The 57,671-nt window shown below is 50.4% G+C and carries 46 protein-coding genes, 2 tRNA genes and 1 other RNA gene (1 of these 49 cut by a window edge); 28 read left to right on the forward strand and 21 right to left on the reverse strand.

All coding sequences use genetic code 11. The features are described 5' to 3' along the window. The 6 genes from E5354_RS03060 to E5354_RS03085 form a co-directional block, all read right to left on the reverse strand. On the reverse strand, positions 1-1,400 hold the 5' end (the start) of the coding sequence (locus tag E5354_RS03060; protein ID WP_135946380.1) for an efflux RND transporter permease subunit. The gene continues 1,777 nt to the left of window position 1, outside the view; the window shows 1,400 of its 3,177 coding nt (coding positions 1-1,400); its start codon is at positions 1,398-1,400; its stop codon lies off the left edge, out of view. A gap of 19 nt (positions 1,401-1,419) precedes the next feature. Next, complete coding sequence (locus E5354_RS03065) at positions 1,420-2,541, reverse strand: efflux RND transporter periplasmic adaptor subunit (RefSeq protein ID WP_135946381.1); 1,122 nt, start codon at positions 2,539-2,541, stop codon at positions 1,420-1,422. Positions 2,542-2,569: 28 nt separating this feature from the next. Beyond that, the gene (locus E5354_RS03070; RefSeq protein ID WP_135946382.1) at positions 2,570-3,991 is read right to left on the reverse strand and encodes an efflux transporter outer membrane subunit; all 1,422 of its coding nucleotides are present in this window, start codon (positions 3,989-3,991) and stop codon (positions 2,570-2,572) included. 132 nt (positions 3,992-4,123) lie between these two features. Further along, positions 4,124-4,414, reverse strand: coding sequence for a DUF721 domain-containing protein (locus tag E5354_RS03075; protein ID WP_135946383.1), 291 nt, complete (start codon positions 4,412-4,414; stop codon positions 4,124-4,126). Next, on the reverse strand, positions 4,401-5,516 hold the full coding sequence (gene recF / locus E5354_RS03080; protein ID WP_135946384.1) for a DNA replication/repair protein RecF: 1,116 nt from the start codon (positions 5,514-5,516) through the stop codon (positions 4,401-4,403). The genes E5354_RS03075 and recF overlap by 14 nt, the downstream gene beginning before the upstream one ends. A gap of 95 nt (positions 5,517-5,611) precedes the next feature. Continuing rightward, positions 5,612-6,826, reverse strand: a complete 1,215-nt coding sequence (locus E5354_RS03085) for an alpha/beta hydrolase family protein (RefSeq protein WP_246863728.1) — start codon at positions 6,824-6,826, stop codon at positions 5,612-5,614. Positions 6,827-7,135: 309 nt separating this feature from the next. On the opposite strand from E5354_RS03085, the gene E5354_RS03090 reads away from it, so the two are divergent. The 7 genes from E5354_RS03090 (at position 7,136) to ccsA (ending at position 16,133) form a co-directional block, all read left to right on the forward strand. Then, a complete protein-coding gene (locus E5354_RS03090) occupies positions 7,136-8,449 on the forward strand; it encodes a hypothetical protein (RefSeq protein WP_135946385.1) in 1,314 nt (437 codons plus the stop codon). Positions 8,450-8,487: 38 nt separating this feature from the next. Further along, entirely contained in the window at positions 8,488-9,645 is a 1,158-nt protein-coding gene (locus E5354_RS03095) for an imelysin family protein (RefSeq protein ID WP_135946386.1), read from the forward strand. Positions 9,646-9,710: 65 nt separating this feature from the next. Then, positions 9,711-11,090, forward strand: a complete 1,380-nt coding sequence (locus E5354_RS03100) for a di-heme oxidoredictase family protein (protein WP_301702517.1) — start codon at positions 9,711-9,713, stop codon at positions 11,088-11,090. 32 nt (positions 11,091-11,122) lie between these two features. Next, on the forward strand, positions 11,123-12,337 hold the full coding sequence (locus E5354_RS03105) for a porin (protein ID WP_135946388.1): 1,215 nt from the start codon (positions 11,123-11,125) through the stop codon (positions 12,335-12,337). A gap of 56 nt (positions 12,338-12,393) precedes the next feature. Next, entirely contained in the window at positions 12,394-13,053 is a 660-nt protein-coding gene (locus E5354_RS03110) for a hypothetical protein (RefSeq protein WP_135946389.1), read from the forward strand. A 43-nt stretch (positions 13,054-13,096) separates the two neighbouring features. Then, entirely contained in the window at positions 13,097-14,236 is a 1,140-nt protein-coding gene (locus E5354_RS03115) for a Rid family hydrolase (protein ID WP_135946597.1), read from the forward strand. Then, positions 14,223-16,133, forward strand: a complete 1,911-nt coding sequence (gene ccsA / locus E5354_RS03120; RefSeq protein WP_135946390.1) for a cytochrome c biogenesis protein CcsA — start codon at positions 14,223-14,225, stop codon at positions 16,131-16,133. Before E5354_RS03115 ends, ccsA begins: the two co-directional genes overlap by 14 nt. 227 nt (positions 16,134-16,360) lie before the next feature. On the opposite strand, the gene E5354_RS03125 is transcribed toward ccsA, so the two are convergent. After that, entirely contained in the window at positions 16,361-17,104 is a 744-nt protein-coding gene (locus tag E5354_RS03125) for a porin family protein (protein WP_123395069.1), read from the reverse strand. A 224-nt stretch (positions 17,105-17,328) separates the two neighbouring features. Here E5354_RS03125 and E5354_RS03130 point away from each other — a divergent pair, with 224 nt between their 5' ends. The 6 genes from E5354_RS03130 to E5354_RS03155 all read left to right on the forward strand — a co-directional run bounded on the left by E5354_RS03130 (position 17,329) and on the right by E5354_RS03155 (position 24,603). Beyond that, positions 17,329-20,247: a M16 family metallopeptidase gene (locus E5354_RS03130; protein ID WP_123395071.1), complete on the forward strand. Its 2,919-nt coding sequence runs from the start codon at positions 17,329-17,331 to the stop codon at positions 20,245-20,247. Between the two features lie 222 nt (positions 20,248-20,469). Next, complete coding sequence (locus E5354_RS03135; protein WP_123395072.1) at positions 20,470-21,417, forward strand: YitT family protein; 948 nt, start codon at positions 20,470-20,472, stop codon at positions 21,415-21,417. Between the two features lie 124 nt (positions 21,418-21,541). Further along, positions 21,542-22,729, forward strand: a complete 1,188-nt coding sequence (gene spt / locus E5354_RS03140) for a serine palmitoyltransferase (protein ID WP_123395073.1) — start codon at positions 21,542-21,544, stop codon at positions 22,727-22,729. Between the two features lie 175 nt (positions 22,730-22,904). Beyond that, entirely contained in the window at positions 22,905-23,333 is a 429-nt protein-coding gene (locus tag E5354_RS03145; RefSeq protein ID WP_123395074.1) for a Fur family transcriptional regulator, read from the forward strand. 43 nt (positions 23,334-23,376) lie between these two features. Further along, positions 23,377-23,928: an NADH peroxidase gene (locus tag E5354_RS03150; protein ID WP_123395075.1), complete on the forward strand. Its 552-nt coding sequence runs from the start codon at positions 23,377-23,379 to the stop codon at positions 23,926-23,928. 168 nt (positions 23,929-24,096) lie between these two features. Next, positions 24,097-24,603 (forward strand): PepSY-like domain-containing protein, encoded by a 507-nt coding sequence (locus E5354_RS03155; RefSeq protein ID WP_168353810.1) that lies wholly within the window; start codon positions 24,097-24,099, stop codon positions 24,601-24,603. Here E5354_RS03155 and menA read toward each other — a convergent pair. The 4 genes from menA to ffs form a co-directional block, all read right to left on the reverse strand. Beyond that, complete coding sequence (gene menA, locus E5354_RS03160; protein WP_246863729.1) at positions 24,590-25,450, reverse strand: 1,4-dihydroxy-2-naphthoate octaprenyltransferase; 861 nt, start codon at positions 25,448-25,450, stop codon at positions 24,590-24,592. The genes E5354_RS03155 and menA overlap by 14 nt on opposite strands. Next, positions 25,440-27,056: a DUF4435 domain-containing protein gene (locus E5354_RS03165; RefSeq protein WP_135946392.1), complete on the reverse strand. Its 1,617-nt coding sequence runs from the start codon at positions 27,054-27,056 to the stop codon at positions 25,440-25,442. Before E5354_RS03165 ends, menA begins: the two co-directional genes overlap by 11 nt. 56 nt (positions 27,057-27,112) lie before the next feature. After that, positions 27,113-28,036 (reverse strand): DUF2156 domain-containing protein, encoded by a 924-nt coding sequence (locus tag E5354_RS03170; RefSeq protein ID WP_135946393.1) that lies wholly within the window; start codon positions 28,034-28,036, stop codon positions 27,113-27,115. 377 nt (positions 28,037-28,413) lie between these two features. After that, an RNA gene (gene ffs, locus E5354_RS03175) (signal recognition particle sRNA small type) lies at positions 28,414-28,513 on the reverse strand. A gap of 142 nt (positions 28,514-28,655) precedes the next feature. Here ffs and porU point away from each other — a divergent pair. The 3 genes from porU to E5354_RS03190 all read left to right on the forward strand — a co-directional run bounded on the left by porU (position 28,656) and on the right by E5354_RS03190 (position 34,155). Next, positions 28,656-32,045, forward strand: a complete 3,390-nt coding sequence (porU, locus tag E5354_RS03180) for a type IX secretion system sortase PorU (protein WP_168353811.1) — start codon at positions 28,656-28,658, stop codon at positions 32,043-32,045. A gap of 70 nt (positions 32,046-32,115) precedes the next feature. After that, complete coding sequence (locus tag E5354_RS03185) at positions 32,116-33,324, forward strand: L-serine ammonia-lyase (protein ID WP_135946395.1); 1,209 nt, start codon at positions 32,116-32,118, stop codon at positions 33,322-33,324. Positions 33,325-33,420: 96 nt separating this feature from the next. Continuing rightward, positions 33,421-34,155, forward strand: coding sequence for a potassium channel family protein (locus tag E5354_RS03190; protein WP_246863730.1), 735 nt, complete (start codon positions 33,421-33,423; stop codon positions 34,153-34,155). Between the two features lie 3 nt (positions 34,156-34,158). Here E5354_RS03190 and mfd read toward each other — a convergent pair whose 3' ends face one another. The 4 genes from mfd to E5354_RS03210 form a co-directional block, all read right to left on the reverse strand. Then, complete coding sequence (gene mfd, locus E5354_RS03195; RefSeq protein ID WP_135946396.1) at positions 34,159-37,503, reverse strand: transcription-repair coupling factor; 3,345 nt, start codon at positions 37,501-37,503, stop codon at positions 34,159-34,161. Positions 37,504-37,506: 3 nt separating this feature from the next. After that, entirely contained in the window at positions 37,507-39,198 is a 1,692-nt protein-coding gene (locus E5354_RS03200) for a S41 family peptidase (RefSeq protein WP_123395083.1), read from the reverse strand. Between the two features lie 166 nt (positions 39,199-39,364). After that, positions 39,365-39,979, reverse strand: coding sequence for a CatA-like O-acetyltransferase, family 2 (locus E5354_RS03205; protein WP_123395084.1), 615 nt, complete (start codon positions 39,977-39,979; stop codon positions 39,365-39,367). Between the two features lie 173 nt (positions 39,980-40,152). Beyond that, positions 40,153-40,240, reverse strand: a tRNA-Ser gene (locus tag E5354_RS03210). A 172-nt stretch (positions 40,241-40,412) separates the two neighbouring features. Here E5354_RS03210 and E5354_RS03215 point away from each other — a divergent pair. From E5354_RS03215 to E5354_RS03270, 11 genes are all read left to right on the forward strand, one after another. After that, entirely contained in the window at positions 40,413-41,066 is a 654-nt protein-coding gene (locus E5354_RS03215) for a redox-sensing transcriptional repressor Rex (protein WP_123395085.1), read from the forward strand. A gap of 9 nt (positions 41,067-41,075) precedes the next feature. Next, a complete protein-coding gene (locus E5354_RS03220) occupies positions 41,076-41,621 on the forward strand; it encodes a fumarylacetoacetate hydrolase family protein (RefSeq protein ID WP_135946397.1) in 546 nt (181 codons plus the stop codon). A 253-nt stretch (positions 41,622-41,874) separates the two neighbouring features. Further along, positions 41,875-42,801, forward strand: a complete 927-nt coding sequence (locus E5354_RS03225) for a hypothetical protein (RefSeq protein ID WP_135946398.1) — start codon at positions 41,875-41,877, stop codon at positions 42,799-42,801. Between the two features lie 125 nt (positions 42,802-42,926). Further along, on the forward strand, positions 42,927-43,292 hold the full coding sequence (locus E5354_RS03230) for a hypothetical protein (protein WP_135946399.1): 366 nt from the start codon (positions 42,927-42,929) through the stop codon (positions 43,290-43,292). Positions 43,293-43,339: 47 nt separating this feature from the next. Next, positions 43,340-43,774 (forward strand): hypothetical protein, encoded by a 435-nt coding sequence (locus E5354_RS03235; protein ID WP_135946400.1) that lies wholly within the window; start codon positions 43,340-43,342, stop codon positions 43,772-43,774. 71 nt (positions 43,775-43,845) lie between these two features. Then, positions 43,846-44,418, forward strand: coding sequence for a hypothetical protein (locus E5354_RS03240; RefSeq protein WP_135946401.1), 573 nt, complete (start codon positions 43,846-43,848; stop codon positions 44,416-44,418). A 280-nt stretch (positions 44,419-44,698) separates the two neighbouring features. Continuing rightward, entirely contained in the window at positions 44,699-46,420 is a 1,722-nt protein-coding gene (locus tag E5354_RS03250) for an ATP-dependent RecD-like DNA helicase (RefSeq protein ID WP_135946402.1), read from the forward strand. Positions 46,421-46,475: 55 nt separating this feature from the next. Beyond that, positions 46,476-47,345 carry a hypothetical protein gene (locus E5354_RS03255; protein ID WP_135946403.1) on the forward strand — a complete coding sequence of 290 codons (870 nt, stop codon included), beginning with the start codon at positions 46,476-46,478 and terminating at the stop codon, positions 47,343-47,345. A 17-nt stretch (positions 47,346-47,362) separates the two neighbouring features. Next, positions 47,363-48,139, forward strand: coding sequence for a hypothetical protein (locus E5354_RS03260; protein ID WP_135946404.1), 777 nt, complete (start codon positions 47,363-47,365; stop codon positions 48,137-48,139). A gap of 5 nt (positions 48,140-48,144) precedes the next feature. Further along, positions 48,145-48,954, forward strand: a complete 810-nt coding sequence (locus E5354_RS03265) for a hypothetical protein (RefSeq protein WP_135946405.1) — start codon at positions 48,145-48,147, stop codon at positions 48,952-48,954. 423 nt (positions 48,955-49,377) lie between these two features. Continuing rightward, positions 49,378-49,450, forward strand: a tRNA-Phe gene (locus tag E5354_RS03270). Positions 49,451-49,904: 454 nt separating this feature from the next. Here E5354_RS03270 and E5354_RS03275 read toward each other — a convergent pair. The 6 genes from E5354_RS03275 to E5354_RS03300 all read right to left on the reverse strand — a co-directional run bounded on the left by E5354_RS03275 (position 49,905) and on the right by E5354_RS03300 (position 56,491). Next, the gene (locus E5354_RS03275; RefSeq protein WP_135946406.1) at positions 49,905-51,503 is read right to left on the reverse strand and encodes an ABC-F family ATP-binding cassette domain-containing protein; all 1,599 of its coding nucleotides are present in this window, start codon (positions 51,501-51,503) and stop codon (positions 49,905-49,907) included. A gap of 220 nt (positions 51,504-51,723) precedes the next feature. Further along, the gene (locus tag E5354_RS03280) at positions 51,724-53,169 is read right to left on the reverse strand and encodes a relaxase/mobilization nuclease domain-containing protein (RefSeq protein ID WP_135946407.1); all 1,446 of its coding nucleotides are present in this window, start codon (positions 53,167-53,169) and stop codon (positions 51,724-51,726) included. Between the two features lie 13 nt (positions 53,170-53,182). After that, positions 53,183-53,566 (reverse strand): plasmid mobilization protein, encoded by a 384-nt coding sequence (locus E5354_RS03285; protein ID WP_135946408.1) that lies wholly within the window; start codon positions 53,564-53,566, stop codon positions 53,183-53,185. 204 nt (positions 53,567-53,770) lie between these two features. Then, a complete protein-coding gene (locus tag E5354_RS03290) occupies positions 53,771-54,625 on the reverse strand; it encodes a hypothetical protein (RefSeq protein WP_135946409.1) in 855 nt (284 codons plus the stop codon). 314 nt (positions 54,626-54,939) lie between these two features. Further along, positions 54,940-56,166 carry a primase-helicase family protein gene (locus E5354_RS03295; protein ID WP_135946410.1) on the reverse strand — a complete coding sequence of 409 codons (1,227 nt, stop codon included), beginning with the start codon at positions 56,164-56,166 and terminating at the stop codon, positions 54,940-54,942. 4 nt (positions 56,167-56,170) lie between these two features. After that, positions 56,171-56,491, reverse strand: a complete 321-nt coding sequence (locus E5354_RS03300; protein WP_135946411.1) for a helix-turn-helix transcriptional regulator — start codon at positions 56,489-56,491, stop codon at positions 56,171-56,173. Positions 56,492-57,343: 852 nt separating this feature from the next. Here E5354_RS03300 and E5354_RS03305 point away from each other — a divergent pair. Next, positions 57,344-57,529 (forward strand): hypothetical protein, encoded by a 186-nt coding sequence (locus tag E5354_RS03305; RefSeq protein ID WP_135946412.1) that lies wholly within the window; start codon positions 57,344-57,346, stop codon positions 57,527-57,529. The last annotated feature ends 142 nt before the right edge of the window (positions 57,530-57,671 follow it).

Raw genomic sequence — 57,671 nt, forward strand, 5'->3', positions numbered from 1 at the left:
TGTCCCGTGATTCCGCTGACGAAAGCCGTAGGGATGAATACCGAGAGCAGCACGAGCACCTCGCCGATTACCGGCCCGGTCAGCTCGTTCATCGCCTTCTCGGCCGACTGTCGCCTTGAAAGCTTGCCTTCATCGACAAGTCGCGAGCAGTCCTCGACCACGACTATCGCATCGTCGACCACAATCGCAATTGCGAGCACGAGGCCGAAGAGCGTAAGAGTGTTTATGGTGAATCCCATGAGCTTCATGACCGCGAATGTGGCGATGAGCGACACCGGAATGGTGAGCATGGGTATTATCACCGCGCGCCAGTTTTGCAGGAATATGAGAATTACAATCATCACGATGAGTGTCGTTTCGACGAATGTCACCGCAACCTCCTCGATTGAAGCAGTTACAAACTGTGATGTGTCCTCGACTACCGAGTATTTCACACCCGGCGGAAAGTATTGGCTGAGCCTGTCGAGCTCCTTCTTGGCGGCCTTCGACACATCGAGCGCGTTGGCTCCGGGGAGCTGCTTGATTCCGAGCAGTGCGGCTTCCTTGCCCGAAACAAGCGTCGTGGCCGCGTAGCTGATGCTTCCGAGGTCGACACGTGCCACATCGCGCAGACGCAGCAGTCCGTCACCGTCGGAGCGGATTATTATGTTGCCGAACTCCTCGGGACTCTGGAGTCGGCCCTGGGAAACGAGCGTGAATTGGAATGCATCGGCTCCGGTCGTGGGAGCTGCGCCCACATCGCCGGCCGACACCTCCATGTTCTGTGACTGGATTGCCGAAAGCACATCGCCCGGGGTGAGTCCGCGGGCACGCATCAGTTCGGGGTCGAGCCACACACGCATGCTGTAGTTGCCTCCGCCGAAAGCCTGAACGCCACCCACGCCCTTGACGCGCGAGAGCTCGTTGACAAGGTTGATGTTGGCGTAGTTGGTGAGGTAGAGAGCGTCATACTTACCGGTGCTGTCGCCTTCGAGGGCGCAGAAAAGCACGATGTTGGTCGACTCCTTGTTGACCGTTATGCCCTGCTGCTTCACCGCTGCCGGCAGTGTAGGCTCGGCCTGGTTCAGTCGGTTCTGCACGTCGATAGCGGCCTGGTCGATGTCGGTACCCTGCTCAAATGTCACGGTTAGCGAGTAGCTGCCGTCGGAACCGGAGTTGGAGCTCATGTAGAGCATGTTTTCCACTCCGTTAATCTGTTCCTCGATAGGAACGCCGATTGTGCGAGCCACGGTTTCGGCATTGGCTCCCGGATAGGAGGCCATCACGCTTACCGTGGGAGGCGTGATGTCGGGGTACTGCGCCACCGGGAGCGATGACACAGTGAGCAATCCCGCCAGCACCATTAGTACGGCAAGCACCGTGGCGAAAATCGGCCGGTCTATGAAAAATTTTGAAAACATGGCGGTTGAGGCATTATGTTTACTTTATCACCGGGTTGACCGGCATACCGTTGCGCACCTTCAGCAAGGCCGATGTCACGTAGCGCGACTGTGGCGTGATGCCTTCGGTTACCACTCGCAGGGTGTCGTTGTAGAGGTCGCCGACCTTTATAGGCGTATATACCACCTTGTCGGAGTCGTTGACCACATAGAGATATTTGCCGAGCTGATCGGTGCCTATCGAAGCGTCCCTCACGAGTATGGCCTTGGGGTCGGTGTCGTAGGGCAGGTGTACCGTCACATACATTCCGTCGCGGAGTTCGCCGTAGGGATTGTCGACCTGAGCCTTCAGCTCGAGCGTACCGGTGCTCTTGTCGATTGTGGGAGCTGTGTAGAAAAGGTCGGCGGTATAGGAGTGGGGAAGCGTGTCGGTGAATGTAAGCGGCACGTGCCTATACACCTCTTCGTCGGCTGTGTCGCGTGAGTTGAGCATGCGCTGATACTGAGTGTCCTCAATCTGGAATATTATCACGACCTTTGAGTCATCGTATATCTGTGCAAGTGTGAAAGGAGATCCTTCCCCGCTTATGAAGGATCCGGGGTCGACTGTCGATGTGGTTATGTGTCCTGTTATCGGGGCTCTTACGGTGCAGTAGCCGAGATTGGTCTGAGCCGTGCTCAATGATGCCTGTGCCTGCTTGATAGCCGCTTCGGCCTGCTCCATCGAACTTTGGGCGTGTATCACATCCATCTGCGACACGGCATCGCTTTCGAGCGCCTTCTTCATGGCCGCGTACTGATTGGAAGCGTATTCATATTCGCTCTTTGCCGTTTGCAGTGCGGCTGATGCCTGCTGCACGGCATCGCGGTATTTCGTAGGTTCGATTGTGAATAGCACTTGTCCTTTTTTTACGAGCGAACCGCTGTCGTAGGTTCTCGTAAGCAGTGTCCCGTTGACGCGGCCCACTACCGCGGCCGAAGTGTTGGCCGATATGTAACCGGGATAGGTCTTGTAGATTGTTATTGAGTCGGTTACGGGCATTGCCACTTCGACGGACATTTCACCGCCTTCCTGATGAGCCGGGCTTTTGTGGTTGCATGCGGCGAGAGTAATCATTGCCAGTCCCGGCAATGTTAAGCGCAGGAGAGTCGATTGTTTCATTGCTATAGGGTGTTTGTTTTTTTATAATTCAAAGTTGTGTTATGTCCCATCCTCCGCCAAGCGCCTGATAGAGGGCCACGAGCGATGTGAGTGCCTTGCCTTGTGCCGCCACGAGCGAGTTCTGGTTTTCGAGCAGGCTCATCTGTGCGTCGACCACGTTGCTGAAGGCCGAGAGGTCGCTCTTGTAGAGGTCGACCGACAGCTCGAGCGACTTGCGGCTCTGCTCGATCACCTTTTTCAGCATCTCGATGTTGTCGAGAGTGGCAAGATAGGTCGACATGGCGTTGTCGACCTCCTCGACGGCGGTCATCACGGTGAGATTGTAGTTGTCCATCTCGATTTCCATCGAGGCACGTGCCGAGGCCATGTTGTAGTTGCGCGCGAGTCCGTCGAATATCGTCCACGACAGTGTGGGGGCTATAGCGTAGGTGAAGCTGTCGTCCTTGAACATGTCGCCTATCCGGTGGGCCGAAGTGCCTATCGAGCCGTTGAGCGTGAGTGTGGGCAGAAACTCCTTCTTGGCGATTCCGAGCTGGGCCGCCGATGCGGCGAGCTGATACTCGGCCTCGACTATGTCGGGGCGTCGACGCAGCAGCTCCATGGGTATTCCGGCGGTGACGATGTGGTGGTAGGAGGGCATGGGGGCGGTTGCCGACAGCCGTTCATACAAGGCTTCGGGGTATTCGCCGAGCAGCAGTGCGAGAGCGTTGATGGCGGTGTGAATCGACGACTTGAGCTGCGGAAGCGTAGCCTGGGTCGAGTAGAACACAATGCGGGCCTGTGTCACATCGAGCATGGAGCAGAGTCCCGCTTCATGCCGCGCCTCGGTCATCTTCAATATCTTTTCCTGCGAGGCTATGTGCTCCTGAGCCACGAGCAGTTCGGCCTGCCACATTCGCAGCGTTATGTAGGTCTTGGCTATGTTGCTGCACAGTGAGGTCATCACGGCGGCATGTTCGGCTCGGGTGGCGTTGTAGGATGCTTTGGCCCCCTTGGCTTTCGTGGCTATTCGTCCGAATATGTCTATCTCCCAGCTCATGTCGATGCCGAGCGAGAAGTAGTCGACCGTGCTTGCGCGTGTCATCACGCTTCCGAGCGCACCCGAGTTGCGTGACTTGGTCCAGCCTCCGCTCAGATTGAATGTCGGGAAGTAGCCGGCACGTATCGAGTTGAGCGCCTGACGTGCCACCTCGATGCGCCTGGCAGCCATGAGTATGTTGTAGTTATTGTTTTCGCCTGCCGTGATGAGCGAGTCGAGCACGGGATCCTCAAAGTAGCTCCACCATCGGTCGTCGGACGGTAACTCCTGACTGAAGTTCTCGTTATAAGTCCACTGCTTGGGAAGTGAATCATTAAGTACCCTGAGCGGCTTGAAGTCATCGGCATTCATCGCCGACGGTGCAAGCAACAGGCCTGTAATCAGGTAAAATGAAATCGATTTGATACGCATATTCGGAAAGACTCAGATGTTATACCGAGTGTCTTCGATTAGTTGGGAGGCACTCTTAGTAATAACTTTCGGTGTGTGCAATCCGTTTACGTATCTACATTAGATTTAAGTTATTTTAAGTCAATGGCTGTGTCAATGTAGTTCGATGGAGGTTATTACATCGGCTCCAACAGCCTCGTTGAGCAGCTGCACAAGCCGGCTGCGGTGATACGACAGCTCGTTTTTCAGCGAGGCCGAGCTGATGTAAACGTGCATCACGCCACGGTCGACATAGCGGCGTGTGGTGTATCGGTTGATGCCGGGACCCACGACCTCCTGCCACAGATAGGCGGCGCGTTGTTCGCGGAATCGGGTTTCAAGCCCGTCGTTGCGCAACGCCTCGTTTATGATGTCGTTGAGTAGCTTGGGGTCAGTGCGTTTCATGGTTGTTCAGCGGTTCAACGGTTCCGTGACTTACGAGCCACAACTTGTAGTCGCCCGTGGTGCGTGACATTATGTCGTCGAGATGGGTGCGGTTGGTGTCGGTTATGAATATCTGTCCGAAGTCGCTTTGCGTCACAAGTTCCATTATTCGCTCCACCCTTGTTGCATCGAGCTTGTCGAAAATGTCGTCGAGCAGCAGCAGCGGCATCATTCCGCACGAGCTTCTCAGAAATTCATATTGCGCGAGGCGCAGTGCAAGCGAGTAGGTTTTGCATTGTCCTTGCGAGCCGGCGCGTCGCATGGGCATGTCGTCGATGAGCATCTCGATGTCGTCGCGGTGAGGCCCCACCGAGGTGTGTCCCACGATTTCGTCATGACGGCGTGCGCTGTCGAGGAGCGATGTCATTGAGGCCCCCGGCGATGAGAGCGTGCTTATGTATCGGAGCGTCACGTTCTCGCCCTCGCCGGCAATGGCGTGGTAGAAGGTGTTGAATATCTCGGTCAGGGTTTCGACCCATCGTGAACGTGCGTTGTGCAGGTAGGTTGCGGCCATGTCCATCTGCAGCTCGACGGCCATGTAAAGATTGTGGTCGACCGAGTGGTCGCGCAACAGGCGGTTGCGCTGCTCGAGTGCGCGGTTGTAGCGGAGCAGGTTGTCGAGATATACAGGGTCGCTCTGTGAAATCACCATGTCCATGAGTCGACGGCGTTCGTCGCCGGCACCTCTTATGAGGTCGATGTCGATAGGAGCCGCTATCACGAGCGGAAAAGCTCCTATGTGACTTGAGAGCCGGTCATACTCTTTGCCTCCGCGTTTCAGCGACTTGCGCTTGCCTCGCGACATACCCAGAACAAGCTCCTCTTCGGCTCCCCGGCGCAGATAGTTGCCTTTGAGTATGGCAAAATCCTCGCCTCGCCGCATGACCATGGAGTCGGTCATTCCGGTGAAGCTCTTGCAGAAGCTGAGGTAGTATACGGCGTCGAGCAGGTTGCTCTTGCCCATGCCGTTGTTGCCGAGGAAGCAGTTGACTTTGGGTGAAAACTCCAGCCGTGCTTCTTCGAAATTCTTGAAATTGGTGATTGAAAGATGTCTTAATATCATAGTCAGTACAAACTTACACAAAAATCCCCGAAATCTTGCGATTCGGGGATTGTAAAATTTTGCTGACTTGGAGTTTTGCGGTGGTTGTGAGGCTGTTATTTCTCGGCCCAGGGCATCCATTTCATGTAGTCGACCTCGCTGAACATGTCGGCGCGGGTGATGTTGGTGTCGATTTCGGGCTTGTCGAGCAGGAATCGGTCGACAAATGCCTCAACCTCGGGATATTGGCTCTCGGGAAGCTGGCAGTGACCGTGGTTGCCCTCGATCGAGAATCCCATGCGCTCCTCGATGCCGAATGTGCGCCACACTTCGCGGGCGGCACGGCTTGACACATAGTTTGACTCGTCGGCGAGCCACTCGAAATCGGTGTTGCCAAGCACGAGCAGGGCTCGGGGTGCTATGAGCGCAGCCACCTGGTGGTGGTCGATGGGAAGTCGCGACACATTCTCTTCGGCAAACTGTGCCATGCTTTCAAGGAACCATGAGTAGTTGGTGCGTCCGAGTGTTTCCACGTTGCCGAGAGTTTCCGACACTCTCCAGGCGTCGACTCCGCCGCCTCCGGGCTCCTGTGCTATTGTGAGGGCTATGCGTTCGTCAAGCGCTCCTGAGAATAGCGCCATCTTTCCGGCAAACGAGCATCCGGTTATGCCGAGGTGCTTCAAGTCGATGCGCGATTGCTCGCCCACGATTTCAAGTCCGTCGATAATTCGGCTCACACCCCAGGGCCATGCGCTGTAGGCTCCTATTTGTATCATGTCGGGGTATATGCGGTTGATGGGCTCGGTGCCGCGTTTCTGGGTGTGCGACATCACCTGCGTGAAGTTGAATGCTATGCCGGCAATGTTGCGGCTCTCGAATATCTGCGGAGGCAGCGATCCGTAGGGGAATCCTACGCCTATCATGGCGGGGAACGGCCCGTCGCCTTCGGGATATTTTATAGTGGCCGAGAGGTTGAGGGTTTCGCCTCCGTTGTGCACTGTCACGCGCAGGGTGTCATTGTCCATGAAAGCCTCGATGCTGTCGCGGCTCACTACCGGCTTTTCGCCTATTTCGTAGTGGTAGAGCTGCTGAATTATTTCGGAGCGGTGGCGCGCCCAGTCATCGAATCGGGTTGAGCGTCCGCTTCCGTCGGCCCATGCAAACGGGTCGGGCAGGGTGGCTATTTCGGGAAGCTGCTGCAGTCCCGGCATCTCGATTACGGGATAGTTGTCGGCTGTGTTCTCGCGGTCGTAGACTGTCGGTATTTCCTTGGGTTGGCATGACGCGAGCATAATCGCAATCAGCGGCAGGGAGAGGGTTGATAATTTCATCGGCTTAAAATTAGGGTAATTTAAAATTAGGTTAATTAAATTATGACTTCGATTAGTAAAAAAGGTTTAACGGGCACTTGTGTAAAAGTTGCGAGGCAGGGTTGTGTCGCGAAGTTCTTTCACCGGTGATAAAATAGTGGTGATGAAGGGTATTATTGATGAATCGCGGTGAAATCAGATGCGTGAAATCTAGGCGGTTAATCATATTTAGTTAGAATGATTCTAAATAATGGGTGAATTTCATCATTTTTGGGTATTTAGCGGATTAGAGGGTGAAACTAATTTTGCATAAACAAAAATTAACCAAAAATGAGTATTTACATAGTGCGAAATTCACTCTTGGCCCTGATTGTTGCAGCAGGTTGCGCATCGGGTTATGCGCAGGATTCAACCGCAGTCGACAGTTACGACAAGTTCCGCTTCGGCGGTTACGGTGAGATTGTGGCATCGTTCAAGGATTATGGTATAAACCGCTTTCAGAAGGATGGCGCGACACGCGAAAACCGCAATACGATATCGATTCCGCGATTTGTCCTTGCGCTTGACTATAAATTCAATTCCAAGTGGGTGCTCGGTGCTGAAATCGAGTTTGAATCGGGCGGCACCGGCTCGGCTTATGAAATTGAGAACACCGAAAACGGCGAGTATGAAACCGAGATAGAGAAGGGCGGCGAGGTGGCTCTTGAGCAGTTTCACATAACGCGCGTCATATCCCGCGGGCTGAATGTGCGTGTAGGGCATCAGATAGTGCCTGTGGGGCTCACCAATGCCCACCATGAGCCTATCAACTTCTTCGGCACCGTGCGCCCCGAGGGTGAAACCACACTCCTGCCCTCGACATGGCATGAAACAGGGTTGTCGCTGTTTGGCTCGTTGGGGCGTGGCTACGGCCTGCTGGACTATGAGGTTATGGCTGTGGCCGGACTTAATGCCAACGGCTTTGACCGCAATGAGTGGATCGCCGGCGGTAAGCAGGGGTTCTTTGAAAACGACAATTTTACATCGCCGGGCTATGTCGTGCGCATTGATTACCGAGGTGTGCCCGGATTGCGCACCGGAGTGTCGGCCTATTACTGCCGAAACACTGGAGCCAACTCCGACAAGTCGCAGACCTATAAGAGCTACGGGCGTATTCCGCTCACGCTGGTGTCGTGGGATGCACAGTACCGCAACCTCTATGTCACGGCACGGGCCAACGTGCTTTACGGCCATCTAGGAAACAGTGCGGCCGTCAACGATGTCAACGGTAAGCTATCCAACGCATCGCCTTATAGCCGACTCACGCCTGTAGCCAAGAATGTACTTGCCTACAGTGCCGAAGTCGGAGTCAATTTAGCCATTGTTTCGGGCATCAGGCAGTGTCCTGTCATCTATCCTTTCGTGCAGTATGAGTATTACAATCCCCAGCAGAGGGTGGAGCAGCCCCGCACCCCCGACAAGCGTCTTGAAGTGAGCAAGTGGAGTGCCGGATTAAACTGGTTTGCATTGCCGGGCCTCGTCGTGAAGGCCGACTATACGACACGCCAGATAGGGACTTCGCGTGTGTTTGGTCGCGGAGAGTATAACAGCGAGAATGAATTTTCAATCGGAATCGCCTACATTGGGTGGTTCATAAGCCGATAGTAACGACAATAATCAATAACAAAAATCAATAACCCAAGATGAAGAGAACATCAATCACAACGGCCTTTGCCGTAGCCCTGACACTGGGCCTTGCATCATGCGGAAGCGACAATCAGCCCGACAATCCCGGCGATGACACAGTCAATGCCAAGGATATAGACTACACTTCGGCCAACTCAAAGAGCTGGCACAACTACATGATCAATGTAGCCCTCCTGCTTAGCGATGACGCTCAAAGCCTTTGCGACGCATGGACGGTGAGCTATAATGGGGGCGAACCTTTTGCGACGACATTCAAGAATCACTCCAAAGGAGCCTATCAGAGCGCGTTGAATTGCCTGGAGCAGATTGTCGACGGTTGTGCCGACATAGCCAATGAGGTGGGTACCGCTAAAATCGGCGACCCTTACAATCTCTACATGGCCGGACGCACCGAGGAGGCGTTATATGCCGTGGAGTCGTGGTACAGCTGGCACTCGCGTGACGACTACACCAACAATATCCGCTCAATACGCAACTCCTACTACGGCTCGCTTGACGGAACGGTGAACACGCACTCGATGTCGGCGCTCATAGCCGAGGCCGATCCCGACCTCGATGCACGCTTGAAGGCCGCGATACAAAAGGCGGCCGACGACATACAGGCCATACCTCAGCCCTTCCGCAATCACATAAACAGCTCTGAGGCCAATGTCGCGATGGAGTCATGTGCCTCACTCGAAGCGTTACTTAGCAACGACCTGAAGCGTGCGCTTAACTCCATGTCGGGCAATGACGAGATGCTCGACGCAATCGTGGAGAGTTATGTCGACGAGGTGGTTGTGCCTACCTACCGTAACCTTGTGTCATGTAACAATGCATTGCGCGACGCAGTGAATCGACTTGCCCGCAATCCTTCGGATGCCGCATTTGAATCGGCTTGCGATGCATGGCTTGAAGCGCGTGAGCCGTGGGAGAAGAGCGAGGCCTTCCTATTCGGCCCCGTGGACCAACTCGGCCTTGACCCCAACATGGACAGCTGGCCTCTCGACCAGAATGCAATAGTGCAGAACCTGAACACCGGCAGCTTCGACGACCTTGACTGGAGCGACGGCGACAGTGACGATGTGATAGAGGCAGCTCAGAACCTGCGCGGATTTCACACTCTTGAGTTTCTGCTCTTCAAGGACGGACAACCGCGCCGAATCAAGGAGTGACACCTGATATGAACCGACTGTTTATAATAAAGAGTATATCGGCACTCGTCGTTGCGCTGGCCGTCATGTCGTGTGACGACGAGGGGCTCGATGTGCTCGACATCGAGGTTCCCGAAGGCTATGCTCTCTCGGCTGGCACCTCTACCATATTCATGAACTCGTCAAAAGCCTACGACAGCGAGGCCGAGTGGGTGACCGGAGCATTGGCGAGCCGCTTCACGCGAGGCGACAGGCTCTACGACGACATGCGCACGAGCAGCAACGACTACGGAGGCGGCCTTGGCCCTGTCTATGCCGGATATTCGTGCGGAAGCTGCCATGGCAATGCCGGACGCACCAAGCCGGCACTGTGGAGCGACGGCGGTTCGGGCCCTTACGGATTCTCGGCGATGCTCGTCTATGTCACGCGCAAAAACGGAGCGTTTTTCAAGGATTACGGGCGCGTGATTCACGATCAGGCAATATACGGAGTCAGTGCCGAGGGCAAGCTGAAGGTTGAGTGGCGTTACGAATCGGGAAGTTTTCCCGACGGTGAAACCTATGAACTCGCCTGTCCCTCCTACACGATTACCGACTGGTATGCCGACGAGATAGACCCTGACGACCTGTTTTGCACGGTGCGCATTCCACTGCGTCACGTGGGGATGGGACAGATTATGTCGCTCGATCCCGTCGAGATAGAGGCGCTTGCCTCGCGCAGCAACTATCCCGAATACGGCATAAGCGGCCGATGCAACTACGTGACCGAGCGAGGGGTGTTGTCGTTGGGCGTGTCGGGCAATAAGGCCCAGCACGCCGATCTCACGGTGGAGCTGGGATTTTCAAGCGACATGGGTGTCACCAACAGCCGATACCCCGAAGAGATATGTGAAGGGCAGATTCAGATTAACCAAGGGTCGATGATGGGACTACTATATGACAAACTTGACGTGTCGACCGAGGATATGGAGAATGTCGACCTCTACATGCAGTCGCTCGGAGTGCCGGCCAGGCGCAATGTCAATGATCCCGAGGTGAAGATGGGGGAGCGCATGTTCTATGAGGCCAAGTGTCATTTGTGTCACGTGACTACGCTGCACACGAGGCCGCGCGGGTCGGTGCTGCTCAACGGAACACAGCTGCCGTGGCTCGGCAACCAGACGATACATCCCTATTCCGACTTCCTGCTTCACGACATGGGTTCGGAGATAATGGGAGTGGGACTTAATGACAACTATGTGTCGGGCCTTGCCCGTGGCAATGAGTGGCGCACAACCCCGTTGTGGGGAATCGGGCTTCAGGAGAAGGTGAACGGTCACACCTGCTTCCTGCACGACGGCCGTGCGCGCAACTTCGTCGAGGCAATAATGTGGCACGGCGGTGAAGGCGAAGCGTCACGTAATCTTTTCAAGGCGATGACTAAAGAGCGGCGCGACGCGCTTGTGAAGTTTCTGGAATCGCTTTAGATGTCACTGACAATCAATTAAAATGCAAGTATATGAAAAAGATTTTTGCGATAATGTCGATTATGCTGATGCTGCACGCGACGGCATCGGCGCAATATGACGCCGATACTGAAAACGGGGTCGTGTCACTTGCTGGTCGCGACGGCTTTACATGGAGCAGCAACAGCGGCGACTTTGTGTTCAAGCCCTATCTGCTTGTGCAGACCTCGGCCAATTACAACTACTATGACGACGAGGGGCTTGATGCCGCCTACAATCAGGACAATGTGGCCAACAGCGGATTTGCAATACCCTATGCCGTACTCGGATTTACCGGCAAGGCTTTCGGGATAGTCACCTACAACCTGTCGATAAATGCAGCGGCAAGCGGGGGCAACCTGCTTCAACAGGCATGGGCCGATGTGAAGCTTCGCGATGAGGTGGCGGTGCGTGTGGGTAAATTCAAGACCCCCTTTTCACATGCGATTCTCACGACTCTGGGCGAAACGCTGATGCCTTCGCTGCCGTCATCGCTCACTACACCGGTCATAATGCCACATTCGCTGAACGCGGTAGCTCCTAAGATCGGTACGGGATTTGATCTCGGAGTCGAGGTTCACGGCATGATACGCGACCGATGGGGCTATCAAGCCGGAATATTCAACGGCACGGGGGCGGCCGTCAACGGCGCCACCAAGACATTCAGCGACGACTGGCACATACCGTCGCTGCTCTATGCCTGCCGCTTCACATTTCAGCCCAAAGGCGTGATGCCTGCGACACAGGGCAATCCGCGTCAGCTCAATCTCGACAGGATGCTCATAGGCGTGTCGGCGTCGCTCAATGTCGAGAGTGAAAACGAAAGCACCAACGATTTTCGTGCAGGAGCCGAGTTTGCCTGGCTTAAAGGGCGAATGTATATCGGTGCCGAACTTTACTACATGCGTGTGGGATTCACCAAGCGACAGAAGATTCATGACTCCTACAGCTACACGGGAGGTTACATCCAAGGAGGTTACTTCATCACCGACAGGCTGCAGGGTGCGTTGCGTTACGACCTCATGGACCGTAACGGACTCGACCGCGGGGGCTTGCTGAACATGCCTGCGGCGGGGATAAATTACTTTTTCAAGGGGTGCAATCTGAAGCTGCAGGCCATGTATCAGTACATGGGTCGTGTGGGTCATGACAGCCAGCTCGACCGTGACAATGACAACCTGGGACTGGCCATGCACTCAGGTACAGTGATGATTCAATATACATTCTGATGATGAATCGAGCTATTTTTACTATTTTTGTAACTGTAGTCGGATTTTTGATGTTTTTGGCATCATGTGATGACGGACCGGTTTACGGCAGCGCCGAGCTGAAGCCCGAAAACGGACTCGTGCTTAAGCTTACCGGAGAGCTTTCGGGAACCGGCCGGTGGAACGCGGGAGGCTACAGCCTTGTCGTGGCCGGGTTTGACGACAGCGATTACGCCGTTATCACAAAATCGGTGCCTCAGTCGGTCGACGGAGCCGCTGTAACGGTGGTTATGTCGGGCATAGGTGAGAGCGTTACATCGCTTGAACTGTGTGTCATCAATCGTCTTCGCCGCCGGGTGGTGACATTTGCCTCGGTGTCGACAATCTCGGGCGATGACACGGTGAGATTGCCGGTAGGACGCATGGATGTCAGTGTCTACAGCGCATTGCAGGCCGGGGTGTTTGACGCCTCGTGTGTACAGTGTCACGGTGGCAGCAACCATGCAGCGGCCGGGCTCTACCTCACCGGCGACCGCAGCCGCGAGTCGCTTGTCGACATCCCTTCGACTGTTGTCGGGGATGCCGTGCGTGTATTACCAGGCAATGCCGATGAAAGCATCCTCTACGGGGTTGTGTCAACCGACATGACTCGCGGATGGAGCTTCGATCACTCGGCTTTGCTCGATGTAACATCGGTCGAATTCATTAAAAACTGGATTAACAATGGAGCAGAATAACATAACAAAATACAGTCACGTTACAATAGACAATAACAACGCAATGGAGTATAGTCATGTCACACTCGGCAGCGGAAGCATTGATGTGACGCTTGCCGCATTCAAGCCTGCGGAGGGCGTTGCCGAGTATCACGCCATGTTACGATGCCTGATTCCGGGCACAACTTTCAGCGAGCAGCTTGACGGCGTGCTTCAGGCCTGCGCCGAGCTGTCGGCTACGCTCGGCCGTGATGTTCGTCCGGTGTTCAAGCGTTACTTCCTGAGCGATGCCGCCAATCAGGCGGCTGAGATACCTGTCGAGAGCGAATGTGCCGTTTCGGTAATCGAGCAGTCGCCCCTCGACGGGACAAAGATTGCACTTTGGGTGTACTTCCAGGATGATGTGACGGTGAGAAACCTGTATAACGGACTTTTTGAGGTGACGCACGGTGATTACCGTCACTTCTGGCAGGGAAACGCCTATGCGCCCGACCTTCAGTCGGAGGTGGCCACACGCGCATTGCTGTGTGATTACGCACTGAGGCTTGAGGACGAGGGCTGCACACTGGCCCGCAACTGCATGCGCACGTGGTTTTTTGTCCAGAATGTCGATGTGAACTATTCGGGTGTCGTGAAGGGGCGCAATGAGGTGTTTGCGACCAACGGCCTCACCCGCGACACACACTTCATAGCAAGCACCGGAATATGCGGACGACATGCCGACCCACGTGTGGCGGTGACGATGGACACTTATGCCGTCGACGGGTTGCGTGACGGTCAGCACGGCTATCTCTACGCTCCCGACTACCTCAATCCCACCTATGAATACGGTGTGTCGTTTGAACGTGGCGCCTACATCGACTACGGCGACCGCCGCCATGTGCTCATTTCGGGTACGGCCAGCATCAACAATGAGGGCAAAATCATGTATCCGGGCGACATAAGGCGTCAGACAATGAGAATGTGGGACAATGTTCACGCTCTTCTTGACGAGGCCGGGTGCTCGTGGGACAATGTGGGCCACATCATCGTCTATCTTCGCGACCTGTCGGACTATGCCGTGGTCAATTCAATGTTCCGTGAACGTTTCCCCGACATTCCGCATGTGATAGTCCTTGCTCCGGTGTGCCGTCCCGGCTGGCTTGTCGAGATGGAGTGTATGGCAGTCAAGCCATGTCACAATGAGAGTTATGCGCGTTTTTAAGCGTGTCGCAATAACGGTCTACATCGTTACGACGGCTGTGTTGGCCGTAACCACATTCATGTCGCCGTCGGTCTACTCGTCGGTGTGGTTTGTCACGTTGCTTGCATTATGGGGCGTTACGCTCGTCGCGGGCATGGTGATGACCGGCATGTGGCACCGGTTGCCGTCGTTTCTGTTGCACTCGTCGTTTGTGTTGATGCTTGCGGGCGGACTGGTGACCTACGTTTCAGGCGAGAAGGGTTACGTGACAATGTCGCCGGGCGATGAGGTATCGTCGTTTAATCTTGAATCGGGAGGAGTGTCGCAGTTGCCTGTGACATTGCGGCTCGACAGCTTCCATGTGGAATATTATCCCGGCGGCGTGGCTCCGAAGGATTATGTCAGCTTCATCCGTGTCGACGGCGAGCCTTGCCGCATATCGATGAACAATATACTTGAACGTGACGGTTATCGTTTCTACCAGTCGTCCTACGATGGACGGGGCGGCACACTGCTTGCTGTGAACCACGATCCGTGGGGCACGGGCATAAGCTATGCCGGATACCTGTTGCTGGCCGTGGGGGGCTTGATGCTGATGTTGTGGCATAAGGGGCGGTTCATGACATTGTTGCGCGGATTGAGCGTTGTCGCGATGCTGTTGTTGTGCGGCAATGCGGCCGATGCCTCCTCGATAAAGGGAATTACCCGCGAGCAGGGCGATTCGCTTGCGTCACGGCAAGTCATCTACAACGGCAGGGTGGCCCCGTTTAACACTCTTGCGCGTGACTTCGTGACGAAGTTGTCGGGCAGCGCATCCTACAGGGGGCTGTCGGCCGAGCAGGTCGTAGCTTCATGGATGTTGTATCCCGAAGAGTGGCAACACCAGCCCATAATATCGATAGAGAGCGACGAGTTGTGTCGCAGGCTCGGCATCGAGGGCGGCATGGCGCGAATGACCGACCTCTTTGACAACGATGGTCGCTACAGGCTGGAGGCGATGTATAAAGGTACCGACCGCGGACTTGACCGTGACATACTTGAAGTGGACGAAAAGGTGGGACTGGTGCTGATGCTAACCTCCGATGAGCTGATAGTGCCGCGTGGCGATGATGTGGCCCCGTTGTCACGAGCCAAGGTTGCGGTGGAGATTGCGTATAACCGCTTGCCGCTTGAACGGATTTTCTTCATGTTCACGCTGTCGATGGCCGTGATTGCTTTTTTAGCATTTGCCATGAAGTGGCGTTGTCGCAGGCTGCTTGTCGCGGCACTCTATGTTTCGTTGTCGCTTCAGGCGTTGAATTATGCCATGCGATGGTATGTGTCGGGCTCGATTCCGCTTGCCGACGGTTACGAAACCATGCAGTTCCTGTCGTTGGCAGTTCTTGTGCTGACCTGTGTTATTTACCGGCGAAATGAGTTTGCATTGCCGTCGGGCATGCTGCTTGCCGGTTTTGCCGGACTTGTGGCGTGGCTCGGCGAGTCGAATCCGACGATAACGCCGCTGTTGCCTGTGCTGTCGTCGCCTTGGCTGAGCCTGCACGTGACATTGGTGATGATAGCCTATGCGCTGCTTTCGTTCACGATGCTCAACGGCATTGTGGCTCTCACGATGAAGCGTGAGCGTGAGCGGCTTATGGCGATGAGTACGGTGCTGCTCTATCCGGGAGTGGTGTTGCTCGGCATCGGAATATTCGCCGGTGCGGTGTGGGCCAATGTGTCATGGGGGCGATATTGGGGATGGGATCCGAAGGAAACATGGGCATTGATTACATTCATGGTCTATGCGGTGCCGCTTCACACATCTATTGCGAGATTACGCACTCCGCTCAACTTCCACATCTACCTGATTCTGGCATTCCTGACCGTGATAATGACCTACTTCGGCGTCAACCTCCTGCCCTCGCTGCACGCGTATTGAGCTGACTGCGACTACCCCAACGAAGTTACGCGTTGGCTCAGCGGTGAACACAACTTTACCATCTCAACCATTGCCATGCTCTCTACATTCTTTGGCGAATCGATAATTACAGTGTAATCTCACTATAGACCGGGCGAGGGTTCGGGACTTGTGGATTAAAGGAAAAAGCCCTTCGGAGAGAAGGGCTTTTTCGTGGATAAACAAATAACATGCAACTAAACAGTTGTTTAGAAGTTGTAGCCGAGGGTGAATGTCCATGCTTTGTTGTGACCGTCGGGGTGTTTCTCGGTTTGGGGCAGCTCGCGCAAAACGTTGCGGCAGCTGAAGTGGTAGTGCGCACCGATGTAGTAGTGCTGCATGACGAGAACACCGAGTCCCATCTTCAGTCCCCAGTCGTAGGTCTGCACCATTCCTTTGTCGCCGAAGCAGTCGCTCTTGAAGTCGCGACCTATTACCTGCGGAGCTGTAGGCTCGGTGTCGGATGTGCCGTAGACGGTGTATTTGTTGGCTCCGCCGAATCCCCACGCGAAGTAGGGACCGAAGTCGATCTGTACCTGAGCGAGCTCGGCCACACCCAGTCGCAGTGATGCGAGGATGGGTATTCTGATGTAATTGCCGGTAAGCTGGCCGTCGATAGCTTTCAGCACATTGTCGGAATTGACAAGATAGTGATAGGTGCTTTTGCGGGTGTCCAAGAATATTCCCGGTTGTATTGTGAAAAAGTTTCGCAGATTTATGTCGACAACCATTCCGGCCGAGAAACCGCCTTTCCATTGGTTGTGGTTCCACTTGATGTCCTGAAATGCGTCATCATAGTTGGTGGTGAGGTTGGAGGTGTTGAAGCCCGCTCTCACACCTACCTGAAACAACTTGGCGGGTACACCGTAGTCGATGAGGGTCTGAGCCTGCGATGATACTGATATTCCTATAAGCAGAAGCGCTGCAAATAGACGGGAAATGGTTTTAGTCATAATATTGGAAGTATAATTTAATAATTGATAGTGTAAAATTACTTAATAAGATTGAATAATACAATATCACAAGACAATAAATATACAAATAGACAAACAATACGGATAACATGGATAATGTGTAGAAATTTGACATATAAATTGATTTTCCTCAGCTGAAAGATTGACAATTGAGCAATTAGAGTTATTTTTGCAAAAAGTTATCACAAATCATAATCATTATTATGAAATCAATCATCAATTACATTCTCGCGATTGTAATGCTGTCGATGACGGCGTTTTCAATCCATGCAGCGAAGTATGAGTACAGAACCGTACCCAACGACCCGCTGAAAGCCAAACTCTACACACTTCCCAACGGTCTTAAGGTCTACATGACCGTAAACAAGGATCAGCCGCGTATACAGACGTATATAGCAGTGCGCGTGGGTGGAAAGAACGACCCCGCCGAAACCACCGGACTTGCCCACTATTTCGAGCATCTGATGTTTAAGGGTACTCAGAATTTCGGAACATCGGATTACAAGGCCGAGAAGCCTCTTCTCGATGAGATAGAGCGACTCTTTGAGGTTTACCGCAAGACTACCGACGAGGCCGAACGTGCCGCACTCTATCACCGCATCGACAGCGTGAGCTATGAGGCGTCCAAGATCGCCATTCCCAATGAATATGACAAGCTTATGGCTGCCATCGGTGCATCGGGAACCAACGCATTCACCTCCTACGATGTCACCTGTTACACCGAGGACATTCCCTCGAATCAAATCGAGAACTGGGCGCGCATCCAGGCCGACCGCTTCGAGCATCCGGTGCTGCGCGGATTCCACACAGAGCTTGAAACAATCTATGAGGAGAAGAACCGCTCCCTTACCAGTGACTCGCGCAAGGCTTACGAGAAGATGCTCGCGCTGCTGTTTCCCAACCATCCCTATGGAACTCAGACAGTGCTCGGCACACAGGAGCATCTTAAAAATCCGTCGATCACCAATGTCAAGAACTATCACTCGCAGTGGTATGTGCCCAACAACATGGCAATATGCGTGAGCGGTGATTTTGATCCCGACAACATGATCGACATCATCACCAAGTACTTCGGCAACCTGAAGCCCAATCCCAATCTGCCTGTGTTGAAGTTCAAGGAGGAGGCTCCCATAAAGGCTCCCATAAAGGCCGAGGTCATGGGCAACGAATCGGAAATGCTGTTTATCGGATGGCCTTTCCCCGGTTCAGGAAGCCGTGAGGTTGAGGTGCTCGACATTCTCAGCTCCATCCTGAGCAATCAGGGTGATGCCGGCTTGATCGACATTGACATAAACCAGCAGCACAAGGCACTTGCCGCCGGTGCGGGAATGTACAACATGGCCGACCGCACCGCATTCATGCTCATCGGCGCTCCCAAGGAGGGACAGACACTTGACGAGGTGCGCGACCTGCTCCTCGCCGAAATCGACAAGCTGCGCAAGGGCGAATTTGACGAGAGCCTTATCGAAGCTACGATCAACAACTACAAGCGCAATGTACAGAGCAGCATCGAGAGCAATGAAAATCGTGTGAGCATGTTCCTCGACTCATTTGTCAACGGTACGGACTGGGCCGACGATGTAGCATCGATCGACCGTCAGTCAAAGCTTACCAAGAAGGATATCGTGGACTTTGCCAACAAGTATCTCGGCGACAACAACTATGCCATCGTCTATAAGCTTCAGGGCAAGGACACCACCGAGCTCAAGATGTCGAAGCCCGCACTCACTCCCATCGTGATGAACCGTGAGATGTCGAGCGACTTCCTCAAGGAAATCCAGTCGAGCAATGTGAAGCCCATCGAGCCCGTGTTCCTTGACTACAACAAGGATCTCACTATCTTCAATACAAAGAAGAGCAACATCCCGGTGCTTTACAAGAAGAATGAAACCAACGGATTGTTTGAGCTCACCTATGTGTTTGACATGGGTAACCGTCATAACCGACTGTTAGGCACTGCCGCTCAGTATCTCGACCTGCTCGGCACCAAGGACATGACCGCCGAACAGATAAAGAATGAGCTTTACCGACTCGGATGCACGTTCTTTATAAGTCCCGGCACCGACCGCCTCTATGTGCGCATCAACGGACTTAGCGAGAACATGCCTCAGGCCGTGGCTCTTGTCGAGAAGCTGATGAACGAGGCTGTTGTCGATAAGGAGGCATATAACGGACTCGTGAACCGCCTGTTGAAGTCACGCGATAACAACAAGAGCAGCGAAAGCGCCAACCAACGTGCTTTGCAGTCCTACATGATTTATGGTGATGCCGCCAAGAAGCTCAATCTTACCAACGATGAACTCCGCAACCTCGACCCTGCCAAGCTCACCGAGGCTATACGCGACCTCAATTCCTACAAGCACCGCATAATCTACTACGGCCCCTACAGCGAAACCGAACTTACATCGCTCGTAGACCGCGAACACAAGACTCCGGCCGCATTGAAGGATATTCCCAATGTTCCCCGTCTTAAGATGAGAGAAACAACCGAGCCGGTAATCTACGTGGCTCCTTACGACTCCAAGCAGCTGAAGATGATGCAGTACTCCAACAACGGCGAGAAGTATAATCCGTCGATTGAGCCTGTGGTGACCCTCTACAACGAGTATTTCGGAGGCAGCATGAACTCGATAGTGTTCCAGGAGATGCGCGAGAGCCGCAGTCTTGCTTACTCGGCAGGCGCTTACATGTCGTCGCCCTCTTATCTCGACCAGCCTTACGTTTATATAACCTCTATAGGCACGCAGAACGACAAGCTCTTCGACGCTATAAACGCATTTGATGAGATTATCAACAATATGCCGCAGAGTGCGCCCGCATTCTCGCTTGCCAAGGAGGGTCTTGACGCCCGCCTGCGCACCGAACGCGAAATCAAGGACATGGTGGCATGGTCCTACATAAACGCTCAGGACCTTGGCGAAACAACCGATGTGCGTCGCCGCATATTTGAGGCTCTTCCCTCACTCACGCTTGAGAATCTCACCGATTACCAGAAGTCGGATATCGCAGGACGCACCTATAATTACTGCATCCTTGCCAATATCGACGACATCGATCTTGACGCTCTTGGAAAGCTGGGCAAGGTGGTTGTGCTGACAACCGATGATATATTCGGTTATTGATATATCTACAGCCCACTGAAATAATAAGCGGAATATCGTCGCCGGGTTTCCTGTGTATCGGGAATCCGGCGATTCCTTTTTTTGTCGTGCGTGACCGACGGTTGCCGGGAGGGCTGAGCCGATACTGAATTATTGTGGAGAAATGTTTGTAAAGTTTAAATTGTTGGGTTAATTTTGCACTTCAAAATTGGGAATTTTAATCAACAGTTAATCTGTATCTCTATGCCAAAGTTATCACGCAACATCTGGTTGTCGTCCAAGGACTATGTGTTTATAGTCTTGGGTTTGTGCATCTATGCATTCGGTTTCACTGCTTTTGTTCTCCCCGAAAAGGTAGTTATCGGCGGTCTTGTCGGAGTGGGTTCACTCGTATATTTCCTAACCGATATCCCTGTGGCCATCACCTCCTATGCCTGCAACCTGTTGTTGCTTGCAATCGCCTACAGGATTGTGGGGCGTCAGTTTGTGGTGCGCACAGTGTTCGGCGCCACGGTGCTGAACCTCCTTATAGGTATAATGCAGCCGCTTTTCCCCGAGCCGCTCATAGCCCAGCAAACGTTTATGAACATCATCATAGGCGGTGTCCTTTGCGGAGTGGGCATCGGTCTGGCATTTACCCATAACGGCAGTACGGGCGGCACCGACATCGTGGCCGCGATGGTGTCGAAGCGCAGCAACGTGTCGATAGGCCGCATGATGATATATTGCGATTTCTTGATCATATCGTCGAGCTTCTTCCTTTTCTATCAGATCGACAAGGTGGTCTACGGTCTTGTAGTTACGTTCCTTGCATCGTTCATGACCGACCAGGTGATAAACACCAACCGTCAGGCTGTCCAGTTCACCATCATATCGCGTTATTGGGAGGAAATAGCCACTGCAATCAATAATGAGGCCCGTCGAGGCTGCACCGTGCTCTCGGGAATGGGCTGGTACACCAAGCATGAGGTTAAGATGCTCATCGTCATGTGTCGCAAGATTGAATCGGTCACCATATTCCGCATAGTCAAGTCGATCGACAAGGACGCATTCATCACCCAGGCCAATGTCAACGGAGTCTACGGTCAGGGATTTGACATGGTAAAGCTCAAGATGAAGCCGAGCAAGAACCATGACGGACTCCAAGAGCCGGCTCATGCAGTGCCTCATGATGCGATAAAACAAGAATAATAGAAGAAAAAAGTGTAAATGTGACATTTATTAGCGAAAAATAGCTATCTTTGCAGCCTGCATTTTGGTAAGAAGTGCCATTTAGGCAGAAGTCAGTCACAAAACGCTTACTTACACATAGACTATGAAGCTATTACAAGCTAAACTGGACAAGTATCAGGAACCGCAGAAGGCTAAGGCTGCGGGCATTTATCCTTATTTTAGAGAAATATCGAGCGAACAGGATCCCGAGGTTATAATAAATGGCCGCAAGGTGCTGATGTTTGGCTCCAATTGCTACAGTGGACTCGTGAATCATCCCAAGATTAAAGAGGCTGCCATTGAGGCAATTAAGAAGTACGGCACGGGATGTGCCGGTTCGCCGTTCTTGAACGGTACGCTTGACATCCACAAGGAGTTGGAGGCAAAGCTTGCTGAATACGTTGGAAAGGAAGACGCAATGATTTATTCAACCGGATTCGGAGTTAATCTCGGAGTCGTTTCCACATTGACAGGCCGTGAGGATTACATCCTTTGGGATGAGCAGGACCACGCTTCCATCATCGAGGGCCGTCGATTGTCGTTCTCTCAGTCGTTGAAGTACAAGCACAACGACATGGAGTCGCTTGAAAACCAGTTGAAGAAGTGCGATCCTTCAAAGGTAAAGCTTATAGTCACCGACGGCGTTTTCTCGATGGAGGGCGATGTAGCCAACCTTCCTGAAATAGTGCGTCTTGCCAAGAAGTATGATGCAAGCGTGATGGTCGACGAGGCTCACGGTATCGGAGTGTTCGGTCGCGGAGGTCGCGGAACATGCGATCATTTCGGAGTTTCCAAGGATGTGGATCTCATCATGGGAACATTCAGCAAGTCGTTTGCATCGCTTGGCGGATTCATCGCCTGCGACAAGTCGATTACCAATTACCTGCGTCACCATTCACGTTCCTATATATTCACAGCCAGCATAACTCCCGCATCGACTGCCGCTGCTATGGCAGCACTTGAAATCATGCAGCAGGAGCCTCAGCTTCAGGAGCAACTCTGGGCGCTCACACACTATGCGCTCGAAGGATTCCGCAATATGGGCTGCGAGATAGGCAACACCTCGACCCCCATCATTCCGCTCTTCATCCGCGACAACTACAAGACATTTGCCATCACCCGCGACCTTCTCGAGGAGGGCATATTTGTCAACCCCGTGGTTTCGCCGGCAGTGGCTCCCCAGGATACGCTGATACGCTTCAGCCTCATGGCCACTCACACCAAGGATCAGGTTACTACCGCCCTTGAAAAGATTCAGAAGGTGTTCAAGAAGCACGGTATATTGAAATAGTATATCCAACACTACAGATTATATGTCGACATGGCCGTCTATCGCTGACGGCCATGTATTTTTTTGTGCGCGAGAAAAAAATCGTGCCGTCACATGAAAAAAATTAAGTAAAACACTTGCATGTTTCAAATAATAATTATAACTTTGTAATGATTACAAAACAGTATTGACTGCAATGAAAATGATGACGACGGCACAACTGAGCGATTATCTGAAGGCCAAGGGGGTAAGACCTTCGGCCCAGCGCATCGCCATATTGCGCTATCTCATGGAGAATCCGGTTCACCCAACGGCCGAGAAGATACATGAGGCTCTGGTGCATGACATGCCGTCATTGTCATTGACCACTGTCTACAACACTCTGAACTGCCTTGTGGCAGCCGATTGCGGAGTGACGATGCTGACTCCCGACTCGCGTAACGCTCACTTTGACTTCATCGAGCATCCCCATGCCCACTCCTATTGCCGCTCATGCGGAGCTATAATGGACATGGAGCTTGGCGGTGTGGCACCGGGCAATGATTGCTGCTGCGGCTTCCATGTAGAGCACGTTGATGTGTGTTATCGCGGACTTTGCAGCGACTGTTATTCAAAACTGAATTGAGATTAATATTTTATTCGTATAATTATTTAATAACCAAAAGAAAATGAAAAAGAAATTTATTTGTACCGTGTGCGGTTATGTTCATGAAGGTAATGAAGCTCCTGAAAAGTGCCCCCAGTGCGGCGCTCCCCGCAGCAAGTTCAAGGAACTCGACGAAACCGCTCTTCTCCAGTTTGTAACCGAGCATGAAATCGGTGCAGCCAAGGGTTCGGACGACGAGATGATCAAGGACCTTACCGCTCACTTCAACGGCGAGTGCACCGAGGTGGGTATGTATCTTGCAATGTCGCGTCAGGCCGACCGTGAGGGTTATCCCGAAGTAGCCGAGGCTTTCAAGCGTTATGCTTTTGAGGAAGCCGAGCATGCTGCAAAGTTTGCCGAACTTCTCGGTGAGATGGTATGGGATACCAAGACCAACCTTGAAAAGCGTATGGCTGCCGAGGCAGGTGCCAATGCCGACAAGATGCGTATCGCAAAGCGTGCCAAGGAACTCGGTCACGATGCAATCCATGACACCGTTCATGAAATGGCTAAGGACGAGGCTCGTCACGGTCAGGGCTTTGAAGGTCTTTACAACCGATTCTTCAAGAAGTAATCAAATCCTGTTTATAAAAAACGCTGTGAAGCTCGCCGTCAGTTCGGTGAGCTTCACTTGTATATGTTCATGTCCCATCGGGTTAAAAATGCTTATATGGTTAACTTTTAGGACTCCAATGTGTTATATCGTCTGAATAGAATAATGAAAACATTTAATTTCAAAGTTATGAAAAACAAGCTATTTTTGATGATGTTGGCATTGTGTGGAGTGTTCATGCTGTCGTCGTGCAGCGATGATGACGATGACAATGATGTTGCAGCCTCCAAAGTTCCTCAGGCTTATGTAGAGGCATTGGCTGCCAAGTTTCCTGAAGCTGCAAATGTGGAATGGGAAAACAAGGGCGCATATCTTGTAGCCGATTTCACAAAGGATTTCCGTGACTATGAAGTGTGGTTTGATTCATCGGCAAAGTGGAGTATGACAAATATCGATTGTGGAAAGGACCTGTTCTTCATTCCCGGCGAGGTGTCGAAGGCTTTTGCCGAGAGCGAGTATGGAACATGGACTATCGACGGCATCGAGAGTTACGAAAGAGCCAACGACAGCTTCTATGTAATAGAGGTGGAAAAGGTCGGAAACAGCGACACTGACATCTACTACAGGCCCAACGGCGAGCTTATAAAGGCTGTGGTGAGCGACAATGCTGAAATAACCCCGGTCACCGTATTGTAGCCACGATTGCGAATGCCGATGCATAGAGCAGTATAAGCATCGCAGTCATTCCAAGCAAAGGATTAAGCGACTTGCCCGTAACCCGGGTGAGTCGCTTCCATAATATGAGGTGAAGCACGATGTACACGTAGGCAATGGCGTGCATGTTGGTGAAGGCTTTCCACATCAGCGCTACGGCTATCAATCCGTTGAGCAGATATAGAGTGGCCATGAACGGGCGTCCCATCTTGACGGCGAGCGTGAGCTTGCCCACGGCACGGTCGTCGTCGATGTCGCGGTAATTGTTTACGATGAGCACATTGGCGATCATGAGGCCCAGTGCCACCGATCCGGCAAGAACTTCGGCGGTGAATGTGCCCGATTGAACGTAGTAGGTGAGATTGACCGGAATTATGCCGAAGTAGAACACTACCGCCACTTCGCCCCATCCGTGACGCGACAGCGGGTAGGGGCCGGTTGAGTAGGCCATTACGCCCAGGGCAATCAGTATGCCTGCGGGCAGCATCCACCATCCGCCCCAATATATTAGCGAGCACCCTACGGCGCAAGCCAGCGCGAGAGTGGCAAATGTGGCTGTTTTCATCGCGCGTGGCGTTATGTCGCCTTCGGTCACTCCTCGCCGTGGCCCGTCACGGCCCGCGCGGTCGAGTCCGTCACGGTAGTCATAGTATTCGTTGGCGAAGTTTGACGCTATCTGCGCAAGTACGGCAAAAATCAGGCACAACGCCGCAGGCAGCGGCTTGAAGTTTCCGTCGAGTTGATTGTATCCTATTGCAAGCACCACTCCGGCTACCGACACGGGAAGCGTGCGCAGCCTCATGGCTTCAATCCAGCACTTAATCATCATTGATGGCACTTATGTCGGGTCGCGGAGCCGAGGCCTCGGTTTCATCGATTCCGAAGCAGTGCACTATGGCGTGTCTTATACATTCGGCGTCGCGTCCGTTCTCTTTTAATATTTTTATTATATCGTTAATGTAACTGTCCTTGTTGTTGAGTCCGCACAGTGCGGCGACATTCGATCCGGGGAGCATCGACTTCTGGTTGTAGACGCGAAGCACCGACTGATAGTCGCCGGATAGGACATAACGGTGAAATTCCTTGCAGAAATTCTCGTACATGGCTCGCGGATTAATCTCGTTGACCAGATTGACCATGTGTTCCTCAAGCTTGTTGATGTTGGGGAAGCGGCCGTCGATGCGATACTCCATGATTCGTTTTACACGATGACGGGTGTGTAGCAGGGCCTGCTGGCGTATGTCGTGCTTGAACTGTCCGAGAATTGATTTCTTGACATGCTCAAACACCCGGTTCTCGTTGCGGTGGTGACGGCGAGCCACAGTGCGAATCACCCCTTCGAGCATCAATATGTTTTCGATTTCGGCCACATCGGGGACGAAAATCTTTTTGTCACGCAGATACTTCACCTCCTGGGCGTCGCGGCGGTCGCGGTCGACTATTCCGTGACTGTCGAGGTGGTGGAATGTGTTCAGGTCGTTGAACGTGCGTGTCGCCTCGATGACCTTGTTGCAGCTGCCGAGCGACTTTACCGTATAGTCGGTGAACACCAGCGGATATAGCTTTGCGTCGATGGAGTGGGTAGCGTCACCTTCGATGAAGAGCACCGGCTTGCGTGTGCCAACCAGCGTGGCATAGAGGTCTTCGCTTATTGAGGAGTTGGGAGGCAGAACGGCGTAGTCCCATGTCTGTTTTGCTGCGTCATATCCTCTCACCCATACGATTGCGTTGTCACGCCGTGCCGACAGGAATTCCACATCGTGGGTGGTGTAGACAAATGTGCAGTCGGGGCGCATCGACTCGACTTTGTCCCAGATGAATCCTGTGATTGATGGGTGCAGGAACATTCCCGGGCTGTCGACAAATACGACGGCCTTCCCGGGGGCGTACTGTAACGCTCCGAAGTAATATAGCACGGCTTTTTCACCATCGGAAAGTTTCAGGGAAGAGTAGGCTTCGGTGGAGTCGTTGTTACGGCTGAAAAGCAGCTTGCCGCCTTCACGCAACACTTTGTTTTCGGGGAATACCTCCTGCCATGCCTTTATCACTCGGTCGAGATGGCTCTCGGGCAGAGGTACGGGTTTGCCGTCGGAGTTTGTGACTTTGTGAGCGATCAGGTTCAGCACCTCGTCGTAAAGCATCAGGGTAGTTAGCCGTTCAAACTGGGTGGCGTTGTCGCTTCTGATGAACGATGACTGTGATGTGGCCTCCACATAACGCGAATCGATCGAGCCGGGGAGATTGTCGGGCGCGTCACAACGATAGAGTGCCTTCAAGGCCGAAAGCCTGAAGACCGGGGAGTCGAGCTCGGAGATGAAGCGCTCGGTGAAGCGCGTTTTTCCGGCTCCGTTGGCTCCGATAACGATGATTCGCCTGTTGTCGGCGACGATGGTGTCGCGTGACCCGTCAAGCCGTGGAGGAAGTTGTAGTTTCATGACGCTATAGGTGAAGAGTTATAACGTAAAGTTAGTAAAAACTTTTGTAACTCCACCTATGCTTTCGGGTTCTCGATTGACAGATTGTACTTTTTGAGCAACATTACGGGATGATATGACAATTTGGCCTTGCGCAGCCCCTCGTCGCCTACATCCTCTTCGCGGTTTATGTAATCGATGCCGTGGCGGGCCGTCATGTCGGCTGCAAACAGCTTGTTGATCGTTTCACCCGCACCCGGTATGGTGTGATTCATCTTCTCGATGTGTACATAGAGCGTGTCGCCTATTATCTCGCCTATGGTGAATGCCACGATGCCGTGCCGGTGGGTCGATAACACAGCGCCCTCAAAGGGAAACCGCTGATAGTTGTCGAGAACGTTGAACACCTGTTCGCGTTCGGCGTCGGCGAGCTCCTGCGAGGCATCGGGCTGCAGTGTGGTGTGGTGGTAGAACTCCTTTACAGCCTCGATGTTGTCGATGGTGAGCGGGCGGTAGTCGTAGTCGGGATTGTCGGCGATGAACCGGTTCACGTGATTGCGCTTTTTGCTGTATTTGTTACCCTGAAGGGTCGCGAGGTCGGCTGCGTTGTATAGGTAGTCGGCCCAGTCGGTCAACTCCTCTATGCGGCACGGACCAAGACAGTAGAAGTCCGACAGCCGGTCCTCGGGTACGGCCGAAAATTGAACGGGCAGGTTGTGGTGACGGCAGTAGTCGATAACAAGCGATATTGCGTCACGCAGCGCCATGTCGCCTATCGGCATCGAGAATGCGGGAACGGCTGTGTCGTTCTCCGACACGCCTTTTATGAAAAGTGTGTTGTCGACTATGTCGTATTGGTAGTGGAAATAGTCGCTCCACATCAGCAATCCTGCTATTGTGTAGTCACAGGTGCGGCTTTCGGCCTTCCGGAGAATCTCCCTTAATGCCGGAACTGCGTCGATTGTGACGGGTCGGAACGATAGTTTTGTAAGAGTATCCATAAGTTTGATATCCACATAAATTGTCAAGCATCCGGTGCGACAGTTACATGACTCTTCATCCCTCTTCTTTGTCTGCTGTCGCACCGGGATAAAAGAATAATGCTTACAGGCCCGCGATTGTTTAATGACCAACTGTTAAGAAGTCCATCGGAGCCTGTGAGTAGTGAAGAGCTAAAGGAAAGGCGACCTCACGCGTCGGGGGTCGCCTTTATCTTAGCTGTATACATCAGGGGACTGCGATTAGCGGCGATTTCATCCGCTTACGATGAAGTGGGATTGATATCCCGGTCGAGTTCCCTTTCTTGTCTATATAACACATTGTGAATGACTGATGTTTGATTCACAATAGTTAAAAGAGCTTAGAAAGAGATACAAAAAAAGGGTAAGCTTACTACATCGCACCGCTACAACCCGGTACCGTTGCTCCGGTCAAGGCCTGGCGGAGTTCCCGGGGAGCTGGTCGTGTAGGACTTACCCGGGCACAAAGGTACGACTTTTTTCCGTAACGACAACTATCCGGCGTTATTTTTTCATCGGTTGACATTGTGAAATAGGGTTAATGGATTGAAAGCGTTACATGGAGTGATTGTGGCAATAAGTGACGATGATTTGCGTTTTAATGATAGCAACGTTTATGTCGGAGCGCATATACATAGTATTGAGGATCGTGCTTGCCGCGGTGTCGCTTTTGTCGGCGCCGGCGGTAAGGGCTTTTGCGCCCGATAGTTACGCCCGACATTCGGTGCTGTCACATGGCCGTTGGGTCAAGTTGAAAGTTATGTCGGAGGGCATGTATCGCATAGGCCTTGACGACCTTGAGCGATGGGGATTCCACGATGTGACGCGCGTGAGCGTCTACGGCTACGGTGCCGAACCTGTAGGTGACGCACTTTTGGAGTCGGATTACATCGACGACCTTCCGCAGGCTCCGTGTGAGATTACATCCCGCGGCCTTGTGTTTTATGCGCGGGGAGCCGAGGGACTTACGGTGTCGAATGAGCGTTATGTCATGCACAAGAACGGCTACACCGATGCCGCCTATTACTTCCTTGGAGAATCGGAACCCGCTGAGCCCGGCAGGACGGGGATTCCCGGAGCTGTCAACGGTGTCACTTCGTTTACCGAGGTGTTGTCGCATGAAATCGACTTGGTGTCGCCCGGTGCCACGGGACATGAAATGCTCGGAGAGGACTTCCGGTTTCAACGGAGTGCCGAATTTGTATTTGACCTTGCCGGAAAGTCGGGTGACAATGTGTGGGCGGGTTGTCGGTTTGCAGTGAAAAATGTGAAGGGAGCTTCGACATTGGCATTAAGCGTCAACGGGTCGGGATTGTCGCCCGTCACCTCGATTGCCGCGAGTCCCAATGACAGTCACCAGCACTACCGCATAGCCGAAATGTCGCATGATATAACCGTTGACGGCGATGTGCTGACGCTCGGCCTCGACTTCTCGACCAAAGGTCAGGCGGCACTGGCGCGCCTCGACCGTATAACGGTCAACTATAACCGCCGGCTGGCGATGACCGACGGTGTGCTGACATTCAGTCACTCGTCACCATCGTTGATTGTTGAGGGCATGCGTGACGATACGCGTATATGGGATGTGACCGATGCTCGGCGGTTCATGAAAGTTGACGCGGCGGTGTCGGAAGGAGCGGCCAAGTGGACAGCCACAAGCAGGGGCTTGAGGCGATATGTGGCATGGAATCCCGATGCCGACATGAAGTCGCCTGTCCTTGTCGGCGAGGTATATAACAGCGACCTCCATGCAATGACGGTGCCCGATATGGTAATCTTTACTCCTAAGCGTTGGTTGGGTTATGCCGAATCGCTTGCCGCCCTGCACCGTAACTCGTCAGACAACCTTGATGTGGCTGTGGTGGCCGCCGAGGATGTCTATAATGAGTTTGCCTCGGGGGCTCCTGACTTCAATGCCTTCAGGCGTATGCTGAAGATGCTGTGGGACCGCGGGGGAGGCAGTGCCGCCACTCCGAGCAAGCTGAAGTATGCGCTCATGTTGGGGCGCGGACATCATGACCACCGTCGCATAACGGCTTCAGCCCAGGCTGCTGGCTATCCTATACTTCCGCAATGGCAGAGTGTCGACGGGTCGTCGGACAACACTTCTTACACAACCGAGGACTATCTCGCATTTCTGCTCGACGGGTCGGGTGTGAATCCGGGAAGTGACTATCACTGTATAGCCGTAGGGCGCATTCCCGTCACATCGGACATGGAGGCGCGCATGGCGGTTGATAAGATTTCAACTTACATCAACGGCGACAATGACGAGAGCGATTGGAAGATAAACATGGTAATGACTGCCGATGACGGTGACAACGGAGAGCATGCCGAGCAGATGGAGCGGATATATAATCAATTAATGTCGACTGACGACGGCGGCCGTGAGATGCTCTATCACAAGGTGTATGTGGATGCGTCGCCGCTTGTCGACAAAGTAGCCGTGGAAGCTCACGACAGGATGATGAGGCTGCTTGGCAGGGGGGCTTGCTGGTGGTGGTTTGTAGGTCACGCCACAACCTACTCCTGGACGGGTGAGGGGCTGCTTACAGCCGATGACATACGTGACATGAACCTGCGCCGCCAGCCGCTGCTTTTTGCTGCTACGTGTGACTTTCTTCGATGGGATGCCGACGGACAGTCGGGTGCCGAACTGCTGTTTATGAAGCCCGGAGGAATAATAGGGGCGGTGGCCGCCACCCGTCCTGTCTACATGACCTATAACCGTGACCTGACGATTGCCACGGCGAGGATGATGACGCGACGCGATGAGTCGGGCGAGTTGCTTCCCGTAGGTGAGGTCATGCGCCGTGCCAAGAACGAGCTCACCTCACCGAGCGATGTAAACAAACTGCGTTACGTGCTGCTCGGCGACCCGGCGTTACGCCCTGCCGGCGCCTCTTTCAAGGCGGTGCTCGACTCTATTGCGGGGCAGGTCGTGCATCCCGATTCGCAGGTGACGGTGAAGGGGCGTCAGCAGCTCGTTATGAAAGGACGCATCACCGATAGCCGAGGGCGCATTGCGTCATCGTTTAACGGAGTTGTCAATTCAACCATATATGACGCTGAATACAGCACCACCACCGAGGGCCGAAACGATGGGAAGAAGGTGATTTTCGAGCAGCAGGGCGACCGGTTGTGGACGGAGCGTGACACTGTTGTAAACGGAGAGTTCAGCATAAACGTGACCATGCCGGGTGAAATATCGTCAAATTTCCGTCATGCGGCATTGAGCATGACGGCCTTGTCGGTCGACGGCCGCGATGCTTCGGGGGTGAACCGTGACTTCTATGTCTACGGTTATGACGAAACGGCGGTTGCCGATGAGGAGCCCCCGGTAATTGAGGCGTTTGGACTGAATGGCGAAGATTTTGTCGACGGACAGACAGTCAACGAGTCGCCCATGGTCATTGCGCGTGTCACCGACAATGTGGGCATCAACATATCCAATGCCGGAATAGGTCACCAGATGTCGCTGATGCTTGACGGCAGCAAGGCATGCCCCGATGTTCCACACTATTATATTCCGGGAAGTGACGGCGGTCGCAGCGGAACGATAGCCTATCCGCTGTCGGGACTGTTGCCGGGTCGTCACACTCTCAGGCTGCGGGTGTGGGACACCTCCAACAATATGGCCGAGGCGACTGTTTCGTTCAGGGTGGTCAAGGGGCTTGCTCCCGACATCGTTGAGCTGTACACCGATGCCAATCCGGCAGTGGATATGGTCAAGTTCTACATACGCCACAATCGACCCGATGCGATGTTACAAGTGAAGCTGACGGTATATGACCTGTCGGGACGCATTGTGTGGAGCACACGCCAGAACGGGCGCAGCGACATGTTTGTCACAGCTCCTATCGTTTGGAATCTATCGGATAACGGCGGCGGACGCGTTTCCCACGGCCTTTACATTTATAAGGTTGCAATCAGTGCCGACGGCGGCAGCGAAACTTCGGCAACACGAAAGCTCGCCGTCGCTCCCCGTTGACATAGCATGACTAATTTAAGTATTAAAGAAAAAATGCGTACCTTTGCGCATCCAAAACTATAACAATGTCATGAAGAGCATAAAAGAACTTTATAGAATAGGTACCGGACCGTCGAGCAGCCACACGATGGGGCCGCGTTATGCCGCTCAACAGTTTGCCGCCCGCAATCCGGGGACATCGTCATATCGTGTCACGCTTTACGGCAGTCTTGCGGCTACCGGAAAGGGCCACATGACCGACCGTGCCATAATCGACACATTAAGTCCTACCGCACCGGTTGAGATAGTGTGGCAGCCACAGATATTCCTGCCTTTCCATCCCAACGGAATGCTTTTTGAAGCCCTTGACAGCGAAGGTAACGTTACTTCCAATTGGACGGTGTTCAGTGTGGGAGGCGGACAGCTTGCCGAAGAGGGAGAACCTCTTACAGCGAGCGATGATGTGTATCACATGAACACCCTTACCGAGATTCTCAACTGGTGTCAGCGCACCGGCCGTTCCTACTGGGAATATGTAGAGGAGTGCGAAGGCCCTGAGATATGGGATTATCTTGCCAAGGTGTGGGACACCATGTGCAAGAGTGTCGAGCGGGGCCTCGACCGCGAAGGTGTGCTGCCCGGCCCGCTGCATCTTCCGCGACGCGCAGCCACCTACTATGTGCGCGCATCGGGTTATAAATCCAATCTTCAGTCACGCGGACTGGTGTTCTCCTACGCCCTTGCGGTGTCGGAGGAGAACGCTTCGGGAGGAGAGATCGTGACGGCACCAACCTGCGGATCGTGCGGAGTAGTGCCGGCAGTGCTCTATCACCTTAAAAAGAGCCGTGACTTCTCGGAGGCGCGTATATACCGTGCGCTTGCTACAGCCGGACTTATAGGCAACATCGTGAAGCACAATGCGTCGATAGCCGGTGCCGAGGTGGGCTGTCAAGGCGAAGTGGGCGTGGCATGCGCCATGGCGGCCGCAGCAGCCAATCAGCTGTTTGGCGGCAGCCCCGCCCAAATAGAGTATGCGGCCGAGATGGGTCTTGAGCATCATCTCGGTATGACATGCGACCCCGTGTGCGGCCTTGTCCAGATTCCGTGCATCGAACGTAACGCCTATGCAGCCGCACGTGCTCTTGACGCAAACCTCTATTCGGCATTTACCGACGGCGGCCACCGGGTGTCATTTGACCGCGTGGTCGAGGTGATGAAGCAAACCGGCCATGACCTGCCTTCGATATATAAGGAAACAGGCGAAGGAGGTCTTGCCCGTGACTACGAAATAACGGAATAAGCATCGCATATAGATTAAATGACGATATTTTCTCCGCCCCGGTCATAATCAAAACCGGGGCGGAGCTTGTTATAATAGTTACTAATAATGACTGTTATGAGAATATCGGATAGGGATAAGCGAATATTAAGGACTTCACTCTATGTGTTAGTGTTGCTGTTGTCGCTGGCTTTGATTGTGTATATATCGATAGACACGTTCACCAACGTAAACTTCCTTGAAAACAGGAATTACATGAGATTTCAGCTACTGGTGTGTGTCGTGTTCATGATTGACTTCTTTGTGGAGCTTGCCCTTGCCGACGACAAGTGGAAATATGTGCGCCGACACTGGTTTTTCTTCCTGCTGTCGATACCCTATCTTAACATAATAGAGATATTCAATATAAGCTTCTCGCATCAGGAGCTATATTTTATAAGATTCATCCCTCTTGCACGAGGAGCGTTGGCATTGTCGATAGTGATAGGCTATATGACGACCAACCGCATCTCCTCGCTGTTGATGTCATATATCGTAATATTGTTGTCGGTAATATATTTCGCCAGCCTTATATTCCTTGAGAAGGAGCAACCGGTCAACAACATGGTGCCCAATTACGGAGCGGCGCTGTGGTGGGCGTGCATGGACGCTACGACCATAGGAAGCAACATATATCCCGTTACGGTGGTGGGAAAGATACTCGCCGTAATACTCGCCGGCATGGGCATGATGATGTTCCCGCTATTCACGGTCTATGTCACCAACATGGTGCAGCGTTACAACAAGAAGCACTTCCCGAAGATATTCCAGTCGGAATTTGACGACCGTCACATAGAACCGGGATCGGAGTAGCCGTTATATGGTTTCAAGCGACAACACGTTGTTGAGCAGGGCTACGGCTTCCTCGACAGTAGGCACATCGGCTATCGCAAAACTGCGACGGCCGTTTTTTTCGCGTATGCGACAGCGTCGCGGATTGGCTTGCAGGAAGTTGAGCAGTCGGCCAAACATGGGCGACTGATAGTAGGCCTTGTTGTTGTCGTCGACAAAGTAGATGTACATAGAGCCCTGTTTCAGCACCACTTTCTCGATACCGAGCCTTCGGGCCAGGTAACGCAGACGCGGGATGCGCAACAGTTCGGCTGTTTCCTTGGGAATCTTGCCGAAGCGGTCCTCAAGATGAAGCTTGAATTGCTGAAGGTCGAGTTCGCGCTCTATGCCGTCGAGCTCCTTGTAGAGGCTTATGCGTTCGCTCTCCTGAGGCACATATTCGGGCGGAAGCAGCAGCTCCATGTCGCTTTCGATCACGCAGTCGGCCACAAACTCCTGTCCGTCGCTCGAGTCATCGGGTGTGAGAGTGTCGGAGAACTCCTCGTTTTTAAGTTCAAGTACGGCCTCCTTCAATATGCGCTGGTAGGTTTCGTAACCGAGGTCGGCAATGAATCCCGACTGTTCGGCTCCGAGAAGGTTTCCGGCACCCCTTATGTCGAGGTCCTGCATGGCGATGTGGATGCCGCTGCCAAGTTCGCTGAAACTCTCGATTGCCTGCAACCGTCGACGCGCAACGGGATTAAGCGGGATGTGGGGCGGCACAAGAAGATAGCAGAAAGCCTTGCGGGAGCTGCGGCCCACTCGTCCGCGAAGCTGATGCAGTTCGCTCAGTCCGAAGTTCTGTGCGTTGTTGATGACGATTGTGTTGACATTGGGCATGTCGATACCCGACTCGATTATCGTAGTGGCGAGGAGCACATCGTAGTCGTGGTTGGCGAAGTCGATTATGGCTTTCTCAAGTTTCTCGGGCGGCATCTGTCCGTGGGCTACGATTGTGCGTGCGTCGGGTACGAGCCGGTTTATCATGGCCTCCAGTTCATAAAGTCCCTCGATGCGGTGGTTGACGATAAACACCTGTCCGTTGCGCGACATCTCGAAGTTGACGGCTTCAAGCATTATGTCGTCGTTTATGGCGTTGACCGAGGTGAGTATGGGATAACGGTTGGCCGGGGGAGTGGTTATGGCCGACAGGTCGCGGGCTCCCATCAGCGAGAACTGCAGGGTGCGCGGAATGGGGGTGGCCGACATGGTGAGTGTGTCGACATTGACTTTCATCTGCTTCAGCTTCTCCTTTACGGCGACACCGAATTTCTGCTCCTCGTCGACGATAAGCAGTCCGAGGTCCTTGAATTTGATGTCTTTCCCGATAAGCTTGTGAGTGCCTATGAGAATGTCGATTTTGCCTTCGGCAAGGTCGGCCTTTATCTGTTTCACCTCCTTTGCGCTTCGAGCTCGCGACAGGTAGTCGACACGCACGGGAAACTCTTTCAATCGATTCTTGAATGTGTTGAAGTGCTGATAGGCGAGCACCGTTGTGGGAACGAGAACGGCTGTCTGCTTGTTGTCGGTCGCGGCCTTGAAGGCGGCGCGTATTGCAATTTCCGTTTTGCCGAATCCCACATCGCCGCATATAAGGCGGTCCATCGGTCGCGCCGACTCCATGTCGTTTTTAACCGCCTGTGTGGCCGTCAGCTGGTCGGGGGTATCCTCATATATAAATGATGCTTCAAGCTCCTGCTGGAGATAGCTGTCGGGGGAGTAGGCAAATCCTTTTTCGTCCTTTCGCGCAGCATAGAGCTTGATAAGGTCGCGGGCAATGTCCTTCAGCTTGCTCTTGGTGCGCTCCTTCATCTTGCCCCATGCGCCCGAACCGAGTCGGTTGATGCGCGGTTCCACGCCCTCTTTGCCACGGTACTTGGCGAGCTTGTGCAGTGAGTGGATGCTTACCAGGAGAATGTCGTTGTTGAGGTAGACGAGTTTTATCATCTCCTGCATGCGACCGTTCACTTCGGTGCGTATGAGTCCGCCGAAACGGCCCACGCCGTGGTCGACATGGACCACATAGTCGCCGACCTCTATCTGACCAAGCTCCTTGAGCGACAGTGCAAGTTTTCCCGAGCGGGAGCGGTCGCTCTTCAGATTGTACTTGTGGAATCGGTCAAATATCTGATGGTCGGTGAATATACAGGCCTTGGTCACGTGGTCGACAAATCCTTCATGGATTGTAGAGATGACGGGGGTGAACTTTATGTCGTCGCCCCGGTCCTCAAATATGGCGCGCAGTCGCTCTATCTGCTTCTCGGAGTCGCTGAGAATGTAGACGGTGTAACCGTCGCCTATGAACTTCAGCAGTGAATCGCTGATGAGGTCGAAATTCTTGTGGTAGATGCCCTGCGGCGTACAGCCGAAATCGATTGCAGCCGAAGCGTCGGCATCGGCGTTGGCTGCCGCCGAGAATCGAATCTGACGCATGCTCTTGAGCGACTCGGCAAACCGGTCGGGCTCGACTACATGCTTGAGAGCGTCCTTGTCGCCTTCGTCGGCTATCAGGGCGCTGTCGCTGAATGTTTCAGTTGAAATGGCCTCGATGCGCTGCAAGGTGTAGTCGGCATCGCGCACCCACAGCAGTGTGTCGGCGGGAATGTAGTCGAGAAGCGACTCGCCTTTGCCCTGCTGTGAAACATTGGATGTGATCGAGATGCGGTCGTGCTTTGACTCCGAGAGCTGTGTTTCGATGTTGAATGTGCGTATCGACTCGATTTCGTCGCCGAAAAAGTCGATGCGGAAAGGCTCTTCGCAACTGTAGCCGTAGATGTCGAGAATGGAGCCGCGAACTGCGAAATGGCCGGGGTCGTACACATAGTCGACCTCCTGAAACCCATTTTCACGTAACCACTTCTCGGTTTCGGCGAGGTCGACAGTAGAACCTACGGCGAGCTGCAGGGTGTGAGCCTCGATGGTGTCGCGGGTCGCCACATGCTCGGCAAGTGCCTCGGGATAGGTGACGACATAGCGCAGCGAAGGGTCGTCAAACCAGTGGTTGAGCACTTCGGTGCGCATAATCTGTGATGGCGGGTCGACTTGTCCGTATTTTATCGATCTCTTGTAGCCCGATGGAAACATGAGCACCGCGCTCTCGCCAAGCACGCGTGACAGGTCGTGATAGAGGTAGCCGGCATCATCGAGCGAATCGCCTATAACAAGCATCGGCCTCCCCCGGGAGGGGAGGGCCGACATTAACATTGGTGCCGATGACCCGGCAAGTCCATACAGGGAGATGCGGCGGCAAGAGTTGTCATTTACGGCACTCTCGACCGCTTCACGCCGGCCGGGAGTGAGAATCTTTTCACATAACTGCTTCAGGTCCATCTGCTATGAATTCTTCTTTGTAGCAGGAGAGAGTATGGCGTTGTAACGAGCTTTGTCATTAAGGATTACTTCGGCTGAGTCGATTGTGACATCGCGCTTGAGGGTTTCGATCACCTGTCCCTTCTGGTAGTAGTAGCGCTTTACTATTTCGCCTGCCAGAATGCCTTCGATGTCCTCGCGGTTGTTGTCGAGGTCGTGGCTGAGGTTGTGCTTCAGCAAGCCTTCGAGTACGGCAAACTCAGCCTTGGTGGAGTCGTTCATGTAGCCTTCGATTTCGGCTGTCGACTTCAGCGCGGCAAGCATCGACTCGCACACCTTGTCGTAGTTGAACTTGTCGGGGTCGATAAACGACTTGAAGTCATTGAAAATCGAGTCGGTGATGACAAAGTCCTCGGCAGCGGCGATTTCAGGATGTTCGGCGGCAAACTTTGTGGCGTAATTGAACGCCCAGTTGTCGCTGACAATGTTGTAGGTCAATCGGTTGACTTCGCCGTAGTCGATTTTTACATCGGGGGTTATGCCTCCGCCGTCGCGCACTTCACGGCCGTGGATGGTGGTGAATACATTGGTGAGCGAGTCGGGAATACGTGCCACCGAGCCGTCGGGATTGCGATGGCTGTAGTCGATGGCCTGGATGAGGCGTCCGCTGGGGATGTAATATTTGGCGATGGTGACTTTGAGCATTCCGTCGTAGGGCAGAGGGCGGGTTGTCTGCACAAGACCTTTGCCATAGGAGCGTGCTCCCATGATTACGGCGCGATCGAGATCCTGTAGGGCACCGGCTGTTATTTCAGAGCTGGAAGCCGAACCTCCGTCGATGAGTACGGCCAGCGGAATTTCGGTGTCGACAGGAGCCGATGTGGTCTTGTACACCTTTTCGTTAAGAAGGCCTTTGCCACGGGTGCGCAGCACTTCGGTGTTCTTGGGGACAAAGAGGCCCACAATCTTTACTGCCGCTTCGAGCAAACCTCCGCGGTTGCCGCGCAGATCGAGCACTATCGACTTCACATTAGGATTTTTCTTGAGCTCCACAAGTGCGTCCTTAACTTCGCTTGCCGCCTTGTCGGTAAACGATGTGAGGTAGATGTAGCCGATGTTGTCCTTAAGCACTCCGTAGTAGGGCACTGCCGGCAACTGAATCTTGCGGCGAGTGATGTCGAAAGTCTTTATCGAGTCGGTGACATAGGGTCGCTTCACGGTTACCTGAAGTTTTGTCCCGGGCTGTCCCTTGAGCTTCTCGCTGACTTGCGAGCTGTGCCATCCTGTAACCGAGTCATTGTCGATTTTTACAATGAGGTCGCCGGGCTTCAATCCCGCTTCCTGAGCAGGACTTCCTTCGTAGGGCTCGGAGATGAACACTCCCTTACCGGGCATCTCCACAATCATTGAGCCTATTCCGGCGTATTCGCCCGAAGTCATCATGGCCAAATCCTCCTGATCGCTTGCTCCGTAGTACTCGGTATAGGGGTCGATGTCGTTAAGCATTGCTGCAATGGCGATGTTAATCGACTTTTCGGCATCGATGGAGTCTACGTAGTTGGTCTGCAACTCCTTGTATAAGGCGTTGAAAATGTCAAGATTACGAGCTATTTCTCCCTTATTGCTCCGTGTCGCCGCGATAGTTGACATTGCGACAATCACGATGGTAGCCACGACTGCAAGGCGGCTCAACAGTGAATTACGACGATTCTTCATTGTTATCTTTCAAAAATTAAGTTGCTAAGTTACTTAATAATTATAACAATCAAGTCTTAATTTTGTCAAAAAAATCTTCAAGAATTATCGCATAATATAAATGATGATTTTGGTAGGGTGTATTCAAATGCGGGTTTCGGCGGCGAATTTTGCCGGTTGAAGTGCGTCAAAATTGCAGTATCTCCTGTTGAAGCAGGTCGAGGAATCGGGCGGCATGGGCACCGTCCATCTGTGTGTGATGAAACTGGAACGACAGGGTGAGGGTGGTTTTGAAAAGGCTTCGGCGGTATTTGCCCCAGATTATAAATGGATTGTTGAAGATGCCGCTGTGCATTCCAACAGCACCGTCAATGTCGTATTGCACAAGTGCCGAGGTGCCTATGACCATGCTGTCGGTGAGGTCGTGGTTGAGGCATGACTCGGCTACCTGTCGGGTAAGACGCAGATATTCGATGTTGAATTGTGGCAGGTTGTCGGAAAATGGGATGTCACACGAACTTACTTCACCCTCGCGGTTGGTGACGATTGTGTTGACTGCTATGTTGTCGTAGCTGAATAGCTTGTCGCCTACGGGCAGCATGTAGAATTCCTTGACCCGGCTTGCCGCCTTGCCTATGCACCAGCACATGAGCATGTTGAATTTAAGCCCTTTTTTGCGGCTATATTTTACGAGCGGCGACACATTCAGCGTTTTGAACAGTGTCACCATGGGCATTGGCGCTTTCATCCAGGCGTGGAACGCGTAGGCGCGGGTTGTTTCATCGGGATTTACCTCTTTCATGTTTCTGTTGTTTTATTGAAAAGTTACTTAGTCGGTTTTTCAGTATTAAACTAAAAGGGAACATTGATGAGGATGATACGCCAGAGTCGGGTACACGTGTGCCCGTGAGGAAGTGTTATAAGGTGGAAAATGCAGCCGGCCTTTAGCGGGTCGGCTGCATTTATTTTGAGTTGCGGAGTGAGGGGGATTCGAACCCCCGATACGCTTTTGGCGTATACACGCTTTCCAGGCGTGCCTCTTCAACCACTCGAGCATCACTCCTTGGTTGAAACCGGTGCAAAGGTAATGATTTATTTTTGATTTGGCATAATAAGTCGAAGTAAATTCATGATGCGACGGCAATAAATCGACTTGATTAATTGAATAAAAAAGTTTAACTTTGTATTTCGTAGACGGAGCGCGATGGCGTTTTTCCGTACTCGAATACAAGACTATGACCGACGACAAGCGAATAAATCAAATGAGAGAGCAGCTTCCTGAGCCAACGCTCAGGCGTCTGCCGTGGTATCTTGCCTACGTGAGGCTGTTGCTTGACGCAGGGGTGGAGTATGTGTCGTCAACACAGATCGCCAAGGAGATAAATGTCGATGCGTCGATGATAGCCAAGGACTTGTCATTCCTTAATATAAAGGGCAAAACACGCATAGGCTATGAGGTGGCTTCGCTTGAGCATGAGTTGCAGGACTTTCTCGGATTCAAGGTGGGGCATAACGCTGTAATGATAGGCGTTGGCAGCCTTGGAGGCGCCCTGATACATGATTCGGGATTGGCTAACTATGGATTGAGGATAGTCGCTGGATTTGACATCCGTCATGATGTCGTGGGCACCACGCTGTGCGGAATCCCCATATATGATATATCGGAACTCGACCAACGGCTCGCCACGTTGAATGCCGAAATAGGCGTGATAGCCGTGCCTATCGATCACGCTCAGGAGGTGAGCGACCTGCTTGTCAAGGCCGGCATCAAGGCATTGTGGAATTTTACGCCGTTCCGCATTACGGCTCCTCAGGATGTGGTGATACAGAATACTTCGATTTATGCCCAGCTGGCGGTGATGTATAACCGCATGGGAAAGCAAATGTAGATTATCACGATGAAAGTGCTTGTTTATGGACGGACTCCGGATGCGCCTTTGTCAAGAAACCAGCGGGTGGACCTGATGCCCGATTCGGCAATAATAAAGGATGGCAAGCCGTTTTTTGTACCCCCGTTTTCGGAACGATGGAATTACAGGGTGGGAATCGTGGCAAGGATATGCCGTCTTGGCAAAAACATAGGACGAAAGTTTGCGCCGCGCTATGTCGACGGTGTAGGAATATGCCTGCTTACCGAGCCGGTTGATGCCATGGAGCATGCTGCGGCACATAACGCTTTGCTGCAGGCCTACGAAGGCGCAGTGATACTTGGCGATATCAGCCGAAGCGACTTCGGCGTGGCAAAGGTGGACGAGATCGAGCTTACCCTTGGTGACGAGATTGAGAGGATATATGACATAGTGGCTGATGCAAGCCGCTATTGTACAATGAAGATAGGCGACTTGATAGTGTCGTCGTCGATTGCCGGCGGCACTCTTGAAATCGGCCAAGAACTCATCGGAACCATTGACGACATCCCCGCCTTAACCGTGAGGGTAAGGTGAATATTGCCGGGAGTAATTCTTGATGCTGTGAATAACAAAAAATACCATAGAAGCACGAATAAAAATCGGTAAAGGTTTTAAAAAATAAAGCAGGGTTGGATATTTGTCTTTATCCATGTATTTATATAAATTTGCAATGTTGAGCCTCGGCTCAGCAGACAAATGGAAAGGTAATACAAAAGGATTTTAGGGAGTCTTTATGATACCTAAGAGTATAATATGATAAAGTTATAATTATTAAATATTATAGTATATGGATATCCTAAATTTATATGCTAAATGGCTATGGGATAGCGGGATTACGGCTACATCGAAGTCAAACAGTTGCTATGTTTCAAGACTAAAGAAGGCGATTGAGGTATATGATAACTCAAACGGTGCTTTTTCACCTCTAATAAATAGAATCCCGGAAATACTTTCTGATAAGGATTCTGAATCGATTATTGGAGCTATTGCATTGAAAATGACAAATCTTGTTGAAAATGAATATAAAGCAGAAAAAATCGGCAAGGGGTATCGTAATGACATTTTCACCGCGATAAACCAATTTGAGTTATGGTTGAGGGATGGAATAAATAATGGTGATTTCAAAGGGAATCAAAGTCATGTCAATATAGAGTCAGACAAAGTCAAGTTGAAAGCAGAATTAAAACACACTAAAGAATTTGATATCGACACTTTTAGGGCTCGCATTAAGAATAGACTAAATTCTAATAGGAGTAAGTGGCCTATAAGAAAATTCCCTCAAAATTTGAAATGGAGAGAGCAAATTGCTGATGAATTGCTTGTATTGACCGAATGTGGAATACACAAACTTCATGATTTAACCGCTATACGAATAAATGATGGAATACTTGAAGTTAAACCTAAAATTTATCAGAGCGACGATATAATCAAAGATAGGTTCATACGAGTATATAGTTATAGGGCAGATGGTTCAATAGCAGATTTCCGAGTTGATGAAAACAGTCTTGATCCCATGAGCCTGATATCTATAGAACATTCCCCTGCAATTTCTCTGATTTTGAAGAATGGTGATTTCCATGAGTTGGAAAATCTTGATAATGGTAGACCTTACGATGAGAAGAAATTGGCTGCAGAAATCAGTAATGTGATTAAATTATCTACATGCATGCTTATGGAACATTCTGAGAATATAAAAAAGAATGATAAGTGGTAAATGCATGATTATCAATAGTTATTTGTGGCTATAATCTGAGATAATATAATCTCGGTCATGTCGTCAAGGTCTTAATTTATTAAGTCGTCCGGAAGCGTTAACTTTGCGGAAAAACAGAATAATATATGTCAAGACCAAGGAAATATCCGTTGTGGCCCGGTCCGGGCGAAAAGGAAGTGCCATACGACACAGCGCATTTCATAATGTGGTGTGTCGATGGTGAAGGCATGACCCAAAGGTCTGCGGAAATGTATGTGCATCATATCCGGAAGGCTTTTGAGATAATATGTAACGAAGACTATAGGATATTCGAAGTTTTAGCACAAGCATTCAAAAGATATGGTCCATATCAAAAGCCTTGTCTTGAAAGACTTGAAGTGGCATCAGGGCTTCTTGATGATATAATTGAGATTATGGCTCAGTTAGACCCCAACGAGTTTTTTAAGATTAACGGGCTGGACTATCAACCAAAACGCTTAGGGAATGGATAAGTGCATTTTCAGCCTACCACCGTTATTATGAGTACCGAATAGACAAGGTGAGAGTAGAGCTCGGCCTGCCGTCCAAATCTCCTGATAGCCGGAAAGACAGAGAGATACCGCTAAAAGAGGATTTCTCAACATACCTGAGAGAAGAGTGCCGGTATTCGTCGGCATCTGTATGGTCACACGTTACCTATTTAAATAAACTCAAATATTTCTTCTTCGATTTCGCTTTGGAGGAAGATGTATTTGCAGTTATTGTTGAAGATGATGGCGATTGGGAATCCAGTTTGTCTATATTCAAGGAGTTGGAAGAGTTAATAGATATCGAGGTTAGAATGGTCGAGAAGGATATTCCTGACAGAAATTCAATTGGATTAACAGTCTCAGATTTGAAACGTGGAAAAAATGCCTTATGTAAATATCGCGATTTCATAAAATATCGAATCAAGAATAACTCAATGGTTCAACACAAATGCAAGCCTGACTAACAAAAATGACCGCATAACTACACCCTGCGGCTGCCTCGGTCGCAGGGTATATTTTAACTCATGACAAAGATATGATGAAACATGGCAAATATTCATTTGATGGAGATGAAACCTTATGGGAGCATCTGGCAAAAGCTGGTATTTCCAAACCGAGCATAACAAAACATAATGTCAATGATTACTATACGACTGCCTTAAATAAAACTATAGCTGATTATGAACCATTTGAATGTAGATTTTCTTTTGGCACTTACTTAATCAAGGGTAATCCGGACGAAATCATTAGGATTATCCGTAATCATGCAGTTCTCGACATAAGCGAACGTGATATGATTGATATTCTTTCTCCGGTTGCAGTCAATTATGTGTCTTCGTATTACCATGAAAGCGGAGATTATGAAAATCGGATGTATTCTGCGATTGTAGTTATGGAAGATTTCTTGAGTGACTATGTAGATTCGTATAACAGTATCCTTGTTTATCTATGGAGTCCTAAAGAAAAATGTGTAACCTCTGAAGAAATTAAAGAGTTAGTCGCCTTTATTGAGAAATTTCCCAATACAGTCAATGTCATGTTTGGGGTTGGAATAGACGATTCTTTATCCGACAACATAAAAATGACATTAATCGCATCAAGCAAGTAAGGCTGTGTTAGGAGCGATAGCTGGCGATATAATAGCCTCATTCTTTGAGCATAGCCGATTGAAGTTTTACGACTTCGACTTGTTTTATCCTCAGAGCAAGTTTACCGATGATACGGTGATGACTTCAATCAACTTCTTGATTTGATGTCAGATGATTGAGCTTATTTGTAAGGATATCAAATTATTTGTGAAATACCATAATATGAATTGCGAATAGCTCAAGGTGCTGTATCAATATTTGATACAGCCGAAGTGTATTTTTGCCAAAAACGAATAAACTATGCAGTTAGCACAGGAACAAGAAGCCGCATTGCAAATGATGCTTTCGGGAGCCAATGTGTTTCTCACCGGCGAGGCCGGAACAGGAAAATCTACGATTGTAAAGGAGTTTAGCCGTAGAAGTTCCAAAAATTGCATATTCCTTGCACCGACAGGGATTGCGGCTCTCAATATAGGAGGATCTACTATTCATAGTTTTTTACGCCTTGCTCCCGGACCGATGTCGGAGGACTCTATTGAAACAATTGGCAATAAGAAGCAGCGGGAATTGATAAGAAGTGTCGAGGTGGTAATTATCGATGAAATATCAATGGTACGCAGCGACTTATTCTGGGCGGTGGATTATCGACTGAGGCAAGTGTCGCAAGGTCGAAATAAGAAACTGCCATTTGGTGGCAAGCAGGTGATTTTGGTAGGTGATTTTTATCAGCTTCCCCCCGTCATTAAGTCAGAGGAAGAAGAGTGTTTTATAAAAAACACTTTTGGGGGAGAATTTTCCTTCCAAACCGACATTTGGCAACGAGGCGAGTTCAAATGTTTCTGTTTGAAGACTGTCCATAGACAAAGTCATGATGACTTGTTTCTATCGATACTGAATCATATTCGTCACAATGACCTTGAAACACGAGATCTCGTAGACCCTGAAACAAAGTGCTTGTTGACTGTTAGAGAGATTCTGAACAAGTATGCCGATATTAGGCGGCCGCTTGATGTGCCCCCGGTTTGTTTGTGTACAACTAATCGAGAGGCCAATATACTCAATGCGCTTGCCAATGAGAAATCGGATGGGGAAGGCCGCACATTCACTGCTGTTATAAAGGGCATTTTCTTAGCTAAAGACTATCCTACTCCGGCAAAACTGGAACTAAAGACCGGCACACGTGTCATGACGCTTATAAATCATCGTACACCCTCAGGCACACTTGAATTTGTAAATGGTGATGTGGGTGAAGTATTGGGTTATGTGACGCTTGCCGGAACCGAGGCCGTCAGAATAAAACTTGATAATGGCAAGACGGTAAACATCTCTCCCAATGAGTGGAAGAACTATCAGTATGTTTTGACGACCGATCCCAAAACCGGCAAGGAAAAGGTGTCTCAAAAGGAGGTGGGCTCCTATATACAGCTGCCGTTAAAGCTGGCTTATGCCATAACGATTCATAAGTCGCAGGGCATGAGCGTGAACTCCACACTGATAAAACTTGGCAATGGGTGTTTTGCGCATGGTCAGCTCTATACTGCTTTGTCACGTTGCCGTAGTTTAAAGAATCTTAGAATTGACCGCAATATATGTGCAGAGGATATAATTATTAATTCTGCGGAGGTAGATTTCTATAGTTCCATAGAGAACCCCGAGCCGCAGAAAGAAACAATCAGGATGGATATTCCGGCGCAGTATCAGGATGCTGTGCAAGAATTGCTACGAAAACTGATGGCTGAGAAACAATCTGGCAAAAAGGTGAACCTCGTCAAGCAGGAGAGCAACAAAGTTACGAATCATCCTGATCTCGACCGCTTGGTCATAGTCTATAAAAATCAAACAAGCAATGAAAAGGGAGAAGGAATTACTGAAAAGAAAAATGGCGTTGGATTCAACAAACATGATGCCCCTATATTGACATCGATAGCCGAAAATTATATAGAGTGTGGATTTGTATATAATGATGACTTTGCAATAGCGTCAAGATTAATTCAAAAATATCATGCTCAATGGGAAGTGTGAACAGGATGTTTCATATTCAGCTCCTGGGGTTGGTAACTAATATTTTCTCGGCATTATGGAATATATAAATATTCATGGTCGCATAGTCTATCCGATAACCTCTAAGGAAGGGCAAAGGTGCTATTACGAACATCTCGATCGCTGGCATGTCTGCTATCAAAATGCCAACCGGCTGATTGTTCCGACTAAAGATGACGCCTTAGAGTATATGCGCTTGCAGGAGATGGGGAATAAACTCTATTGCTGTACTGATAAGGAATCGCGCAAAATTTTGCGCCAATTGAGGGTGTATAATTCTCAGTATGATTGGCGACCTCGAAAATCAGGTGACGAAACTTTCGTCGGGTTGATTTCGCCGACAGGTGAACAACTGTTACCTGACAGTTTCGCTGATGTATTTACTCAATTTGATGCTATAAACTGTAAGCCGAGTTTCGTGCCTGTTTATGACGGTGAGGCATGGGCGTTGGTTTCGTTATCTGATCCGAATATTATGATGACCGATTTCCAATACAACGCCATCATTCCGGAACGAAGGGTGCGGCAATTGTTTTTCGTTCAGGACAAAAACACAATGAAGTGGGGCGCACTCTCGGTCAGATATCCCTTTCTACATGTAAAACCTTATAAGGATTGCTTGCCCTTGCTTGAAACTCTTATGCCGACTATCGCTGATGAAATCTATGAAGATGAACTTATGACCGAAGACGAACCGACTCTGTTTTTCATGACGCAAAGAGATGGAAAGATTGGAATATTGACTGCCTTCGGTTATTCAGACATTATTTATGATTCATACGAAGTAGATAACGCTAAATGCTCATTTCGATTAATCAAGGATGTCCGCAAGAGGGCACATCGATCCGATTATTGGCATCCTAACGGCAAGGGTTGGTTGAAACATCGTAGACTTAGAAAAAAATAAACAATAAAAATGCAGTTATGACATTTGATGAATTTAAAGCGTTGGCGCTCAATTCTCCACGGCGCGGTGAAGAAATCATTTTTGAGGTTATTGAATATGATGTCAAGGATTTGCCGGGGCGCAAACGAAGTCATTACCCAAAATTTGATGTGAGGCATTATCGCGTCGGAATCTGTCATACTCTGCCTGAAGCAGAAGCGTTGATGCACAAGGCAATCGAAAGGGCTAAAGAGTACAACGACGAGATATATTGCTTTCACATAAAGGAGTACCCGATGGGTGAACTTCTGGATTTCTTGTGGGAGGACTACGGCGAGTCATGGAGATTGTATGATGGTCAGGGACGCTTTCTGGATAGAACATATTGCTCATCTCTCGAATGTGACCACCGCACTATATATGGTCGTTACCGTGGTCGCCCTGAAGAATCATTCCGATTCAAAGCCGGTGACATTGTTGAGGTGCTCGACGGCAATGAAGTCAGGCTTGCCGTTGCAACAGGTTCGGGCCTCTCAATCGAATGGTATTGGGAGATGTGGCAGCGAATCAAGAAAAAGGAGGGATTTATATATGTGAAAGATGGTTGTGAAATGACTGATGCTGAGGTGGAAGAATTGTATTTTCCCGATGCCAGCGATGACCAAACACCGGTTATCGATGGCCCGAGTTATGCCACTCACGACCATGTGCACACTCTCAACATAATGCCTTTGCGCTATCCTCTGTCAAAGACGCTGCGTCAGCGTTATGAGAACTACTACAAGGCGATGCTTAAAAAGGAAGATAATATATAAATATCATGATGAGCTTTGAAAGTTTCAGGTCTTTGGCTATTAATCATCCATGTACCGTTGAACCTTCGGTTTATAGGGTTGATGTGTTTCGTATAAACGGTCCTGTGGATAAAATGCCATGTAGGAATCTTTCACTTGGATTGTTCAATGTTCACGTACATGGTGATGATAGAGATGACGCGGAGTATTATCCTGAATATAACGTTTGTAAGGCTCAAAGTTTCGTGATGCCGACTTTTGAAGATGCAAAAGAGTTTATTCAATCTGGACGAATATCGATAGATGATGACCGGCCGGTTTATTGCATTCACATATATGAATTGCCGTTTGGAAAGGATGTGATATCTGATCTGTGCAAGCGCGAGTGGGTGTTTGACGGAAATTGTAGCATTATCAATCAGTCGGTATGCTCATCTTTGTTTGAAGACTTGGACACTCCGGAAGGTCACTTCTGGGGCAGGCTCAAAGAAACAATACGTTTTAAGCCGGGAGATATTGTTGAGGTTCATGACAGGAAAAAAGATTCCGTTCGTCTTGCGGTTGTTGTGTCATTGCGTAACACTATTGAATATTGTTGGAATGAATATCTTAATGTTGTTGCCGAGTGTGAATGTGAGGGAGTGGGGGAAGATAATGCTCTTGGAAACTATTGGAAATATGCCTGTGACGATTGCTATGAAGTCATAGACTTTTCAGGCGTTCAGTCCTGTCCTTGTACGACCGATGTGCATTCGCCGCGCTTCCCGGTTCCCGATGACATTCGCAGTGTTTTTGATAATATCGTTGTTAGTAAGCCTGCGTCATTCGGGTGTTAGCTATAATGTTGATTCTTTGTCATGGGGGAGTTTGTGTTGTTTAATGGCGTGAATTTTAGTTATTTCCCCGTGATGATTTTGTGGGTTGTTTGGGTGGTTTTGTGTAGGGCGATATTGTGAAGAGTCGAAAATGTTGAATTGCATGATGCATGGGGATGATATTTGTGATTTTGTCGTTTGCTAATCGGTTTTGGGGCATAGGCTTTGATGCGATTTGTTCCTCGATGTGGTATATTTCTTATTGTCAGTGGCTTATCTTTTGTTATATGGGCTTTATGGAGGGAAGAATGTTGTTCCTATAAAGCGTTTTAAGGGATATTTAAGATTGTTTTTGAGGATTATTTTGCGGAAGAAGCGATTTTTGTTCAAATAAATTTGGCCAATTGAAAAAATAGCCCTACCTTTGCAACGCAAAAAGGCAATGGTGCCATAGCTCAGTTGGTAGAGCAAAGGACTGAAAATCCTTGTGTCCCCGGTTCGATTCCTGGTGGCACCACAGAAGACCGCTAATTCTCAATGAGTTAGCGGTCTTTCTTTCACCCATACCCCTCCGAGTCACCACAAAAGTCACCACACCCACTGTAAATGATTGAAATATTGTAGGTTATGCGTGTTGCGGTGTGCGCATATCTATTTCGGTAGATATGTAAAGCGTTGATTATCAGCACGAATTAGCATATAATTCATCGTCATTCACCATCATTCAACCCCACCATACAGCCTCGCAACTCCAAACTTTAACAAAGTTTAACTATAATCTCGCGATAAAAATGTGGTGACCTCAACCGAAAATCAGCCGGGTCACCACATAAAACCGTTAAAATCTCAAAAAGATCGTACCCTTGTATGGGGATAGGCATTCCACATTTCATAATTTTTGGATTCAGACCTCGATTGAATGTTTTGAATCTGAGCAGAATCTCTTGCGCGGGTAAATCGATGATTAGATATTACAGAAAATTCAGGTCAAATGTCGTAGTTACCCCAATGTCTTCGATGAAAGTTTCATCATGGCTGATCACTACTATTGTACCTTGATACGAACTCAAGGTTTGCGCCAATATCTCCATGCTGGCAATGTCGATATTATTTGTGGGCTCATCAAGTATAATCATATCCGGCACAGCTTCACGAACCATGAGAGAACAAATGGCAAGACGCATCTTTTCTCCGCCACTCAGGGCAGAACATTTCTTGTCCCAAGTTTGCTGTGGAAACAGAAACCTATGCAGCCTGATTTTTAGTTCATGGTCTTTCAATGTGGTGGTTTCAGATGCGAGCTGCTCGAATACTGATAGATTGCTATCAATAAGACTATACTCTTGGTCGAGATAGACATAACTTAGATTATCAGCCAATGAGACGACTCCGAGCGTCGGATTGATTTCTCCTGTTATCAGTCTTAACAATGTGGTTTTTCCCTGGCCGTTCTTTCCTGTTATTCTTATGCGGTCGCCGCTCAGGATGGTTAGGGTCAGGTTTTCTTGCCATAGAAATTTACAAGCCGGATAGTTGAAATTCACGGCTTTCAGCTCAATAAGAATTTTTCCAGTGTGAAGGTTTGGCGATGAAAAGTCAATTTTAATTTGCGATTCATCGGGTACAATACATCTCAACTCATCCAATTCGCGGTTAATGGTTTGCAGCTTATCATTCTGAGCCTTTTTGAGCTTGGCCATAGTATTCTCCGAATTATTCTTGAGATTACCTTTCGCAATCCGCGGAAGGCCTTTGGAGTCGCTGAGTTTTGAACCGCGCGAAGAATGTTTCTGCTGACGCTCCACTGTTTCACGAACCATACGCTTTGCTTTGGATAAGTCATGTTGTTTTGCGACTATATCCCTTGCAACAGATTCACATTCGCGCTCGTAAATCTGACGAAATTCATCATATTTCATAGGATAATAACGCATACCTTGTCTGCTCATGTGCAACAATGAATCAAATTGATTGAGAAGTGTTCTATCGTGGCTGACAACCAGACACGTAAACTTTGCCTCGGAAATAAATCGGTAGAGGTTATCTCGTGATTCTTTATCAAGATGATTTGTCGGCTCGTCCATCAATACAACTGACGGAGTATGTATGTCAATGCCCGATAGAAAGACCTTTGTTTTCTCCCCACCACTTAGGTCGGACATTTTGGTTTCAACTGAGATATGTGATATTTTCCATTTCTGGAACGCGGAAGCAATGCGTTCCTCCAGAGTCCAATCATCTTTCAAGATTTCAAAGTTCGACTCAGAGGCGTCTCCAGATAAAATTCTTTGCAAAGCATGATATTTCTCAGCAATATGTAAACACTCGGCAACAGTCATGCCATCGAATTGTCCGAAATGCTGAGGTACAAGAAATGTGTCACCACACTGGATTTTGCCCTCGGATTGACGCAAATTTCCGGCGATTACATTCAATAGGGTTGACTTACCTGTTCCATTATTGCCAATAATGGCATATTTTTGACCATCGCCTATTGAAAAATTGATATTAGAGAATAGAGTGTCCTGATTAGGTAATTGGTAAGTCAGGTTATTTACACAAATACTCATTTTGTTGAATTATAAGAATGTGAAAACATCGCCACCTATCTGTAATAGTGGCGTTTACGATAAATATTTAGAGACGAAAGTCTAATATCACATTTTATAATTCTCTTAATTTGATTACAAAATTAGTATTTTATTTTGATAAATCAAAAGATTGTTAGGATCTGACAATATTTGCATACAAGAGGGCGTGCCATGAGTTTTGACACCCCCTCTTTATTTCTTAGTGTAATTTTGGGCCTTGTCTGACCCTCGCTTTCGCTTTCTGTTCCTCCTTAAACTTACGTTTGGCATCGTAGAAGTCCATGTCGGGATGGTTTTCAAGGAATTGCTTGAAGTCTCCCGATACGGGTTCTCCATGAGCGATACAGACATCATCATTGGGAGCATTGCTCAGCGAAACATGCGACATTCGGAAGTCAGATGATCCAGACTGAGGTGAAGATGTGGATGTCGGTTTGCCGGATGATACCACCTGTTGCAAAAATGCCGGAGGGATGTCTCGGCTCTTGGGCGGGTCGAAGCTGCATTGCGGCTTCCCGGTCTTGAAGTCATACCATATCCAATAGTGGGCACAATACCTGTCAGCCGGTTTGCGTGCAAATGTGTAAACCGTCTCTCCTCTGCGGTATGCCGCCTCATCACTCTTTGGTACATCCCACAGGAATTCAAAAGGCAACGGTGGTATGACAATCGGCTTGTGCGATTGAATTGGGTTCTGCGATTGGTCAGACACTCTCGGCTGCGAAGTTGCTTTTTTCTCTGGCTTTGATTCTTCGACTGCATGTCGTTCTGCCCGCTTAATAACGGATTCAGACTCCTTGAGCCGCCGTTCCATTCTCTCCCTAAAAACTCTTTCAAGATTCTCCCGAGTGAGAAATGGGTCAAGTTTCATAGACCAAAACGACTGCTTGCCCACGCAGTAATAAAGATTCATCCTACCGCTTTTACCGACTTTCTCTTTTGTGGTAATGCCGTTCCGCAAAAGGACAATGAGAAAAGAATTCCAATCTTTTACATCGGGCGAGACAAACAGTCGGGCAAGATCATGGGTCAGTTTGTATCTTACCTTCTCCTTTCCTCGCAGTTTGCTGACATCGGTATCAAGTTTGCTTCGGCCTTGCATGAGCCGGTGTTTGAGGTTGAGGGCTTTGCAGACGCGCTCGTTCTTCTTGAAATTGGTGGTCTGTGTGAGAATCTTGCCGTCGTAATCAACGCGGCTGAACACAAGGTGGCAATGCGGATGAGCCTTGTCGAAGTGCCGGACGATGATATAGGGAGTGTTGTCCAAACCCATTTGCCTCATGTAGTCCTTGGCAACATCGACCATACGTTCATCGGTCATGCCAGGAGCGTCTTTTGGGTGGAAGTCAAGCGAGATATGACCGACAGGGTCTTTGATAGGCTTCCTTCTTCTTGTCGGTCGGGCGATGTCGTCAGCCATGGCCTTGCGGCCTTCATAGACCCTGACATCGTCAGACATCCCGATAAGTTTCCAATCCTTTGACAGGTGATCAAGAATGTCCTCTCCCTTGTTGGACTCATATTTTCTCTCATCGGTTTTCTGCTTCTGTTCTGCTTCTTTGCCAAGCTTTTCTTCAAGTGATTTGCGTGTCACATAGTCCACGCAGTTGCCGAAACTCTTGCCGTTAATGATGTATGCAATCATAGAAATTAAGGATTTAATCGTTATTGAATTTGGCAAAGATAAGGCGGAAACGTTCAAGATATTTTTCAACCTCTTTGGTCATTGACATAAGTCCCTCCCTATGGCAGAGGCGCACAAGCTGGTTGAAATTATTGCTCATGCCGGACAGGTTGCGGGCTATGGTCATCTCAGTTTCAGTGAGCCGTGGAACAATCCGCGGATTGAGAGTCACTTGCCGGATATATTCGCTTACGGTCTTGAAGCCGCATCTTTTCACATTGGCTTTCAGAATGTCGCTTTCTTCCGGTGTGTACCGTGTATGTCGTACAACCGACTGACGCTCGTTCTCCGCCATTTTAGGGCGACCGTTACGGGTGCCGCTCTTAAGATTGGATTTGCGTTGGGGCTTGGGATTCATAGGCTTTGAAAGGGGTTAAGGGTTGGGAATGGAGGGGATAACAACGTGTGCTGTACACTGGTGTACCATTGCACCTGATGCAATGGAGGGGTGCGAGGTGGGAGCGGTGACGCGACCGATTTTTGTGTCACAAAAATCTAACCTCGCTAACCCCCTCCATTGACATTCCGGGGTGCAGTACCGCTTGGACAGCTGTCTTCTCATTTAGATGCTTAATTTCTGACTTGACAGCATACGGTTGAGTAAATCGCGGTTCTCATCGAGCCATGCCCTGATGATATGGATTGCGATATGTGAGGGTGACACCTTGCCGCCGGGTATGAGCCGGGCAACCAATTTGAGTGACTCACGTATGTCGGTCGGAAAAAACAGCGGCTTTTTCTCTGCAAGGTCTGTCGGGTAGATGAACTTGCCCGCCAATATGTCGAAGTCAGCCTCGTCCATCCGTGCGCTTCGTCGCGTCTTCTTCGATTGTTCCACGGCTTCGGGTTGAGGTTCAACTGTCGGCTTTGACTCTTCAATGGAAACAATCGGTTCGGGGATGGGGATAGGTTCAACTGGTGACGCCATGTCGGCTATTTTAGACTTTGATGTTTGACTGGCAGACTTGGGCATAGCAGAGGCTTTATCCGCCTTCGCCGGTACATGCTTTATTACAGTAGGTGTACCAGTGTCACAGTGTTCCGGCTGTACTACTTTCTCGGCCTCTTTTTCAGTCGTTTTTCTGGAATTCATCCTTTCTGAGACAACAGACACATAGGGAACAAGTTTCTTACCGTTGACAGAATATCCATCCCTTTCTTCATCGGGAGTCGTGTCTATGATACGCTGTGTGTCCTCCTCGATAATTTCCATTTTCTCCAATTTGAACGATTCCGGACACCACATATTTATGTCGTTATCGTAGTACATTCCGGGAGCAGGTGCATCATCCCAAAAGTTGCCTTTTACAGCTCCAATCGGGATATATTGACGGATATTACATCTTGCCTTTTCTTTGGCGTTCATTTGAGCCGTAAAAAGTCGGGCATCTATTTTGGGCGCGATTGTTCTTGCCATACATTTACTGGGTTTATGGTTAATGAGAGATAAATCCCATCAACCGAGGTGAGTGTTGAATTTGATGGATTGATGAAAGATGAGAATATAACTCTGAGTTACAGATGGTTATTCTTTCATCGGTGTTTCATCATCAGTTTTAGCAACGAAAAGAAACGTATCGTGCGACAAGAGAAGACGTTTTTTCTCTCGTTGCGTTTTTCTTTTTGTTGAGTATCTGATGAAATGGCGATGAAAAGAAAAGTTGCTGATTACTACTCTATTGTCGCTTCATTCATCAAATCATCAATCTATCAAATCCAACGAGAAAAAAATTATAAGTTCTCTAACATCTGCCGTGTGACGGTGTAGAAGCGTCCGACCTTCTTGCTCTCGACGTATGCGGGTTCGTTGAGGAACACTCCCATCTGATAGGTGGTGTAGCATAGCGAGTTCTGGGCGGGTCGCAACTTCCAACAATCCTGCACCACTTTTCTCAGTGCCGAGCGGTCGGCCTTTACTCGCTGATAGTCGAAAAGGTTGAGAATGTCGTTGAGGCAGAAATCAACGGCATCAATCTTCCGGCTGTCCATTATGTCGGTAAGTAGTTCCGCGAGTTCTACCTCGACACGGTTACGGTTGGCGCGGATTATTTTCTGCAATGCCTCGGTGTCAATCAACTTAGGGTCAAACCACATCCGGCTTTCCTCGGTGGTGGACAACTGACGGTTGGTCATGGCATGGAGAAATGCCGGGATTTCATCGCGGATCTTCTCCAAGAAACAGGTGTCGTCAGATGCCAACTTCGGTATCTTCCTCACCCAATAGCGGGTCTCGCCGGGGTCGATGACTACGGGCAGATACTCGTTGTTGGAGCATAGCACGAACTTGGCGAAGAAACTCACTTCCTCGCGGTCGCGTCCTTTGGCTTCCATCTTGTAGTTGTAGGTGGTGCTGAGGTTTTTCAGACGCTCTGAGTCCTCGCGTTTGTTGAGTAGCACCTCGTCAACCACGATTATCAGCTTGCCGTTCCAATCATCGTTGAACTGACTGCGGAAGTTCTCGTTGGTGTTGAACGTGAGATTTGCCTCGAACACAAGTTTGAGAAAGTTGAGGAATGTGGATTTACCCGTGTTGCGTTCCTCGGATACCAGCAGGAGTATCGGAAGTTTCTGCAACGGCATGGTGTAGAGGATTTGCAGGTAGTCAAGACCGAGTTCGTACTGGTCGCCGAAGATATGGCGCACGAGTGTCTCGATGTGAGGCCACACACCTTCTTCCGGCTGATGTGTCAGCGGCGAATACTTGTTCTTGAAATTACCGATTACGGGCTGATAGTCAATATGGGCAGGAACACAGCAGAATCCGTCATACTTCGGAATGTTGGCGAGGAAGTCCTTTCCATAGTCCTGACGGATAGCCTCGATAGTCCACGGTATGCTGCGTTCCACAAGCTGTCCGGCGGCATTGGGCTGTCGGACGAGCTTGTAGTAGGTTGTGCCGATACGCTCAAAGCGGTCTTCGGGCAGTTCGGCGGTGGTGAGGGTATCAAATTCTTTCATTGGCTCAATCGTTTTTAGCATCAAGAATCGCGGTCACTTCGCTCAGTTTGTAGCGGCTGCTGCGACCAACCTTGATTGCGGTGAGTTTACCCTTTTGCACAAGGTTCCATACCGATGTCGGCCTGATACCGAGTTTGGCACAAACTTCGGCTTTGGTAAGAAGTCGGTCTTCTTCCGCCTTCATAAGTAGCGGAAGGAGTCGGTCGCGGGTGGCGTCGATGGTGTCAACCACAAGCTGATGGAGGTCGCTGAGGCTGACGGTAAGGAGAATGTTGGGAGAGTTGGGGTCGGAGAGAGAGGCTTGAAGAAGGTTGTATAAATTCATTGGCAGTGGTGTTGAATCTATAAGATGTTCGCCGACTTAATACGTTGGCACAGCCCCGGCGCATTGGGCGGTGACAAAGATCCGAAAAGGACGTGAAGGGTGCTGTCGGCTCTTTTCGCTGAAGCCAACAAGCAGTGTGTTCCCGACACAACTTCGGTCGGAAACGGACGCAGTTCTCCCTATCCCGTGCTGCCTTCAGAGTGAAGACAACAAGGGGGCTATCCGCCACATTTGGGCGAACATACGTCGGGTGCAAACGCCATCACTGGGCGAGTGCCATCATTTTTTGTGGGTAAATTTCGCGCGGGTCGCGCTTTTTAAGACCTTGTTTCCAATCTGTCAGTCAGACGCTTCCGATATTTCAACTTTACGCTGCCACTATATCCACAAAATCCAGCGTGTTGACAATCGGGTGCGATCTTCCCTTATAATTGGAAAACCGTCTTTCTCTGAGCCATTTAACAGCAGCCATTCCATTTGTTTGCAAACCGTTGGGTCATCGCTTCCTCAGTGCGTGTTGTTAGCGGTTCACGTCTGCCGTCCTTTTAAGGCTCTTATCTTCATAGTGTACCGGACGACTTCATCCGGGATTAGGTGTAGGTTTGAACACAAAAAAGCGTAGCACAGTCAGGAGCATCATTCCAATCCGATATATAAAAGTTGAATGTGTCGGACGGTGGCTCTGCCATCTTGTGTTACATAAAGATACGAAATATTTTTCGTTTTTCCAAATCGGCACAGTTTCAAAGGTGCTTTTTAGGGCAAAATTAGCCCCGTAACTACATCATCTTGCGTGTGTTACAAGAAAATGCAGTTATCGGCCATCCGGGCAGGAAACATAGGCGCATAACAATGGCTATACCATTCGCCTCAATGCCTCCGCATTCTTCCCATGCGCAGATGGCGGCACGCTTCTTTGGCTGTGCGTTGATAATCGTTCCCCTTGCAAGGGGATATATGTCTTTTCGCCCACGAATGGACTTTGACGGACAAAATCATGCCGGGCGACCGTCACGGCAGAGCTATGTGTGTGATTAGCCCATGAGATAGGCTGTGTATTGATGCTCCGCTATGGTCACATGAAAATGCCATCACGTTTTCTGATTAGCCTTATCTCTTGTCGCAACTCGGCATGACGCTGTCACGAAGTGCTGGGGCACATTCGTCAATCCATGTCGCG

This window comes from Muribaculum sp. NM65_B17, assembly GCF_004793735.1.
Lineage (GTDB): Bacteria > Bacteroidota > Bacteroidia > Bacteroidales > Muribaculaceae > Muribaculum > Muribaculum gordoncarteri.

Excerpts from the sequence above, each read along its gene's own strand:
- E5354_RS03165 (WP_135946392.1), bottom strand. The coding sequence starts at position 27,056 with ATGAAACTACAACTTCCTCCACGGCTTGACGGGTCACGCGACACCATC.
- E5354_RS03215 (WP_123395085.1), top strand. The coding sequence starts at position 40,413 with ATGACCGACGACAAGCGAATAAATCAAATGAGAGAGCAGCTTCCTGAG.
- E5354_RS03125 (WP_123395069.1), bottom strand. The coding sequence starts at position 17,104 with ATGACTAAAACCATTTCCCGTCTATTTGCAGCGCTTCTGCTTATAGGA.
- E5354_RS03095 (WP_135946386.1), top strand. The coding sequence starts at position 8,488 with ATGAAGAGAACATCAATCACAACGGCCTTTGCCGTAGCCCTGACACTG.
- menA (WP_246863729.1), bottom strand. The coding sequence starts at position 25,450 with ATGATGATTAAGTGCTGGATTGAAGCCATGAGGCTGCGCACGCTTCCC.
- E5354_RS03290 (WP_135946409.1), bottom strand. The coding sequence starts at position 54,625 with ATGGCAAGAACAATCGCGCCCAAAATAGATGCCCGACTTTTTACGGCT.
- E5354_RS03155 (WP_168353810.1), top strand. The coding sequence starts at position 24,097 with ATGAAAAACAAGCTATTTTTGATGATGTTGGCATTGTGTGGAGTGTTC.
- E5354_RS03105 (WP_135946388.1), top strand. The coding sequence starts at position 11,123 with ATGAAAAAGATTTTTGCGATAATGTCGATTATGCTGATGCTGCACGCG.
- E5354_RS03300 (WP_135946411.1), bottom strand. The coding sequence starts at position 56,491 with ATGAATTTATACAACCTTCTTCAAGCCTCTCTCTCCGACCCCAACTCT.
- E5354_RS03075 (WP_135946383.1), bottom strand. The coding sequence starts at position 4,414 with ATGAAACGCACTGACCCCAAGCTACTCAACGACATCATAAACGAGGCG.
- E5354_RS03260 (WP_135946404.1), top strand. The coding sequence starts at position 47,363 with ATGACATTTGATGAATTTAAAGCGTTGGCGCTCAATTCTCCACGGCGC.
- E5354_RS03285 (WP_135946408.1), bottom strand. The coding sequence starts at position 53,566 with ATGAATCCCAAGCCCCAACGCAAATCCAATCTTAAGAGCGGCACCCGT.
- E5354_RS03220 (WP_135946397.1), top strand. The coding sequence starts at position 41,076 with ATGAAAGTGCTTGTTTATGGACGGACTCCGGATGCGCCTTTGTCAAGA.
- E5354_RS03250 (WP_135946402.1), top strand. The coding sequence starts at position 44,699 with ATGCAGTTAGCACAGGAACAAGAAGCCGCATTGCAAATGATGCTTTCG.
- E5354_RS03145 (WP_123395074.1), top strand. The coding sequence starts at position 22,905 with ATGAAAATGATGACGACGGCACAACTGAGCGATTATCTGAAGGCCAAG.
- E5354_RS03170 (WP_135946393.1), bottom strand. The coding sequence starts at position 28,036 with ATGGATACTCTTACAAAACTATCGTTCCGACCCGTCACAATCGACGCA.
- E5354_RS03305 (WP_135946412.1), top strand. The coding sequence starts at position 57,344 with ATGGCTATACCATTCGCCTCAATGCCTCCGCATTCTTCCCATGCGCAG.
- E5354_RS03225 (WP_135946398.1), top strand. The coding sequence starts at position 41,875 with ATGGATATCCTAAATTTATATGCTAAATGGCTATGGGATAGCGGGATT.
- ccsA (WP_135946390.1), top strand. The coding sequence starts at position 14,223 with ATGCGCGTTTTTAAGCGTGTCGCAATAACGGTCTACATCGTTACGACG.
- E5354_RS03065 (WP_135946381.1), bottom strand. The coding sequence starts at position 2,541 with ATGAAACAATCGACTCTCCTGCGCTTAACATTGCCGGGACTGGCAATG.
- E5354_RS03135 (WP_123395072.1), top strand. The coding sequence starts at position 20,470 with ATGCCAAAGTTATCACGCAACATCTGGTTGTCGTCCAAGGACTATGTG.
- E5354_RS03240 (WP_135946401.1), top strand. The coding sequence starts at position 43,846 with ATGATGAAACATGGCAAATATTCATTTGATGGAGATGAAACCTTATGG.
- recF (WP_135946384.1), bottom strand. The coding sequence starts at position 5,516 with ATGATATTAAGACATCTTTCAATCACCAATTTCAAGAATTTCGAAGAA.
- E5354_RS03150 (WP_123395075.1), top strand. The coding sequence starts at position 23,377 with ATGAAAAAGAAATTTATTTGTACCGTGTGCGGTTATGTTCATGAAGGT.
- E5354_RS03205 (WP_123395084.1), bottom strand. The coding sequence starts at position 39,979 with ATGAAAGAGGTAAATCCCGATGAAACAACCCGCGCCTACGCGTTCCAC.
- E5354_RS03115 (WP_135946597.1), top strand. The coding sequence starts at position 13,097 with ATGGAGTATAGTCATGTCACACTCGGCAGCGGAAGCATTGATGTGACG.
- E5354_RS03230 (WP_135946399.1), top strand. The coding sequence starts at position 42,927 with ATGTCAAGACCAAGGAAATATCCGTTGTGGCCCGGTCCGGGCGAAAAG.
- mfd (WP_135946396.1), bottom strand. The coding sequence starts at position 37,503 with ATGGACCTGAAGCAGTTATGTGAAAAGATTCTCACTCCCGGCCGGCGT.
- E5354_RS03185 (WP_135946395.1), top strand. The coding sequence starts at position 32,116 with ATGAAGAGCATAAAAGAACTTTATAGAATAGGTACCGGACCGTCGAGC.
- E5354_RS03070 (WP_135946382.1), bottom strand. The coding sequence starts at position 3,991 with ATGCGTATCAAATCGATTTCATTTTACCTGATTACAGGCCTGTTGCTT.
- E5354_RS03200 (WP_123395083.1), bottom strand. The coding sequence starts at position 39,198 with ATGAAGAATCGTCGTAATTCACTGTTGAGCCGCCTTGCAGTCGTGGCT.
- E5354_RS03255 (WP_135946403.1), top strand. The coding sequence starts at position 46,476 with ATGGAATATATAAATATTCATGGTCGCATAGTCTATCCGATAACCTCT.
- E5354_RS03265 (WP_135946405.1), top strand. The coding sequence starts at position 48,145 with ATGATGAGCTTTGAAAGTTTCAGGTCTTTGGCTATTAATCATCCATGT.
- E5354_RS03100 (WP_301702517.1), top strand. The coding sequence starts at position 9,711 with ATGTCGTGTGACGACGAGGGGCTCGATGTGCTCGACATCGAGGTTCCC.
- porU (WP_168353811.1), top strand. The coding sequence starts at position 28,656 with ATGATAGCAACGTTTATGTCGGAGCGCATATACATAGTATTGAGGATC.
- E5354_RS03190 (WP_246863730.1), top strand. The coding sequence starts at position 33,421 with ATGAGAATATCGGATAGGGATAAGCGAATATTAAGGACTTCACTCTAT.
- E5354_RS03295 (WP_135946410.1), bottom strand. The coding sequence starts at position 56,166 with ATGAAAGAATTTGATACCCTCACCACCGCCGAACTGCCCGAAGACCGC.
- spt (WP_123395073.1), top strand. The coding sequence starts at position 21,542 with ATGAAGCTATTACAAGCTAAACTGGACAAGTATCAGGAACCGCAGAAG.
- E5354_RS03085 (WP_246863728.1), bottom strand. The coding sequence starts at position 6,826 with ATGAAATTATCAACCCTCTCCCTGCCGCTGATTGCGATTATGCTCGCG.
- E5354_RS03130 (WP_123395071.1), top strand. The coding sequence starts at position 17,329 with ATGAAATCAATCATCAATTACATTCTCGCGATTGTAATGCTGTCGATG.
- E5354_RS03280 (WP_135946407.1), bottom strand. The coding sequence starts at position 53,169 with ATGATTGCATACATCATTAACGGCAAGAGTTTCGGCAACTGCGTGGAC.
- E5354_RS03090 (WP_135946385.1), top strand. The coding sequence starts at position 7,136 with ATGAGTATTTACATAGTGCGAAATTCACTCTTGGCCCTGATTGTTGCA.
- E5354_RS03275 (WP_135946406.1), bottom strand. The coding sequence starts at position 51,503 with ATGAGTATTTGTGTAAATAACCTGACTTACCAATTACCTAATCAGGAC.